This window comes from Peristeroidobacter soli, assembly GCF_004138485.1.
Classification (GTDB): domain Bacteria; phylum Pseudomonadota; class Gammaproteobacteria; order Steroidobacterales; family Steroidobacteraceae; genus Steroidobacter; species Steroidobacter soli.
In genome coordinates, this window is record NZ_RYEV01000003.1 from 683,192 (window position 1) to 740,862 (window position 57,671).

A 57,671-nucleotide genomic window follows, 5' to 3' on the forward strand; every position below is an offset into this window, starting at 1 on the left:
AATGCGCGCCAGTGCATGGGGCGCCGGCTCGCCGTCGATGACCAGGATGCGCGAGTCGCCGCTCTCGACGATCTCCGGCAGATATTTCTGCACGATGGCGAAGCGCGTGCCGTACTCGGTCATGGTCTCGAAAATCACATTGGCATTCTTGTCGTGCTGTTCGAGCACGAAGATCGAGCGGCCGCCCATGCCGTACAGCGGTTTGCAGACGATGCGCCCATGCTCCTTCAGGAACGCGTGCATGTCGGCCATGTCGCGGGTGATGAGCGTCGGCGCGCAACACTGCGGGAACCAGGCGGTGTATACCTTCTCGTTCATGTCGCGCAGACCCTGCGGCCGGTTCACTACCAGCACGCCGGCCTCCTCGGCACGTTCGAGGATGTACGTCGTATAGATGTACTCCATGTCGAACGGCGGGTCCTTACGCATCAGGATGACATCGAATTCGGACAATCCCTGCACCTGGGATTCGCCCAGCTGATACCAGTCCTCGAGATCGTTCTCGACCTTGAGCGGCGCCAGCCGCGCCAGCGGCACGCCGTCGCGCAGCCACAGGTCGCGCTGCTCGGTGTACCACAGCTCCCAGCCGCGCTCCTGGGCGGCCAGCAGCATGGCCAGCGTCGTGTCCTTGGCCGGTTTGATCTCAGAGATGGGATCCATGACCACGACGACGCGGACAGGTTGCGACACAGTGCTTGGGTGGGGGGGGGACATGGGCATTTCACCTGGGAAGTCGAGCGTACACATCACACGTCAATTCGCGGCGCGAGCGCTGTGTGACGGGCTTCATAGTATAGGAAGGCGGGCGATGGCGGCCCTATAACCAATATGTTAAAAGTTCCGGCGGTTGTGCCCCCCGTGGGAAAAGGCGATCAGTCGAGGGCTTGAGGAAACAGCGCGATGGAGAACTTAAGCGTGAGCCAGTCCGCCCGATTGTCGGGCCTCAAGGTGCTGGTCATCGACGACAGCAAGACCATCCGTCGCACGGCCGAGACGCTGCTGTCGAAGGAAGGTTGCGAGGTGTTCACGGCGGTCGACGGTTTCGACGCGCTGTCCAAGATCGCCGACCATCAGCCCGACATCGTGTTCGTGGACATCATGATGCCGCGGCTGGACGGCTATCAGACCTGCTCGCTGATCAAGCACAACAAGGTGTTCCGCTCCATTCCGGTGATCATGTTGTCGAGCAAGGACGGCCTGTTCGATCGCGCCCGTGGCCGCATCGTCGGCTCCGAGCACTATCTGACCAAGCCTTTCACCAAGGATGAGTTGTTGAACGCGATCGAAACCCATGTTGGCGCGGTTGCCCGGTAACCGGCCAGGGAACAGGTAATGCGCACAGCATTGGCAACGCGGACGGAGCAAGGTACGGCGGAGCAAGGTATGGCACTGATCCTCATCGTCGACGATTCGCCGACGGAAGTGCACGTGATGCAAAAGGCACTGGAGCGCCACGGCTATCAGACGGCGTCCGCCGGCGATGGCGCCGAGGCGATCCGCAAGGCCAAGGAAATGAAGCCCGATCTGATTTTCATGGACGTGGTGATGCCGGGCGTGAACGGCTTCCAGGCGACCCGCAAGCTCGCCTCCGATCCGGACACCAAGGCCATTCCGGTGATCATGGTGACGTCCAAGGATCAGGAGACCGACCGCATCTGGGGCATGCGCCAGGGCGCCAAGGATTACCTGGTGAAGCCGGTCTCGATGGAAAAGCTGATCGAGAAGGCCCAGGCTGCGCTGGCCGGCTGACTCCGACAGGCCGTTTAATCCGGAAAAGTCGTAAGGAAATGAGCGCCACCGCCACCCTCAAGTCGCTGCGAGACAAGCCGTTCGATCTCCTGCGGGAGCTGGAGCGACTGGCGCGCGTCGCGCTGACCGGGCAGGGCCGTGACGCGGCCGCCGAGCGCGAATGGGTCGGCGTGGCCTTCCGGCTGAGCTCGGAAAGCTTTCTGGCCGCGCGTGAAGAGACCCGCGAGGTGCTGAGCTATCCGTCCGTTGTGACGCGCGTGCCAGGCGCGAAACCCTGGATTCGCGGCATTGCAAATGTGCGAGGTCAGTTGTTGCCGGTGGTGGATTTACGCGCTTATCTAGGCGGCGGCATGACCAGCACCAATCGCAGCACGCGCGTGCTGGTGGCGAACCATCGCGAAGTGCCGGCCGGGCTGCTGGTGGACGAAGTGCTCGGGTTTCGACGCTTTGCCGATGGCGAGTTCTCGGCGACGCCGCCCGCGACCATCGCCCGCTGCGAACGTTATCTCGCCGGCGCGTTCCGTCGCGGCACGGAGAGCTGGCCGGTGTTCAGTCTGCGCTCGCTGCTGGAGAGCGCCGAGTTTTTGCAAGCGGCGGTGTCCTAGCCGCGGTCGATCGATTCAGTTTCAGTTTGGCCAAACAGATAGACGAGACGTTGGAAGACGGTCGTGCAAAACAACTACAGCATCAGCACACGGCATGCGCCGCCGCCTGTGACAGCGGGTTGGCACGGCATTTCGTCTTCTGACGAAATGATCGCCACGGATGGGCAGGGTCATGGCTGAGAAAAAAATGATAGGCGTGCAGTTCCTGCCGGCCCTCATGGTGGTCGCGCTGGTCTGCGTAGTCACGGCACTCGGATTGTTAGCGTTCGCAGGTGGCGACACGGGCGGCGACGACAAGAGCGTCCGCGAGATGAACGAGCTGCTGGCGCTGTCCCAGAAGTTGCCTCTGCAAGCGAACGCCGCGTTGAGCGGCACCCAAGGCGCGTTCAGCGCGCTGTCTGGATCCCGTACCCGTTACTCGACACTGGCTGCTTCGCTCGGTCCCGACGTGCAGGGCTTTGCCGGCAGCACCGAGCTGTTGAAACAGAGTCAGGCCATCCTGAACGCGCAGGAAGCCATCGAAGGCGTGCAGAAATCCGCCATCGAAGTGCGCGCGCTGGTGCCCCAGTTGTTACAGAGCCTCGGCAACGTCGCGAGCGCGCTCGGCTCGCCCGGCATCGAAGGCATGACCCGTCACCTGGAACGTTTCGAGCTCACCGGGCTGCGCTTGCAACAGGACATGGAAGCGCTCGCCGGCGGCGTCGGCGACGCGACCGTGATCGCGCGCCGTCTGGCGGACGGCAACGATTATATGGGTCAGGTCGTCGGCGGCCTCGGCGGTGAAGACGCCGGCCTCGGCTTGCCGAAGGTCACGGGGCCGGAAGCGGAAGGCCGCTTCAAGAGCACCAGCTCTTTGTATGCTCAGCTGAGCGAGAAGGTGCGCACGGCGATTACCTCCGCCGATCGCGTCAAGGCCGCTCGCGAAGCCGCCGCGGCGCTCGCCGTCAGCGGCGACAAGATCTACACCGCGTTCGCCACTCGCGTTGGTGTGCCAGGCGGTACCGCCGCGGGCGTCGTCAACAGCAAAGCGCTGCCGATCGGGTTGCTGGCGCTCGGCTTGATCTCGCTGGTCATTCTGGCGTCGCTGTATTCGATGGGCGGCAACATCCGCAAACAGCTGGAAGTGCAGGCGAGCAAGAACGAACGCAACCAGGAAGCGATTCTGCGACTGCTCGATGAACTGTCGAGCCTGGCCGACGGTGATCTCACCGTGCAGGCGACCGTGACCGAGGACATCACCGGCGCGATCGCGGACTCCATCAATTACGCCATCGAAGCGCTGCGCGAGCTGGTCGCCACGATCAACGAGTCGGCGGTGTCGCTCGACTCCGCGGCCAAACAAACCCAGGGTTCGGTCAGTCAGCTGGCGAAGGCGTCGGTTGCGCAGTCCAAACAGGTCGCGCTGGCATCGGAGTCGGTGGCCGCGATGGCTTCGTCGACCGAAGAAGTGTCCGGCAACGCCGAGCGCTCGGCGGACGTCGCGCGTCACTCGGTGGATGTCGCCCACAAGGGCGGCGACGCCGTGCGCCGTACCATCGACGGCATGAACACCATTCGCGAGACCATTCAGGAAACGTCCAAGCGCATCAAGCGCCTCGGCGAGAGCTCGCAAGAGATCGGCAACATCGTCGAACTGATCAACGACATCGCCGAGCAGACCAACATTCTGGCCTTGAACGCCTCCATTCAGGCGTCGATGGCCGGTGAAGCGGGCCGCGGTTTCGCGGTCGTCGCCGACGAAGTGCAGCGGCTCGCCGAGCGCGCCGCCAACGCCACCAAACAGATCGAAGTGCTGGTGCGCACGATTCAGGCCGACACCAACGAAGCCGTGGTTTCGATGGAACGCAGCACCACGGACGTGGTGGGCGGAGCGCTGCTGGCCGAAAACGCCGGCGCGGCGCTGGAAGAAATCGAGCAGGTGTCGAATCAGATCGCCAGCTTGGTGCAAAACATTTCCGCCAGCGCGCGCCAGCAGTCGTCGGCGGCGCAGAACATCGCACGCAACATGGGCGTGCTCAGAGAGATCAGCTCGCAGACAGCGGAAAATTCCGCCGCTACGTCCAGCTCGGTCGGCAAGCTTGCCGAGCTGTCCTCGCAGCTGCGTAAGTCAGTCGCGGGCTTCCGTCTGCCGGACGCTGTGTCCGGTGGCTCTGCCTTGCTGACCGATCCGGCTCGCAAAGCGCCGCAGGTTTCGCCGCCGTCGCTCACCGCGACCGGCAGCAACACCGCCGCGAACCGCACCAACGCGCCGAAGAAAGTCAGCGGCCTCAACGTTTAAGAAATACGCGAGACCATGGCTGAGGTTTCATCGCAGACTCTGCACATCGTTGCGCGCGAGCTCGCCAGCGAACTGAACGAAGCACGAGCTTCGTTGGAAGCGTTCGGCGAGCAGCAAGACAATCTCGCGCTGCTGCGTAAGTGCAATGAACACCTGCACGCGGTGCACGGCGCCCTGCGCGTCGCCGAAGTGTATGGCGCGGCGCTGCTGGCCGAAGAAATGGGCCAGGTCGCGAACTATCTGATCGCGAACTTCAACGAGAAACGTCATCTCGCCGAAGGCCTCGACGCGCTGATGCGCGCGATGGTCCAGCTGCCGACGTATCTCGAACGCGTGATGAGCGGCGGGCGCGACATGGCGCTCGTGCTGTTGCCTCTGTTGAACGACCTGCGCGCGGTGCGCGGTCATGCGCTGTTGTCCGAAGGCACGCTGCTGCTGCTGAATCTCAGCTCGGATCAACAGGCGAACCCGGTCGCGAATTCCGGCGAAGCCGCGCTGACCGTCGCGCAATGGGCGCGCAAGCTGCGCACTCGTTTCCAGCTGGGCCTGCTCGGCTGGATCAAGGGCGAGCGCCTGGATCAGAACCTGGAGATCCTGTCGCGCACCGCCGAGAAACTCGAACACGTCGCGACCACACAAGCTGTATTCCAGCTGTGGTGGGTGGTCGGCGCGGTGCTCGAAGCATTGCGCGAGGGCGGTCTCGAAGGCAGCGCCTCGATCAAACGTCTGCTCGGTCAGGCCGACCGCGAGATGAAACGTTTGTATGAATCGGGCGAAGCGCGTTATTCCGATTCGCCGCCGCTCGAGCTGCTGAACAACGTGCTTTATTACGTGGCTCGTGCGCGCACCAATGGCCCGCGCGTCGCTGCTGTTCGCGCATCGTTCCGTCTGTCCGAGCTGCTGCCGGTCGACGACGGCGTCGAGCAAGCCCGCGAAAGCCTGTCTGCGCCGTCGGTCAAGCTGATGAAGACCGTGGCCGCCGCGATCAAGGAAGATCTGAGCCGCGTCAAAGACGCGCTCGATATCTTCGTTCGCCAGGGCGGCACCCAGGTCGACGAGCTCGCGCCGCAGCTGGAATTGTTGAAGAAGATCGCCGATACGCTCGGTGTGCTCGGCCTCGGTGAGTTGCGCGACAAAGTGCAGTCCGAGACCACGGATCTGCAAGCCATCGTGGCGAACAAGTCCAAGGCCAGCGAAGGCACCCTGCTGCGTATGGCGGCGACGCTCATCAAGGTCGAAGACAGTCTCGACGAACAGTTGGTCGGCATGATCGTTCCGACCGCGACCGAGTCAGGCAGCGCGCCGGCGAAACCGGCCGGCCCGGACGAAATCGAATTCCGTCTCGTGACCGAGGCGGTGCTGCGCGAATGTATCGTCAACATGGCGCGCATCAAGGAAGCGATCGCGCACACGTTGGACAAGCCTCGCGAAGGCGCGGCCGTCGATCAGATTCCTCAGCTCATGCGCGGCATCACCGCCGGCCTGCTGATGCTGGGCAAGACCCGCGTCGTCGAAATCATGGAAGGCATCGACAAGGCGCTGCAGAACTTCGTGCGCAGCGATGGCCTGACGTTGCCGCAAGAGGCGGTCGATCGTCTCGCCGACGCCATCGTCGCCGTCGAGTACTACATGGAAACCATCCAGGCCGGCCGCGCCGATCCCTGGTACATGCTCGACAACGCCGAAACCTGCCTGCGTTATCTCGCTGAAACGCCGCCGGTGCCACGTGTCGAAGCGTTCGGCGGCACGACTGCCGATCACGCTCGCACCGTTGTCATCGAGCCGCACGCGCCGACCGTTGCGCTCGGCACCGAACATGAGCCGACTGCTGTGCTCGATCCGGTCACGCACGAAGTGCGCCGTCCGACCAAGCCGGTCGCCGCCCCGCAGCCGCCTCCGGCTCCGCCCGCGATGCCGCCTGCACTCACGAAGCCCGTCGATCGCGAAGTCGATCCGGAATTCGTCGAGCTGTTCATCGAAGAGGCCAAGGACGAGATCGCCAAGCTCAACCAGTTCTTCCCGCTGTGGGATTCGAACCCGCAGGACCAGGAAGCGCTGGTCAACGTGCGTCGTTCCTTCCATACGTTGAAGGGCTCCGGTCGCATGGTGGGCGCACAGCTCATCGGCGACTTCGCCTGGTCGGTCGAGAACCTGTTGAATCGGGTGATCAACAAGACGTTGGATCGCACGCCCGACATGATGAGCCTGATGCGCTCGGCCGTGGCCGCCATCCCCGAGCTGGTCGAACAGCTCGAGACGGGACGCGCGCCGCAAGCCGATATCGCGAAGATCATCAACACGGCGAACACGCTCGCCGGTGTGCGCCCGCCGTCCGCGACGCAGGCAATGGCCGCCGCTCCTGCCGCTGCGCCGGTTCGCCGTCCGGAACCCCCGGTGCTTACGGCAACCGCCATGGAGGCGCCGACGCTGTCACCTCTGCCGGAAAAAAAAACAGCCCCAGCCCCAGAGGCAATAACCCCCGCGGCGGCATCGGCAGAATCCCCAATGGACCCGGGGCTCCACGAGATCTACGCCAAAGAAACCGCGGGGCACCTCGGGACGATTCATAAGTTCATCGCGGCCTGCCGGCTCGCGACGCCTCCTTATGCCGTCACCGAAGATCTGCATCGCTCGTGTCATACGCTGAGCGGCACGGCGAAAACCGCCGGCGCGCGTCAAGGCATCAAGATCGCGGAGCCGCTGAATCGATACATTCGCAAGCTCTACGATAATTCCATCGGCATGTCCGATGCCGGGCTGGCTTCGTTGTCGGATGCGGTGACCGCGATTCAGCAGGTGGTCGAGAACATCAACGAGAACACCGGCTTCTTCCTCGACCACGATCTGATCGTGCGTCGCCTGCACGATCTGGAGAATGCCCTCGACTCGGAAATCTCCCGCATCGCCGAGCTCGGCGCATCCACGACTGCCAACGCCACTAATAGCGAAGCCACGGGCGAGCATTTCGTTACGTCGACCGCGGCGACCAGTATCAACCAACAGATCAGTGTTCGCGCGCCGCTCGCGCCTGTCGATGTCGAAGAGATGTCGCTCACGGCGGTGAACGCGATGCTGCCCCCCATCGAGCCGGAAACCTTCGAGCTCAGCCCCGTCGAGCCGAGTGTGCTCGAGTCGGGCACGCTGGATGCGACCACGCTGATCGGCGAAGACATCAATTTCAATGCGCCGGAAGTGTCGATCGAGGAGATCGATCTGGCCGCGCCCGAAATGATCGTCGAGGAAATCACGCTCGATGCCGCCGAGCTCACCGGCGAATCGATCACGCTCGATGCGCCGAGCGCCGGCGCCACCGAGGCAACCGGCGAACAGATCGTGCTCGGCTCGGTCGAAGTCACGCCGGAAGAAATCACCTTGGGTGAGTCGGCCGGTGAGGTGGTCGAGCTCGAGGCGGGCTTCAACGGCCTCGATACGCTGCAGTGGTCGTACGAGAACTTCCCCAAGGCAGAGGCCAGTGCCGCGGCCAACAGCGATGTTTCCAACGGCGAAGTGGTGGTCGAGGAAGTCGAGCTGACTGCGGACGGCGATCTCACGCTGGAAGCGGCGGCGCTCGAGGCTTTGACCCAGGAAGAGCCGGGCATCATCGTCGACGAAGATCAATTGCTGCTCGATGAGAGCAATCGCGCGCTGCTGCAGATGAATGAGCCGCTGCCCGAAGAGGCCACGGATCTCATCGTCGAGACCGCACCGTGGGCGGCTGAGTTTGAGCCGCCGGTGTTGCCGGTTGAGTCGGCCGTGCCGGCACGCGAGTCGGCGCATGCCCGCGACGATGCGGAGACGATTCGCAGCCCGCTGCTTCGGCCGGCCGCGGATGAAACGTTGGCGAGCGCGTCTGCTGAGCCTCCGGCGCACGGAGCGTTTGCTACTGATGATGCTGAGCGCGCGCAGGAAGCGTTTGCTAGTGACGCTGGTGAGTCGGCGGCGCAGGGAACGTTTGCTAGTGACGCTGGTGAGTCGGCGGCGCAGGGAACGTTTGCTAGTGACGCTGCTGAGCCGACGCGCGGAACGTTGGCGAGCGACGCTGCTGAGCCGGCGCGCGGAACGTTGGCGAGCGACACTGTTGAGCCGACGCGCGGAACGTTGGCGAGTGAGGCTGCTGAGTCGGCGTATGGAACGTCGGCCAGTGACGCTGCTGAGTCAGCGCACGGAGCGTTGGCGGGTGACGCCGCCGTGTCGGCCGCTTCGCCGGCCGTCGCCGCGGCTGCCGCGTCTTCGATCTTCGAGGCCGCGCCGGTCGGCCCTGAATCTCACACTACTTCCGAAGTAGCACCAGCTGCGCAGCAGCTCGGTGCGTCGGCGGACGCTGAGCAACCGTACGCGACGGCTTCTCAGCCGGTAGAAACTCCGATTTCCGAGCCGGCGTCGATCGCCGCTCAGTCCGAAACTGTTTCTGAAGTCGTGCCGGCTGCGCAGCAGCCAGGCGCGTTGCCCGCGACAGCGGCTCCGGCTTCGGCGCCGATCGAGGAAGAAGAGGGCGATTACGACGACAGCGATTTCGATCCCGACGTCGCGGCCATCTTCACCGAAGAGGCCACCGAGCTGCTCGAAACCGCCGATCAATCGCTCTCCTCCTGGATCCGTGACCGCGCCAACAGCGCTCTGGTCTTCGAGCTGAAGCGCGTCGTGCACACGCTGAAGGGCGGTGCTCGCATGGCCGGCATCCGGGCCATGGGCGATCTCAGCCACGAGTTGGAAACATTGATGGGGCTGGTCGAAACCGGCCAGGTCCCCGCCGAGCAGAGGGTCTTCGACGCCCTGCAGGCCAGCCTCGACGAACTGCATCGCATGCGCGACGTCGTCGCCAGTGGCGACCGCTGCAAGCCGGCGCGCGAGTTGATGAGGCGCATTCGTGCGCTGTGTAACGGGGAAGCGGAAGAAGCGGCCCCGACCGCCGAAACGCCAGCGACGCCGTCGCCCGCTGCGATGATGGCCGCCGCGATTTCGCCGGCCGCGCCGATCGCGCCGGAAGTGGTGCCGCCAGCCGCGCTGACACCCGCGCCGCTGTTCGAAGCACCCGCCGAAGAAGTCGTCGAAATCGAAAGCTACTCGCCCGACGATAAAGACATCGGCTCGCAAACCGACATCGTCCCGACGCTCACCGACATCGAAGCGTTGCTCGAAGAAGAAGCCGCCGCTGAAAGAGCGCTCGCCGCAGAGGCACGATCCGAAGGCGGCTGGAGTGAAGAAACAACGGCTGCGAGCCGGAGCGCAGTGGCGCCCGACGTCGAAGCCGTCTCCGAAGTGGAAGTTGAATTCGGTGCCGACGAGCTGGGCGCCGTCGCGCCTCGCGAAGCGGTGCGCGTCGAAGAGGTTCCGGACGCTGCCATTCAAGCCGAGCATGCTTCAACCGGCGTGCACGCGGCCCACGACGTTTCCGTAGTCGCCCCCGAGCTGCCGCCCGATGGCGAGCAGCAACAGGAAGAAGCCGCCGAACAAGCCGCGCCCGCTCTGCCAGGCCGCGAAAAGCAGGCCGCGCAGGAGCCACGCGAATTCGCTCGCGTCGACGCCGACCTGCTCGACAACCTGCTCAACAACGCCGGCGAAGTCAGCATCTTCCGCTCGCGCATGGAACAGCAGGTCAGCTCCATCGAGTTCAACCTCGCCGAGCTGGGTCGCACCGTCACGCGCTTGAAGGATCAGCTGCGCAAGATCGAGCTGGAAACCGAATCCCAGATCCTGCATCGCCATCAGGAAGACTATCCGGATCGCGCCGACTTCGATCCGCTGGAAATGGATCGTTATTCGAGCCTGCAGCAGCTGACGCGCGCGTTCGCCGAATCGGTGAGCGACGTGAGCTCCATCGAAGGCCTGCTGGAAAACCTCACGCGCGAAGCGCAGAACCTGTTGTTGCAACAGTCGCGCGTCGTGACCGAAATGCAGAACGGCCTGATGCGCACGCGCATGGTGCCGTTCCAGCGCCACGTGCAACGTCTGAGCCGTCTGGTCCGCCAGGTGGCGAACGACACCAAGAAGAGCGTCGAACTGGTCGTGCAAGGCGCGAACGGCGAGCTCGATCGTCAGGTGCTGGAGCGCATGCTGCCGCCGTTCGAGCACATGCTGCGCAACTCCGTCGTGCACGGTATCGAAACGCCGGAAGAACGCGTCGCACGCGGCAAGCCGGCGCAAGGTACGATCAAAGTCGGCCTGCACCGCGAAGGCTCGGAAATGGTCATCGTGCTCGAAGACGATGGTCGCGGCATCGACGTGAATGCCGTGCGTGAGCGCGCCAGGCAGAAGGGCTTGTTACAAGCCGGTCGCGTGCTGACCGACGAAGAAGCCATGCAACTCATTCTCGAGCCCGGCTTCAGCACTGCCAGCACCATCACTCAACATGCGGGCCGCGGCGTCGGCATGGACGTGGTGGTCAACGAGATCAAGAAGCTCGGCGGCGCATTGTTCACGGCCTCCGAGTTGGGCAAGGGCGTGAAGTTCACGATTCGCCTGCCGTTCACGCTGGCTATCACGCAAGCGTTGATCGTCCGTACCGGCGACGAGCTGTATGCGTTGCCGCTGCCGTCGGTCGAAGGCGTCGCGCGTATTCCGAAGTCGGAAGTGCAGAGACATCTGGCCGAGGAAGTGCCGACGTTTACGTACGGCGGACAGGTCTATCGCTTGCAACATCTCGGCGCGTTCGTCGGCGGCGGTCCGTCGGCACTGCCCGAGCTCGATGTGTCCGTGCCGCTGATTCTGATTCGCGCCGGCGAGCATTCGACCGCGATCGTCACGGACGAGCTGGTCGGCAGCCGCGAGATGGTGGTGAAGTCGGTGGGCCCGCAGATCGCGACGATTCGCGGTATCGCCGGTGCCACGATTCTCGGCGACGGTCGCATCGTCATCATCTTGGACATGGGTACGCTGGTGCGCTCGGATTGGCGCGGCGGCCGGCAGCCGTTGGAACAGCAGGGTCCGAAGCAGGACACGCGGACGTTCGCACTGGTCGTCGACGACTCGATCACCGTGCGTCGCGTGACGCAGCGTCTGCTCGAGCGCAATGGCATGCGCGTGATGACGGCGAAGGACGGCGTCGATGCGCTGTCGATCCTCCAGGAACATATCCCGGATGTGATTCTGCTCGACATCGAGATGCCGCGCATGGACGGTTACGAGCTGGCGACCCAAGTGCGCGCCGATGCGCGTCTGACCGATATTCCGATCGTGATGATCACCTCGCGCGTCGGCGAGAAACATCGCGCTCGCGCCATCGAGATCGGCGTCAACGATTACCTCGGCAAGCCGTATCAGGAAAATCAGTTGCTCGACGCCATCGAGCCGCTGGTGCAGGCCCGTAGAAGGAAAGTGTCGTGAGCACTACAGACATACCCTCGCACGAGCTGTACAGCCTGCTGATTCCGCTGGCGCAGGAACGGTTGATCGTGCCGCGCGCGTGCGTGGCTGAAGTCGTGACCTGGCAAACGCCGGAGAAAGTGGCAGGCGTGCCGCCGTGGTATCTGGGCACGATTTCCTGGAGCGGCCGGCCGGTGCCGGTGATCTCTTTTGAAGCCGCATGCGGCCAGCCGGTGCCGACGCCGGGCACGCGTACGCGTATCGTGATATTCGTGGCGTTGAGCAGTCAGGTGACCGGTGGCTACTTCGGTGTCATCACGCAGGGCTTCCCGCAGCTGGTGCGCGTGAACAATGACGTCGTGAAATCGGACCCGAGTCGCACGTTCCCGGAGCGTGGGCCGATCCTGTGTCAGGTGCGCATGCTCAACGAGTCGCCGCTGATCCCGGACTTCGAGCACCTGGAACAGATGATCAGCGAAGAGAGCCGGGCGGCTTGAAGAGTTCGCTCAGTGGTTAGCGTCGCCTGGCAGGTCCTATGTCCTCCCGGCACCGTGCTCCCCTGCTGCCTTCGCTATCGCTCGGCCCGTTGGTCCCATTGCGCTGCGCAGTCCCTGCTCCGCGCAAGCCCAGGGTGTACATCCATGTACACCCGCTCGGCGGAGCGAAGCCGTGCTTCGCTTAAAGGCACCGCCAAGCCCCTGGGCGCACTGCTCCGACAAGGTCCCTCTTGTTCGAAGCTGCCGGGAGGACATAGGACCCACAGCCGCCGCCGACGCGTTCGCTTGGCGCCAGACGTCCAGAAGAGAGACGTTGGTTGTTACTGCAGGTCGCCCCACAACCCTTGAAGCACAGAGAGCGCAACCACCGCCGCTGTTTCGGTTCGGAGCACTCTTGGGCCGAGACGCACCGGCATGAAGCCGGCTTTCTGCGCGGCGAGCAGCTCATCGTCGTCGAGGCCGCCCTCGGGACCGATCAACAACTCCGCCTTGCTGGGCATGCTGGACAAGCCAACGAGCGAGGCCGGTGCGGACGGGCTCAGCACCAGCCGGAAGCCATCCTTTTTCACCGTGGCAAAGTACTCACGCAGCGTCATCGGTGCGGAAACCGCCGGGATCTTCGCGCGGCCGCATTGTTCGCAGGCGCCAATGACGATGCCCTTCCAATGATCACGCTTTTTCACCGCCTGCTTCTCATCGAGGCGCACCACGCTGCGTGCAGTGAGTACCGGGGAGATCGCCGCCACGCCCAGTTCGGTGGCCTTTTGCAGCGTCCAGTCCATGCGTTCGCTGCGCGAGACGCCCTGGACCAGGGTGATTTTCAGCGGCGATTCGGCCGTGCCGGGCGTGGGATCGCTCAGGCTGACGGTGACCTTGTCGCCCGCGACCCGCGTGATCTCGGCGCGAAATTCCTGGCCGCTGCCGTCGAATACACTCAGCGGTGCACCCTCGCGCATGCGCAGAACGCGTGCGACGTGGTAAGCGCCGGCGGCGGGCAGGTCGATCTCGGTGCGACCGGCCAGCGGGCCATCGCAGAAAATTCGGTTCATTCTCATGCTCGCCTCATTGCGAGTGGGGTGATCTTGGAACCCACGCCAGGATCAAGCAAACATTGTGCCGTGACACGGTAACGGAGCCGCCCATGCACTCCACAGCGTCGCCGGAACCTCTGTCCCGGCATCTGCTCGCAGTAGCCGCGGGCATCGACACGGATAGCGGCTGGCTGCGCGCCGCTCGACGCGTGCCGTCGCCGAACTTCGATCCGCGACCGGGCGGCATCTTGCCAGAACTCATCGTCGTCCATGGCATCAGCTTGCCGCCGGATGAGTTCGGCGGGCCCTGGATCGACCGGCTGTTCACCAACACGCTGCCGCCGGCCGAGCATCCGTACTTCGAGAAGATCAAGGATCTGAGGGTGTCCTCGCACTTGCTGATCCGTCGCGACGGCGAGCCGGTGCAGTACGTGCCATTTCAGGAGCGCGCCTGGCACGCCGGTGCGTCGAGCTACCAAGGGCGCGAGCGTTGCAATGATTTCTCCGTCGGCATCGAGTTGGAGGGCGCCGATGAGACGCCGTACGAGCCGGCGCAATATCGTGTGTTGAGCGCAATCATCCTGAGCCTGTGCGAGGCTTACCCGTCGTTGTCGTTGACGCGGATCGCCGGCCATAGCGATATCGCGCCCGGCCGCAAGACCGATCCGGGGCCGGCCTTCGACTGGCAGCGCCTATACGCGTTGATTCGCGCGACCGGCTGATTTCGGCGACAGATTTCGCGCCCGATCATGGCGTCGTGTAGCATCGCCGCCCGGCCCGCAGGCGTTTGAGGACCCTTATTCGATGAACCGCTCCGCCACGGTGCTGCTGACGCTGGTGGCCTTCGCGGCGCTGCTGTTGGCAGTGGCGGCCTGGGCCGGCAAGCGCACGCATAACGCGGCCGATTTCGCGCTCGCGAATCGTCGACTCGGCGTCTGGCTGGTCGCGCTCAGCTGCACAGCGAACACCGTCAATGGCTGGCTGCTCATGACTCTGGCTGGCGCTGCGTTCGCGTGGGGTTTGTCCGCCGTCTGGATCTCCGGCGCATTCATCGCGGGCTCCGCGCTCAATCTGTTCTTCATTGCTCCTCGCCTGCGCGCCATCTCAGTGGGGCAGGGCACGGCCACGTTGTTCCAAGTGTTGAGCGCCGACGCGGGCGATCGTCTGCAACCGTTGGTGTCGCGCTCAGCGCTGCTCATCTTCGTGTCGTGTGTGTTGCTCCAGACCAGCGCGATGCTGCGGTTCGCCGGCGGCCTGCTGGTCGATGAGTTTGGCTTCAACTTGATCAGCATTGCGCTGACCTCGATGTTTCTCATCACCGTATGCGCGTTCGCCGGCGGACTGCGTGCGGCGGCGGTGGGCGATGCTGTGCAAGTAATTGCGGTCGGGGTGTTCGCCGGCCTGCTGTTGCTGGGCTCGAGCGTCGCGATCGAAGGATGGGATCAATTCAAGATTGCTTTCACCGCGCTCGGCCCGCTGGCCACCGATGAGTTCGGCGGTCGCAAGGGCGTGGTCGCGCTGGCATTCGCCGCGGGGGTGTTTGGTATCGGGCTGGGCGTATTGGGGCAGCCGCAACTCGCGACGCGCTTCATGGCGGCTCGCGACGAGAAAACATTGTTTCGAGCCAGCTGGCTGGCACTGGCGTTGATTTCGCTAGTGGTGGGCGTCGTGCTGTGCTGTGGCTGGGCTGCCAGCGTGCTGTACGCCGGACTCAATCGGCCCGAACTGGCGCTGTTTACTATCGCGGATCGGTTGCTGCCACCGCTGCTGGCGGCGTTCATCGCCGCGTCGTTGATCGCGGCGATCTTCGCGAACGTCGGCACTCAGCTGCTGGCGCTCGCGACCACGTTGGGCATCGATTCACGGCGCGTGAACTCGCCGCTCTCGATTGGTTGGAGTCGGGCCGCGATGGTCTTGTCGGCGGTGCTGATCGTGCTGGCGACCTTGTGGGCGCCGGCGAGCGTGTTCGAGCACGCAATGTTTGGTTATTCCGCCATCGGTGCGTCCTTCGGTCCGTTGCTGCTGGTCCGCGTTTGCGGCAAACGGGTGCGTCCCGGCGCGATGCTCGCGGCCATCTGGTCCGGGTTCATTCTGTCGCTGTTGTTTCATTTGTTGCCGGATGCGCCGGGCGATTTCCTGGAACGCGTCATGCCGTTCGTCGCGTCCCTGGGCATTGCCCTGACAGGGGGCGAACGTCGTCGCAATCCGGACCGCGCCGACCGCTCTCAAGAAACCGTGCACGATCGCGTGCCGATTTGAGGTCAGTCGTGGCTGCCACCGCTCGCAAGAAGAAGACGTCGAAGAAGAAGTCCGCGGCACGAAAGAGCGTGCCGAAACGGGGCGCGGTCGCGCCGGCGAGCGACGCCGCCCGGATCATCGCGGCAATCAAGAAAATCCCGCGCGGGAAAGTGTGCACGTACGGCGGTGTTGCCGATGTGGCGGGTTTGCCTCGGCGCGCCCGGTTGGTCGGAACCGTGTTACGACAGACCCCGGCGTCCCGAGGCGTGCCCTGGTTCCGGGTCATCAATGCCAGCGGTCGCATTTCCTTTCCGGCCGGCAGCGATGGCTACGCCCGTCAACGCAAGCACTTGGAAAATGAAGGCGTGGATTTCGTCGGCGGTCGGGTGAACCTGGACGTCTATGGCTGGCCGCCCCACGAAAAGATGCTGGATGAGCTGCTGTGGGGCCCCGCCTGAAAATCCTTACCTCGCCTTAACCCGATTCGACCCGACCCTCCGTTCCTATCCCCAGTGACGCAAGCCGCGTCGGAGTGGGGAGCGAAGTCATGAACCGGGTCGTCAGTCGGGGATCCTTGTTGATTGCTGCTGCCGTGCTTGCCGCCTGCGCCGCCAAGCGCGAGGAAACCGAAGTTTCAGCGCACCAGGCGGGCACCGCGCCGCCGCCCCCCGTCGAGGCCCGGACCGCCGACAAGGTGGTCGACGAGCGCACTCGCCAGACCGTGACATACGTCGATCTGCAGCGGCCGGCGGCGTCGCCGGGATTTGTACCTCCGCCGGAGATGGCGATTGAAATGGACGCGGTCGCCAGCGCGCCGGCCACCCAAGCGGAGATGAAAATGGCCTCGGGCAACTTCGCGCCGCCCGCGGCGAGGTTGGCGATGCCGAATCCCGCCGACACCGAGCGCTATCAGCATCAGAAGGATAACGGCGTGCACCTTGCCGTCGAGCAGCCGGTCTCGACCTTCTCCATCGACGTCGATACCGGCGCCTATGCGAACGTGCGTCGTTTCCTCAATGAAGGTCGGTTGCCGCCGCAGGATGCGGTCCGTGTCGAGGAGCTGATCAACTACTTCGATTATGAATATGCGACACCGAACAGTCGTGACACGCCGTTCCGTGTCTCTACCGAGCTCGCCGCGGCACCGTGGAATTCACAAGCGTTGCTGATGCGTATCGGCATCAAAGGGTTCGAGATCGAAGCGAAGGAACGTCCGTCCGCGAACCTGGTGTTCCTGATCGATGTGTCGGGCTCGATGGACTCGCCCGATAAATTGCCGCTGCTGAAGAACGCGTTCCGCATGCTTACGGATCAGCTGACCGGTCGGGACCGCGTGTCGATGGTTGTATATGCCGGCAGCTCGGGCGTCGTGCTCGAGCCCACGCCGGGCAATGCGAAGAATCAAATTCAAGAAGCGCTCGCTCGCTTGTCCGCCGGCGGCTCGACCAACGGCGCCTCCGGCATCCAGCTCGCCTACAAACTGGCGCACGATACGTTCGTCAAAGGCGGCATCAATCGAGTCGTGCTGGCGACCGATGGTGATTTCAACGTCGGTACCGTGGACTTCGAAGCGCTGGTGGACATCGTCGAGCGCGAGCGCGCCACCGGCGTCGAGCTGACGACGCTCGGCTTCGGCACAGGCAACTATAACGAACAGCTCATGGAACGGCTTGCCGATGCGGGCAACGGCAACTATGCATACATCGATACGTTGTCCGAAGCGCGCAAGGTGCTCGTCTCGCAGCTCAGCTCGACGCTGTACACCATCGCCAAGGATGTGAAGATCCAGGTCGAGTTCAATCCCACCGAGGTGCTCGAGTATCGTCTCATCGGTTACGAGAACCGCATGCTGGCGCGCGAAGACTTCAACAACGACAAGGTCGATGCGGGCGAGATCGGCGCCGGTCATCGTGTCACCGCGTTGTATGAAGTGGTGCCGGTGGGCGCGAAGGGACGCGTCGATTCGTTACGGTACGGGGCCAAGAACGATCTTGCGGCCGGCAAGGGCGAACTCGCCAACGTCCGGCTGCGTTACAAGAAGCCGGGTTCCGATAGCAGCCAGCTGCTGGAATATCCGATCCGCAAGGATGCGGTCACCGAGCAGCAGTCCACCGACTTTCGCTTCGCCGCCAGTGTCGCGGCGTTCGGCCAGCTGTTGCGGGGTGGAAAATACATGGGTGACTTCAACTATGGCGATGTCACCAGGCTCGCGCGTGGCGCGATGGGTGAGGATCGAGACGGGTATCGCAAGGAGTTCGTGTCCCTGGTGGCGCTGGCCAAGAGTCTGACGCCGTCTGCCGATGTGAGTAAAGTCAGCCAGATCTCAGAATGACGCATTGCTGATACTCTTAGCTGCATGGATCTTCCTTCCACTCCTGGCCCGCAGCCCATGTCGGCTGCGGCGGGCGAAGTCACCGGTGCGGTTGGCGCGGCGGTGTCGACCATTGGGTCGGCACCGGACGATGCCACGCTCATGCTTCGCTATCGCAAGGGCGATGTGCGGGCGTTCGAGATCCTTTACGAGCGTCACAAGGGCGCGCTGTATCGCTATCTGAATCGGCTGTGCCGGAGTCCGGAGGTGGCGAATGATTTGTTTCAGGAGGTGTGGAGCAAGGTGATCGCCAGTCGCGAGCGCTACGAGGCGCGGGCCAGGTTCACGACGTTCCTGTTTCATATCGCGCACAACTGTGCGATCGACTACTTCCGGCGCGCCGGGCGGCCGCAGGAAAAAGGTGCACAGGACGTCGATGCCATGGCGGACGAGCTGTCGGGGCCGAGTCATGAAAGTCCCGATGCCGCGCTCGCCGAAGCTCAGCTGCGCGCGGATTTCAAGCGCGCCCTGGATGAATTGCCGGCAGAACAGCGCGATGTATTTCTTCTGTACGAAGAGACCGGGCTTGGTCTGGAGGATATCGGGCGCATCACGGGTGTTGCCATGGAAACGGCCAAGAGCCGTCTGCGTTATGCGTTAGCCAAGCTTCGCGGGGCGCTGCGCCAGCATCAATCTCCGACTTTGCAGTCGAGCGTGTCATGACTGAACCCACCGACAAGCCGTTGCTGGACGACCAGCAGCTGGATGAATACCTGAAGGGGGATTCCAGCGTGTCACGTCAGTATCGTCAGCTGCCTCGCGACGATGTGCCGCCGTCGCTCGATCGCCTGGTGCTTCGTCAGGCCGAAGATGCGGTGAAACGTCCGTCGCGTCCCGCGTGGATGAGCTGGGCGAAGCCGCTGGCAGTTGCGGCGTCGGCCGTGCTGGTGGTTTCTATCGTGGTCGAAACCGGGTTGCGTGATGAAACGATGGTGACGTCGCAGTCCGCGCAGGGTTCGATTGAAGCAAAAAAGATCGAGGCACCCGCCGAAGCCGCGCCTGCCTCCCCGAAGGCCGAGGCCCCGCCGCCGGTCGTGTACGTTGATCTAAACAGGCCCGGAAAACCCGTGCCCTTTGTTCCACCCCCCGAAATCGATATCGCTCCCCCACCCGCAGCAGCTCCCGTGCCCGCTCCCGCGCCGGAGATGAGGGCGCGTATCGTTACACGCGAACCCGCGGACGCTTCCATGGAAGAATCGCTCGCCAAGGCCGAGCAAGAAGACAAAGCCGCGTTTGCAGCCGACGAATCGCGAGAGAAAGTCGCTCGAGAAGAAGACAACCGAGTCCAAGCGCAGTCCGCCGCCGCTCAACGCAACGCCGAACCCGCAGCCGTGCTCAGCTACTCGCGCCCGATTAGCTCCACCGCCGTCGACAACGCGGCGACGTTGAAGAAGACATACACGGACCCGGAAGCGTGGCTGAAAGACATTCGTCAGCTGCGGAAAGATAACAAACAAGAAGACGCCGATCGGGAATGGCGGCGGTTCCGGGAGAAGTTTCCGGATTATGGGGTGGCGGAGACGGATGCCGCGCGCGAAGTGAAGAAGTAGGTTTGTTTCCAGCGTGGGCTGGTCATCAAAGCTTGCGACCGCTGTCGCGGACCTTGAGGCTCTGAAGGTCCGCGCCGCCTACCTCACCGCCCCCGCAATCCGCGGCAAATAAATCTGCAACGTCGTGCCGCGTCCAACCTCGCTATCGATCTTCACTCTGCCACCGGCGCGCGCGACGATCTGATCGACGATCACCAACCCAAGCCCTGTGCCCCGATCACCCTTCGTAGTGAAGAAAGGTTTGAACGCGTTGAGCCGGGTCATCTCATCCATCCCCGCGCCGCTGTCGCGGACGTAGATCGCGACATACGTCGCACGCTCGTCATCTTCATCGCCGACGATGGCGTCTTCGTAGTCGATGTCGAGATCGCCGCCGGAGGGCATGGCGTCGCGGGCATTCAATACGAGGTTGAGCATCATGCGTTCGAATTGCGCGGCGTCCATGAAGACGCGGCTGACCGGGCCGGAGCTGCGGACGCGCAGGCGGATGCCGGCGCCGAGCAGTACGCGAAACATGTGAGAGCATTTCGACAACGCCGCGCCGACGTCGAGGACGCGAGGTGACACGGGGTCGTCCTTGCCGAAGCTCATGATTTCCTGAGTGAGCGTCTGGCCGCGCTGGAGCGCGTCGATGACGCGTTGAGCGTAGTGGTCGGCTTGAGGGGCGAGATTGGGGACGCGACGGATCAATTCGGTGAAGCCCAGCGCGATACTCACAATTCCCCGAAAGTCGTGCGCGACACCTGCCGCCATGCGTCCGAGTGCTTCCATTCGGTGCAGTTCCATCAAGTGGCGTTGATAGCTTTCCAGCGCCGTCTCGGCATGGCGGTGCTCATATTCGCCATAAACGCGCGCAATCGTGTCAGCGACCGTCGCGGCGAAATCGCTCTCGGCTTCAGTCCAGGTGCGCGGCGCGCCGATATGTTCGTGACAAACGACGCCGGCCACTTTGCCGCTGACGTAAATGGGCGCATCCAATAATGAAGTGATCCCGAGAGGCTCGAGATAGGACGCGCGCAGCTCGCCGGTCGTGGTGGCGTCCGGGGCGTGGTCGGCGGCGATGGTGCGTTGCTGTTCCAGGGCCTGGAAATAACTGGGGAAATCCTGCGCGCGCAGTACCGCGCCCTGAAATACTTGCTGGCTGGAAAACTGCAACAGATATCGGCAGCGCAGGGCGCGATTCTCGTCGGCCAGGATCCAGACGCCGACGCGTTCGACATGCAAGGCGCGGGCGGCGATGTCCGCCAGTTGTAACCACAGGTCGCGCAGTTGCGACTCGGGGCTGGCGTGCAGCCGGGCCAGCTGCATGCGCGCCGCTTCGAACGAAGCCGGGCTTCCGCTGCCTTCTCCCTGCTGAGTTTGTGCGCTCATGCGGCCTGCCGAGATGCGAGGTCTGGCCGACTGTACCCTTCACCGGCGCGACATCCAATACGTTCAGCGGGGCATGCGGTAGAATCCCGGCCGGTAGTCGCGTGCCCGGAACGGAACGATGGAAAAGACGATCGAAAAATTGTTGTTTGCCAGCCGCTGGATTCTGGCGCCGGTCTATCTGGGCATGTCGCTGGCGCTGGTCGCGCTGGGCATCAAGTTCTTCATGGAGCTGTACCACCTGCTGTCGCACATCGTGTCGATGGCCGAGGCCGAAATGGTGCTCGTGCTGCTCGCCCTGGTCGACATGGTGCTGGTGGGCAGCCTGATCGTCATGGTGATGTTCTCGGGCTACGAGAACTTCGTGTCGGCACTCGACGTGGACGAGGGCACGGAAAAGTTGAGCTGGCTGGGCAAGCTCGACGCCAACTCCCTCAAGCTCAAGGTGGCGTCGTCCATCGTCGCGATCTCATCGATTCATCTGTTGCGTGCCTTCATGGAGACGCCCACGCTGGCCGAACGCGGCAACACCTTGATGTGGTACGTGCTCATCCATCTTACGTTCGTGGTGTCGGCGGTGATGATGGGTGTGCTCGATCGTATTACCGCCAAGTCACACGGCACTCACGATCACGACGGCGAGGCCTGAGCCTCGCCACCGTGCCGGGCGGCCTCAGGCGGCCGTGTGCTGTTCCGGTTCCTGGCCTTCCGGATAGAACTCCATCGAGGCTGAATTCAGGCAATAACGCTGATGGGTCGGCGGCGGACCGTCGGGGAACACGTGCCCGAGGTGGCCGTCGCAGCGGCGGCAGCGGATCTCGGTGCGGATCATGCCGTGGCTGATGTCGCGCAGTTCGGTGATGTGCTCGGGATCGAACGGCTGATAAAAGCTCGGCCAGCCGGTGCCGGACTCGAACTTGGCATTGGCCTGGAACAGCGGCAGTCCGCACAGGCGGCAGGCATAGAGTCCCGACTCCTTGTTGTTCAGCAAAGTCCCGCAGAACGGTCGCTCGGTGCCGTGATCCAGCAGGATGTGGCGCTCTTCCGGCGTCAGCGAGGCCGCCAGCCGTTCGCGCTCGGCCTTGCCCAGGGGGCGCAGGTCGTAGCCGCTGGCGGAAGTGGTGGCCTGTTCATTGGGCTTTTGCATGGGGGGCGTCCTCGGATGGGCGGTCTGGCGAGAATTGGCGGCGGTCGCCGCCAAGTCAAGGTGGAACGCAGCGGTCGCCACGAGGGTTTTATACCGACCGCATCCTTTATCATTGCCCCATGAGTACTGATCCTTTCACCGTCGGCATCGCCTCGGTGCCGATTCCGAACAGCTACTGGGTCCGCCCGGGGCAGCTGCTCGCCGGTGAATATCCGGGGTCGATGTCGCGCGCCGAAGCGACGGAGCGCGTACAGAAGCTCCTGCACGCGGGCGTCAACAGCTTCGTCGATCTGACCGAGGAAGGCGAAATGCCTCCCTACGATCCGTTGCTGGCCGAGCTCAGCGAGCAGCAGATTCGCCACCGGCGCCTGCCGGTGCTGGACCATGGGTTGCCGGAGTCGTTCGCGCACATGGTGCGCATCCTGGATTTCATCGACAGCGAGCTGGCTGCCGGCCGTTGCGTTTATGTTCATTGCCGGGCCGGTATCGGGCGCACTGGCACGACCATCGGCTGTCATCTGGTCCGCAGCGGCCTCGGCAGCGAACAGGCGCTCGATCGGTTGCAGGATCTGTGGCAGCAGTCCGGCCGGTCGCGCCGTTGGCCGACCATTCCCGAGACCGATGAGCAGGTCGATTTCGTCCGGCAATGGCGCGAGTCGGCGACGCCGGGCACTGACGTCGATGTGTTGGCGCGTTACGAAGCCAGCATCGTCGGTCTGGCCATCGGCGATGCGTTGGGCAGCATGGTCGCGAACAGCAATTTCGACGCCGCGACTCTGGCGGCCGGCGGCGGCCTGCGTGGCACGGGCGCGCTGGTGACCGGCGCGAGCACGGCCATGACGCGTGCGTTGGCCGAGAGTCTGCTGGCCAAGGGCGTCAACGATTCCGATGACCAGATGCAGCGGTATCTCGCCTGGAGCCAAAGTGTCGGCAATATCGGCGTGCCCTCCGACGTGCGGCGGGCGCTGGCGGGTTGGCAGTGGTCGAGAAAGAAGCTCGCCGGCTCACATGATCCCGCCAATCTGGATCCGCATTCACTGCCGCGCACGCTGGTGGTCGCGATGTTTCTTCGCAGTGATGCACAGGCGGCCATCGATGCGGCCGTCGAAGCCTCCCGCACCACGCAGCAGTCGCCGGTCGTGCTGGACCTGTGCCGGGTCTGGGCGGCGTTGTTCGTGGATGCGTTCACGGGCATCGACAAGCAAACATTGCTGAGCTTCGGCGGCCCGGCCATGCAGCTGGTTCGCCAGCGGCAGCTCAAGGCGCCGGTCAAGCAGTTGCTCGAAGGGCGCGGCGCGAAGCCTTGCGCCGATGCGAACGACGCGTTGGCGGTGACCTGCGTGGCGTTGGATGCATTCGGCTCGGCGAAGACCTTGCACGATGCTTTGATTCGCGTGCTCACGTCGTCGCGAGCTGCGCCGTCAGCGGCCGCGCTCTGTGGTGCGCTGGTCGGTGCCTATCATGGTGGCGATGCCATCTCCCCGGAGTTGCAGCGGCAACTGCCGGAAGACGCCCTGTTGCGTTCGGTCGCTCGTCACTTGATGCATTGAGCGATGACGACTCGGAAGAAGCGTCCGCAAACTCGACGTCGCGTTCGCTCTCGCGAACCGGCCTGGACGCGGCTGTCCGACGAGGAGTTGTTACAGACACGCTTCTGCGACCTGCGGCTGACGCTGCGACACACGGTGATCGATAGTCACATCCGCCAGATCCGTCGCGATCTGCGCCGCCGCGGCATTCTGTTCGCGCCGCACGTCTGGCTGTCCGAGGAATGGTTCTCTCCCGATGGCGTGCCCGGCATTGCCATCGCGTTTTATATGGCGCATCCCCGGCTGATGCGTCTGGAACGCAAGATGATGGACGAGGTGGAGGGCGGCAATGCCAGCTGGCTCAACCGCATCATGCGTCACGAGTTCGCACACGCGCTCGACAACGCCTATCGCATTCGCCGCCGCAAGGAATGGCGCGAGACCTTCGGCGATCCGGACCGGCGCTATCCAAACGTGTATCGGCCGCGGCCCGCGAGTCGCGACTTCGTCTTACATCTGGGCCATTGGTACGCGCAGAGCCATCCAACGGAGGACTGGGCCGAGACGTTCGCGGTGTGGATGCAGCCCAAGGCGCGCTGGCGTCGCGACTATCAGGGCTGGCCCGCGCTCGAGAAACTCGAATATGTGGATCGGCTGATGGGCGAGCTGTCCGGCACGTTGCCGCACGTGATGAATCGCAAGCTGATCGAGCCGGTCAGCAAGAACAAAACCACGCTGGCCGAGCACTATCGCGCCAAGCGCGCCCGTTATGAGTTCGATACGCCCGATGCCTACGACTTGCGACTGAAGCGGGTCTTCGGCAAACATCACAAGGGGCGGCGGCGGGTGCGCGCCAGCACGTTCGTGCGGCAGAGCCGGCCGGAATTGGAACGTTGGTTGATGCGACGCTCGCGGTTGTACCCATATCTCGTGCATCATGTGCTGAGGGCGGTGATTGCACGCTGCCGCGAGCTGGATCTGGTGCTGGATACGTCCAAGCGCGAGGCCAAGCGTGCGTTGCTGGGCGTACTGGAGCGAATCTTGATCGACATCCTGCGGCGCGACCGCGAGCGCTACACACTATGAAGCCACGTCGCGTCCTGGTGCTGATGCATGAGAGCCTGGTGCCGCCGGCCAGCCTCAAGGGTCTCAGTGACAAGGAAATCGACGAGTTCAGGACGGAATACGACGTGAAGGCGGCGCTGGAGAAGGCCGGTCACGAGGTCAAGGCGCTCGGCCTGGGCGATAACCTCTCCGAGCTGCGCTCCATCATCACCGATTGGAAGCCCGATGTGGCGTTCAATCTGCTCGAGGAGTTCCAGGGCATCGTCACTTACGACCAGTACGTGGTCGCGTTCCTGGAGCTGATGAAGCTGCCGTACACCGGCTGCAACCCGCGCGGCATGATGATCTCGCGCGACAAGGCGCTCTCCAAACAGATTCTTTCCTATCACCGCATCCCGACGCCGGGCTTCGCGGTCATTCGCAAGGGCCAGCGCTACCGGCTGCCGCGCAAGTTGAAGTTTCCCTTGTTCGTGAAGTCGGTGACGGAGGATGCGTCGCTGGGCATTTCCCAGGCCTCGGTGGTCCCGGATGCCGACAAGTTGAAGGAGCGCATCGAGTTCATTCATGAGCAGACCAACTCGGACGCTTTGATCGAGGAATACATCGAAGGCCGCGAGCTGTACGTGGGCGTGCTGGGCAACGACCGGCTGCGCACCTTGCCTGTGTGGGAGATGGACTTCGGCACGCTGCCGGATGTGATGGCCGGCATCGCGACCCGCAAGGTGAAGTGGGATCGCCGTTACCAGAAGAAACATGGCATCCGCACCGGGGCCGCGCAGAACCTGCCGGAGGGATGCGCGGCTTATCTGGACAAATTATCCAAGCGTATCTTCCGCTCGCTCTATTTGAGCGGTTACGCGCGCATGGACTTCCGCATGCGGCCGGACGGCAGTGTGTTCGTGCTGGAAGCGAACTGCAATCCGAACATCAGTCGCGAAGAAGATTTCGCCGACTCGGCGCTTGCCGCCGGCATGGAATATCCAGCGTTGCTGGAACAAATCATCCGCGTCGGCAACAACTATCAAGCGGCCTGGCGCGCCGACGAAGAGTAATTAGAAAGCGCGCTATTCCAGAACTTTCGGCTGCGTCACGCACAAAAGCACAGCGGACCTATCGGCGTCGTCGGGAGTGACCTACCTCGTCCCGGCAGCTTTTCGGCACAGGGACGGGGCCGAAACAGCAGGGCTCACCATGGACGTGCGCCTGGGAGCGCGAGGCGCGACGGGCGGCGCCCGGTGCCGGGACGAGGTAGGTCACTCCCGGCGACGCGAACCACCGACGTCTTCTTACTCGCCCGCCTTCCCCGTCCATTGATTCAGCCACTGCTCCACTTCATGGTGCCAGCGAATGCTGTTGTTCGGTTTCAGCACCCAGTGGTTCTCATCCGGGAACATCAGCAAGCGGCTGGGAACGCCCTTGCGCTGTAGCGCTGTGAACGCGGATAGACCCTGCGCATACGGGATTCGATAATCGCGCGTGCCGTGGATGATGAGCATCGGCTTGTTCCACTTCGCGACATGATTCACCGGGTTGAACTTCTCGACGTTCTCCGGCACTTCCCATGCGATACCGCCTTGCTCCCACTCCGTGAACCACAACTCTTCGGTGGAGTAGGCCATGCCGCGGGCGTCGAAGACGCCGTCGTGATTCACCAGGCACTTGAACGGTTCGGACCAGTTGCCGGCGATCCAGTTGATCATATAACCGCCGTACGACGCGCCGAGCGCGCACATGCGCGAGCTGTCGAGCCACTGATATTTGCCGAGCGCGGCCTCGAGTCCTTTCTGCAAATCTTCAAGCGGCTTGCCGCCCCAGTCCTGGCTGATCGAATCGGTGAAGGCCTGGCCGTAGCCGGTCGAGCCGTGGAAATCGATGAACACCGACGCGTAGCCCGCGCCTGCATAGGTCTGCGGATTCCAGCGATAGCTCCAGGAATTGCCGAAGGAGCCCTGCGGGCCGCCGTGGATGATGAAGGCCACCGGATATTTCGCGCCCGGCTTGAAGTTCGCCGGCTTCATCACGTGGCCATACACCGTCGCGCCGTCGGCGCCGACGAAGGTGAACTGCTCGGGCTCGCCGAACTTGATGTCGGCGAGCGCCGCTTCGTTCATGCGAGGCAGGGCACGCAGGTCGCCGCCCTTGATGGTCAAGGCCTGCAGCTCGGCCGGCGATTTCAACGAAGATGTCGCGAGCACGATCTCTTTCTCGCCGACGCTGAAACTTTCGATGCGGCCCGGGCCGGTCAGCATGGTCGGCTTGCCGGTCTTCACATCGACCGACCACAGCGGATGCTGGCCGAAATGATCGGTGGTCGCGTACAGGGTCTTGCCGTCGTTGGCGAATGCCATGGCGTCGACCGAACGGTCCCAGTCCCTGGTGAGCGCGCGACGCTGGCCGCTCTTCACATCCATCACCACGATATGGAAACGATCGGCTTCGAAGCCGGCTCGTTCCATGGCGCGCCAGGCGAGCTGGGTGCCGTCGCGCGAATAGACGGGCTGCGTGTCCCAGGCTGGATTGTCTTCGGTCAGGTTGCGCAGGCCGCTGCCATCGGCGCCGACTTCATACAAATCGAAATTGGTCGACCAGGGCTCGGACTTGCCCTTGAGGCGGGTCGAGAACACCAGCTTGGAGCCGTCGGGCGAGAACGTATATTCGGTGGCGTCGCCGAACGGCTTGGACGGCACGTCGGCATCGAGCGCCTTGCTCACCGACACCGGTTCGGTCGCCACCCCGTTGCTGAGCTTCAGCACGAACAGTTGCGAGATCCGGCCATCGGCCCAGGTGTCCCAGTGGCGTACGAAGAGGCGGTCGTAGACTTCGCCGCTGTCCTTCGCGTCCTTGGTCTGCTTGAGTCGATCGACGCTGCACGCCAGGTCGGGGCAATCGGCAAATACTTCCAGGGACACGGCGATGCGGCCGGCATTGCTGGCGAGGCGGAACGAGCCGACATCCAGCGGCAGGTCGGTCACTTGAATGGCTTCGCCGCCGTTCGCCGGCAGACGCCATACCTGGCTGGAGCCGCTGCGCGAAGAGAGGAAATAAATCTCGCGACCGTCGGCCGACCACTCCGCCGAGCCGTCGCTTTCGGGATGGGTGGTCAGGCGGCGGGGCTGCGCGCCTTTGGTTGCTATGTCGAGCGACCAAAGATCGGTGCGACCGCGGTTCGCGGCCAGATCGGTATCGCGGACCGTATAGACCACGGTGCGGCCGTCGGGGGACAGCGCCGGATCGGACACGCGCTGCAGGCGGACCAGATCGTCGATGGTGAAGGGATGGGGAGCCGCGAGCGCGCCGAGCGGCATCAGCAAACAAGCGGACAACACACCGGCGGCAGGGGCCAACGACTGACGCATTCAAGGACTCCAGCACGGAGAAAGGGCGGGAGTATAGAAGAGGGCGCTTATTTCTTCTCGTGGATGACGGCGAAGGCGCTGGTGTAGCTGTGCAGGAACGTCGAATTCTGGATAGGCCCGAACTCTCCGTCGCAAAAGAAACCGCCGATGGGCAGGTCGGCGACCAGACGGCGGAACGCGTTACTGTCGTGGTCGGCCTGACCGTACAAACCGATGCCGCGGCCATGGCAGGAGAACAGCAGTGCCCCGGAATCGGGCGCGACCACGTGCGAGGCGCGGTAAGCGGTCAGTGTGCGTTCCAGATCGATGGCCGAGGTGGCGGCATCGCGCAGATGAAACTGGATCACGCTGTTCGAAGGCACATTGGCGCTGACCCACAGCGCGCCGCTTTGTGGATCCATGCCGAGGATGCTGCGAATCAGAAAGTCGCCCGCGCTGAACTCACTGGCGTCGGTGCGCATCGCCATGCCCAGGTGCAGTGATTGACTGAACAACTCACGATCGGGCGCGGGCAGGCGCTCGAACAGCGCCGACAGCACGTCCCGGGGCGAGCGCCCGTCGAGTTCGCGGATCAGATTCTCGTGCGCCGACGTGACGAACATGGGGTCGCCGATCGGGCGGCAGCCCTGCGCCACCACCATGTCGATATCGATGTTGCCGGTGAGGGCGAGCGTGATGCAGCCCGAGTGATAGACCTGGTTGCCCAGATACAACGCGCTGCCGCCCACCTGTCGGGCGCCGCTCGCCAGGCCGCCGATCTTCGGCGCGAGTGGATAGATCCGGTCGAGGCCGCGGATGAAAGTCTCGGCCTCGAAACTGAAAGGATCCGCCAGCATCAGAAACGATGGCTGCTGGCTGGCGGTGATGCGGAGCGCGTCTTCCCAGGCGCGCGCTTCGGCGTAAACCGGCGGCACCTGGGCAGCGTCGAGATGCGTGCCCTTCAGGCGCACGCCGGGCAACACCGCGCCAGTCAACGAAAAAGCGGGGCGATCTTCGATCTCGCGACCGCCGCCGATCACGCCGCCGCCACAGCAGCCGAAGATGAAGACGTTTTCGAACTCGCGCTGGAGCAGGGCGGGCACGGCGTCGAAGTGCGCCGAGTGTTCGGCGCTCACGAACACGATGGCCAGATCCGGTTCCTGCCGGCCCAGCCCCAGGAACACGGTCTCGGCGGCATGCTCCACGGCGGCCCGCAAGGAATTATCGGTGTCGACGGCGGATGCCCAGCGCATAGCTGTCCTGCTTGAATGCGAGTCGAGCGCCCGATTCTAGGCATTCTTTCGTCAAATGCCATTCTGCAATTCAGTGAGCGTTATTTACCGACTCGGTCAGGTTCCGTAGTGCGTGTCCACTTCCACCTGAGCTGCGGCGATCCATTCCTGCATGTATGGATCCTGGACCAGCTGTTGCTGGTAGGCCTGAGCGATCGAGTTGGAGAACGTGGCACCGTAGTGGCGGAAGCGCAGAGCTACGGGCGCGTACATGGCATCGGCGATCGAGTACTCGCCGAACAGCCACGGGCCGCGTTGCGCGAATTGCGAACGACACTCCTCCCACAACTGCTGGACGCGAACCACATCCGCTACGCCTTGCGCGGGCAGCGGCACGGTCGCGGTGCCGGTGGCCTTCATCGACCAGTTGGTACGCAGGGCCGCGAAGCCTGAATGCATCTCGGCGCTTACCGCGCGTGCCAGCGCTCGAGTGGCGGCGTCGGCGGGCCAGGCGCGCCCCTGCACCTTCTCGTTGAGGTATTCGGCGATGGCCAGCGAGTCCCAGATCTTCAGCTCGCCGTCGATCAGCAGGGGCACGCGGCGGGTCGGCGAATACTTGACGATGTCGCGGTGGAATTCGGGGGTGTCGAGCGGCAGCTTCACTTCCTCGAACGGCAGGCCGAAATGCTTCAGCACCAGCCAGGGGCGCAGCGACCAGGACGACAGATTCTTGTTGCCGATGACCAGGGTGAGCATGGGAGCCGAATAATGACTAATGACCGATGACTGGTCAGAATGCGGCAGTCCTCGCAGCCCGTCCACCGAGATTTAGTAAACCGTCGTTGAACATGTCTGAACATCACCTTGCAACGCTCGCGGTCCGCGCGGGCCAGACCCGGACCCAGGAAGGCGAGCACTCCGAGCCGATCTTCACCACCTCGAGCTATGTGTTCGCCAGCGCCGCCGACGCGGCCGCGCGTTTCGACGAAAGTGTGAAGGGCAATATCTATTCCCGTTTCACCAATCCCACTGTGCGTTGCTTCGAGGAACGGCTCGCGGCGATGGAAGGCGCGGACTCGTGTGTCGCGACCGGCTCGGGCATGGCGGCCATCCTGGCCACCTGCATGGCCTTGATGAAAGCGGGCGATCACCTCGTGTGTTCCGACAGCGTGTTCGGCTCGACCATTGCGCTGATCAATCGTTACCTGGTGAAGTTCGGCGTCGAGGTGACGTATGTGCGCCCGGATGACAACGATGCGTGGCGTCGCGCGATCAAGAGTAACACCCGATTGTTCTTCGTCGAGACGCCGTCGAATCCGCTCTCGGTGATCGCCGACATTCGCGCCATTGCCGATATCGCGCACGAGCGCGGCGTGCTGTTCGTGGTCGACAATTGTTTCTGCACGCCGGCACTGCAGAAGCCGTTCGAGCTGGGTGCCGATCTGGTGATTCACTCGGCCACCAAGTATCTGGACGGGCAGGGCCGCTGCGTCGGCGGCGCGGTGCTCGGCAACGAGCAACTGGTCGGCAAAGACGTCCTGGGCTTCCTGCGCACCACCGGGCCGAGCATGAGTCCGTTCAATGCCTGGGTGTTCCTGAAAGGATTGGAAACATTGGAGCTGCGCATGCGCGCGCATTCGGCCGCGGCGCTGCAGCTGGCGCGCTGGCTGGAAGCGCAGCCGGGCGTGAGCAAGGTTTACTACTCCGGGTTGGAGTCGCATCCGCAACACGCGCTTGCGAAGCGTCAGCAGAGTGGGTTCGGCGGCATCATTGCGTTCGATGTCGAGCACGGCCGTCAAGGCGCCTGGGCCTTTGTCGATGCGACACGTTTGCTGTCCATCACCGCGAACCTGGGCGACACCAAGAGCACCATCACTCATCCGGCGACGACGACGCATTCGCGCATCAGTCCCGCCGAGCGGGAGCGCGCGGGTATCACGGAAGGGTTGTTGCGCATCTCCGTGGGCCTGGAAGATGTCCGGGATCTGCAAGCCGATCTGGAGCGCGGCCTCGCGGCGGTGCGCGGGGTGGCGGCGTGATGGCGGGCGAGCTGTCCACCGTTCGCGGTATTTGCTTCGACCTCGATAACACGTTCTGGGACGTGATGCCGGTGATCGAGCGCGCCGAACAGGCCATGTACGATTTTCTGGCGCTCAAGTACCCGCGCGTGACCGCCGCCATGACGGTAGAGATGTTGCGCAAAGCCCGACAGGAAACCGCGCGCGCCCACCCCCAAATGGCGCATGACTTCACTTTTTTGCGCCGGCAGACCCTGGCGGAGCATGCGCGGGAGTTCGGCTACGCCGAGGCCATGGCGGACGAGGCGTTCGAGGCGTTTGCCCAGGCCCGCAATGAAGTGGTGCTCTACGACGACGTGCGCCCCGGGCTGGACTGGCTCAAGCCGCACTTCCGGTTGTTCACCGCCAGCAACGGCAACGCCGATCTAAAACGCATCGGTCTGGCGCATTATTTCGAGCGCTGCCTGGCCGCTCGCGAGGTCGGGGCATTGAAGCCGGATCCGCTGTTGTTCCACAAGGTAATCGAAGGCACCGGTCTGACACCCCAACAGGTTGTGTATGTGGGCGACGATCCGGCCCTCGACGTGGTCGGAGCCCGGGCCGCCGGTATGCATCCGGTGTGGATCAACCGCGGCGAGTTCGAATGGCCGGCCGAATTTGGGGCGCCGGTGCATACAGTGCGAACCTTGCAGGAGCTCGGCGCCCTGTTGGGGCTGCGCTCCTGAGCCGGTTTGCGCAGGACGGTCCATCCGGGTGCGCTGCGTGCCCGATACATTCGCCGTTGTATCCCTATTTTCAAGGACCTGCGGGCCTTGTCGACGATTGCCTTGACTCTTTGATTGGCGTACATTCCGCGCCGTTCGTTGTGCCTTTGCCCGCTTTTTTCTCTGGCTTGGCCAGCCGGGTCATTGACGACCCTTTTTTCGGCCAACTTCTGAAAAATCCGACGAGACCGCGAACGTAGGCCTGGGAACCTCAACCGCATGAACTCGAGTCAGGAACGACCGGGGAGTGCAGGGGCGGAGCCCGAATGTAACCAGGCCTCGCAGTGATGATATTTCCCAGCAGGGGGATCGCGCTCGAGGCTTTTTCAGAGAGACTGTATCGCTATGACAAAGATCTATGTGGGTAACCTGCCGTTCTCCGCGAACGAGGACCAGGTTCGCCAGTTGTTCGAAGCTCACGGCACCGTCGAGTCTGTCGCCCTGATCAACGACCGTGAAACCGGTCGTCCTCGCGGCTTCGGCTTCGTGGAAATGCCGCGTGCCGATGCTCAGCGCGCCATCCAATCCTTGAACGGCAAGGACATGGGCGGCCGTCCCCTGCGTGTCAATGAAGCGCAGGAACGTCAGGGTGGTGGTGGTGGCGGCGGCGGCGGCCGTGGTCCCCGTGGCCCGGGCGGCGGTGGCGGCGGTGGCGGCCGCTGGTAATAAGCGGGCAACACAACGAAGCCAGCTTCGCTTGTAAGCAAGGCCCCGAGGTAGCAATACCTCGGGGTCTTTCTTTTTGGGCGGGCATTTTTTGGGATCTGCATCACAGATCCGGTGCGAGCCAATTCACATAACCGGCGGCATCAGGCGATGCCGCATGACGCGCGGTTACAACCCAGTAAACCATTCGTATTGTTGCAGTTGTGTTACGGATGTATGACGTCCGCCCCTGCACGGATTGGTCTTACCGGAGAATGTAGTGAAGCATCAGTTTCTAGCGGCCGCCGCTGCCGCCGCCGCCTTGAGTATGGGGTCCGCGGCCCACGCCGCATCGAATGACGAGATCGCGCAGATCCGCTCGCAGTTACAAAGTCTCATGCAGCGAGTCGACAAGCTCGAAGCCGAGAACGACACCCTCAAGGCCGAGAACGACCAGCTCAAGGCGCAGACCGAACAGGTCACCAAGCAGCTCGCCGCCACCAATCATCAGAGCGCGGACAAGCTGACGCCGCCGCCCGCCGCGAAGGCCGCCGATTGGCCGAACCGCATCGTGCTCAAAGGTGACGTTCGTTATCGTCACCAGGAAACCGACGATGAGAGCGCCAGCGCCAGGCGCGATGAAGATCTGCTCCGCGCGCGCCTTGGCGTGGAGGCCAAAGTCAACGACAACATCGTCGCTGCGATCGGCGTCGCCACGTCCTCCGCGCCCGGCAATCCGCGAGGCGCGAACGTGCAGCTCGACGGCGAGTTCTCGCGCAAGTCGTTATATCTCGATCTGGCCTATTTCGATTGGACGTTCGCCGACAACGCGCATTTCATCGCCGGCAAGATGAAGATGCCGTTCGCGCGTCCCGGTCAGAGCCTGTTCTGGGATAACGACATCAATCCCGAAGGCATTGCGTTGACCTATGGCACCGGCTCGCTATTCGGCTCGGTATGGGGTTACTGGATCGAAGAGAACGTACCGGCCACCACCACGGTGACCACCACGACCGATACCAAAATGTATGGTCTGCAGCTGGGCAATCGTTTCGATCTCGGCGGCAACAATCTGGTGGTGATGGCGTCGTACTACGATATCGCCGCGGCCAAGAATCGTCGTCCGTTCTATAACGGCTCCTCGAACGGCAACTCGCTCACGCCGACCGGCGGTCTCGCTTACGATTTCCAGGTCGTGAGCCTCGGGGCGGAATACAACACCAGGCTGGGCGAGCTGCCGCTGCAGGTGTGGGCCGACGTCGCTCGCAATCTCGACGCCGAATATGACACTGCGTACACGATGGGCACGATGATCGGCAAAGCGTCGAATCCGGGCACGTGGGAAACGGGCCTCGCTTATCAGCTGATCGAGAAGGACGCGTTGTTCGCCCAACACATCGATTCCGACTTCGGCGGGGGCCTGTCGGATTCCGGCGGCTGGGTTCTGCGCGCGGGCTACGCCCCGGCCAAGAACTGGGTGTTGAACGCCACGTATTTCAAGAACGTCAACAACCAGGACGTGGGCACCGAGTACGATTTCGATCGGCTCATGCTCGACTTCAATACCAGGTTCTAGAACAGGCGCCGATGTTTACTGGAGCCCTCTGCCGGCGCGGCAGGGGGCTTTCCTTTTTGTGATCAGCAAACATCGCGGGTGAGTGCCAGGGGAACTTTCTCACACAACGCCGCAGATCCATCCAAAGTCTTATTGCGAACTCGCCGTCGGGAACCGTATCTAAGAGTCATGGATTAAATTCCTGACGGCAGTTGCCGATGTCTTGGTACAAAGGTCATGCACGAGGTGCCTGGCGATGAGCGAAGAGGGCCCAGCAGCGGTAGTCGCGGTTCCCAATCTGCGCGAGTTCTTTCACGACTCGGTGCAGAAGGCGCTACGTAACCAGCGCGTGGACGTCGACGATCACACCGAGCACTATGTGGTGAACGTACTGACCATGTTCGCGCGCTCCGAAGAGCTGTACGAGCGAACTTCCGAAGGCGTGCGCCTCCGGCCTCTTGCTCACATGCTGGCGGATGCGTCCGCCGCGCCGTCCAGTCAGCAGCGTGACGAAGCGCTGCGCCGTTTGGGCGATGTCTCTTTGTTCATCGCCGGTTTCTTCGCGCAAAGCTTCGCGCGCAAACTCGTCGACGTCGATTACCACATCGCCATGGGCGGCCGCGCGTACGGCACGCTCGCCGAGAACATGCGCTATTCGATGCGCGGTCAGGCGTTCGCGACGGTGTTCCTGGAGCTGGCCAAAAAATTTCAGCGGCTGGTGGATGTGCTCAACGATGTGGCCGAGATGGCCTATCAGCACACCGACAAGGACATCCTGCGCCTGTACGAGATCTGGCTGAAGACCGGCAGCCCGCGCGCCTTTGCGATCCTGCAGCGCTTGGGTGTGGCGCCGGTGAATGCCGGGAGAAAGGAGCACTGACATGCTGCTGCGTCGTATGCAGTCGCTTCTGACCCGACTGTACGATGCACCCGTCGAGCACGATGCCGAGGATTTTCTGATCAGCGATCCGCAGCGGCTGCGCGAGGTCGTCGGTGACGAACGCGGGCCGCTCAGCGACGAGCAAGTGTTCGTGGTGCAGGAAGACGGCGGTGTGCGCATCGGCCTGTTCATCGACGAGCGCGTGCTCGATCGCCTGCAACGTCGCAATCCGCTCGACGCGCTCGACGAAGGCAATCTGCACGACTTCTGCACGGCGCTCGAAGGCGTCAGTCATTTCCATTACTTGATCTGGAGCCTGGCTCGCGGTCGGCCGGTGTCGCTGCTGGAGTTGGAGTTGCAGGCCGAGGTGGATAAGTACGCCACGGCGCTGGCTTTGATCACACAGCAGCGCGCGGGCGCTTTCCCGGGCGCGCTTCATGCGCGGATGTTCAGCGGGGTGAGCTTTCTGCCGCAGCTGGATGAGATCAGCCGGCGTCGCTATGAAGAGGCGAATCGTCACGCGGCCCGGTACTGCCGGTCATTGGATCAGCGGTATCTGCACCCGCGGCGCTCGCAGCCGGAGAAGTGGCTCGCCGAGCTGCGCCGGTTCTTCCGCTGCGGGCATCAGGAGAAGATTCGCCAGCTGGCGGTTTGAACCACCAATTACTCGCCGCGCTTGGTCTCGCCGACGCGCTTCTTCATCTCGATCCACTTCGACAGCTCGCGCAGGTCGCGCTTCGGCGCCGTCGGCTTGCGCTTCAGCAGGCCGCTCTCGTATGGGTTGTAGCCCAGACGGGTGCCCTTGGCGTTGTTCTGGATCGGCGTATTGGCCGGCTGCTCCTCTTCCATGAAGGACAGGCCGGGATGATCGAGAGCTTTGCGACGCGCCCGCTCGCCGTGCTCGCCATCCTCGCTCAGGCCATCGCTCCACGCGTAGACCGCGTTACCCCGATCGTCGAAAGCAATGCGCCCTGGCTGCCTCGCAGGTTCGACCACTCGCGGCCGCAGCCGGAGACCCAGTTTTTTCAGATCGTCATTCAACTCCGCTTCTCCATTTCAACCTGTGCCAACCCTCTTCATCCCTTTAGAGGCGTGCCGCTATTGAATTGCTTCGTCGCAGTGCACGCAAGTTGCAAAAGTGTGATGCGGATGCCGAATGCGAACGACCCACTGTCATGCATCCCGACAGTGGTACAAATGCGATAAAAATACCGACAGAGACTCCCCCTAGCCCGCCGAGGTTTGCACATAGGGGAGGGCGCGAAGCAGGGCCGCCAGGGTCTTGCCGTCGCGGATCTCACCGGACTGCGCCATCCGCACGGCTTCGTCGAACGGCACCCAATGCGCGTCCAGAACTTCGGCGGCTTCGAGCTGATTGGGGACCTCGGTCAGCCCGGTGGCGAGGAACAGGTGGATCACCTCCGTGAAAATCCCGGGAGAAGACAGGCAGTCGCCGAGGCTGCGCCACTCGCTCGCGCGGCGGCCGGCTTCTTCCTCCAGCTCACGCTGCGCGGTCTGCAGCGGCGGTTCCTTGTTATCGAGCTTGCCGGCCGGGAGCTCCCAGATGAAGCCCTTGGCCGCGTGCCGGTACTGCCGCACGAGGCAGACCCGATTGGCGTCGTCGAGGGCGAGGATGGCGGCGCCGCCCGGGTGATAGACCATCTCGAGGGTGGCGACGTAATCGTTCGGCAGCCGCACTTGCTCGACATTCACCTGGATCACTCGTCCGGTGAAGACGGGGGTGATTTTCTCGACACTCATGAGCTCAACCTTGGGGATCGGATTCGTCGGCGGGCGCGGCTTCGTCGTCCTCGGCGGCGTCTTCGGCCGACTGCTTGGACATCTTCGAGGGCGTGGTGGCCGTGCCGATGCGATAGGCGGCAAAGCCGGGCAGCACCACTTGATTCAACGCCATGCCCAGCACGCGGCCGCTGGTGGGGGCGTAGATGCGATGCTGTTGATTCGAGATCGGGTCGGTAACCACACCGAGCAGCTCGCCTTCGCTGACCCGCTCGCCGAGCGCCACGTCGGAGAACAGGATGCCGCCGTGATCCACGCGCACCCACTTGGAGGCGTAGTACACCGGCTCCGGGTCGCCCCAGTAACGCCGTTGCTTGGTCATCCCGAGCGAGTAGAGCAATGTTTCCACCGCCTTGGCGCCATGCTCGACCTGTTCGGACTGCACGCGCATGGGTTCACCCATTTCGAACGTGACCGAAGGAATTCCTGCCTCGGTGGCCGCCCTTCGCAACGATCCTCTTTCGCCAACGCTGTGCAGGACGACCGTCGCGCCGAAAGCTTTGGTCATGCGCGACACCTGCGGCAGGCGCAAGTCGGCGCGGACCTGCGGCAGATTGGTCCGATTCAACGAGCCGGTGTGTAGATCGATCAACGCCGAGCAATTCTTCACCACCTCGGTGAAGAACGAGTGCGCCATGCGCGTGGCGGCGCTGCCTTTGGGGTTGCCCGGGAAGTAACGATTCAGGTCGCGGCGGTCCGGCAGATAGCGAGCGCCGCGATAAAAGCCCTGGATGTTGACGATGGGCACGCCGATGACGGCGCCATTCAATTCCTCGACATCGATATCGTCGAGCACCCGACGCGCCACTTCGATGCCGTTCAACTCATCGCCATGCACGGCCGCGGTCAGGCACAGCACCGGGCCGGGGCCTTTACCGTTGAGCACGAACACCGGCACGGGCGAGACGAAACCTTCCATCGCCTGGCCGCTGGTCCAGGTGAGTTTCTTGCGGGTGCCGGGCGGCACCTCGCTGCCGAGCAAGCGCAGGCGACCCTTGGGCTTCAGCGTTTCGGTGCCTTCCATCGTGGCGGGCGCCGGCGTGGGTTCGGCGCCGTGCACCAGGGCGCAAGTCAGGCAACCGAGCAGCAGCGAGGCGGCTAACCGTTTCATGACGCCTTCTTCACGAACTTCAGCGTGAACCGGTCGCTCTCGCCGATTTGTTTGTAACGCTCATCGGCGCCGTCGGCGAGGCCGGGCGGCAAGGTCCACACGCCCTTTTCGTAGTTCTTGGTGTCCTTGGGATTGGCGTTGATCTCGGAGCGGCCGACCAGCTCGAAGCCGGCGGCTTCGATCATGCGGATCGCGTAATCCTCGTTGATATAGCCCGAGGCGGCCTTGGGATCCTGGGGCAGCTTCGGGTCGCCTCGGTGCGCGACCACGCCCAGCACGCCGCCTGGTTTGAGTGCGGCATGCATGGCGGCGAGCGCGTCGCGCTCCCAGCCGAACATCATCCAGTTGTGCAGATTGCGGAAGGTCAGCACCAGGTCGGCCGAGCCGGCCGGCGCGATCTCGCTCTTCGCCGGCGGCCCGGCCAGCGTGGTCGTGATCACCTTGCCGTACAGGTCGGGCCGCAGCTGAAGCATCTCGCGATAGCTGTCGACCGCGTTCTTGGCGTACTCGCCCGAGGCGGGGTCGAGCAGGGCGGAGTACAGCTGACCGTGCTCCTTGAGCAACGGCGCGAGGATCTCGGTGTACCAGCCGGCTCCGGGCCACACTTCGACCACGGTCATGTCCTGGCGGATGCCGAAGAACTCCAATGTCTGTTTGGGGTGGCGGTAAACGTCCCGGGCGCGATGCTCGGGGGCGCGGTGTTCGCCTTTCAGGAGGGTGTCGAGCGCGGCGCTGGTGGCCGGATCGGTGGCAGGCGTCGTCGCGCACGCAGTCAGCAATATCGCGCTCAGCAGGAGCCAGCTGAACGACCGGGCGACGCAGGGCAATCTCATTCCTTATCCTCGCGACCTGACAAGCCGCGAAGATACCAAAACCGGCCCCAGCCACGCCCTGCGGAGCGTGGCCCGGGCCGACGGAACTGGTTCAGTAACGGCAGCCTGGTTGCAGCAGGCTGTCGTTAGCTGGCTACCAGCGACCGTTCTGGCGTGGCGGACGGGCTTCGCGTTCGCGAGCCTCGTTCACACGCAGCGGGCGGCCACCCATGTCGAAACCATTCATGTGCTGAATGGCCGTCTGAGCGTCGCCGGAAGGCATTTCCACGAAGCCGAAGCCGCGCGGCCGCCCTGTTTCCCGATCGTTCACCAGTTTGACCGATTGCACCGTGCCGTGTTTTTCGAACAGGGAACGGACATCCGTTTCAGTAGCGCTGAACGGCAGATTGCCAACGTAGATCGTCGTCATCGAAGGTCACTCTTTGAGGCCAGACAAAAGTTGCAGCCAAACGATCGCCTCCGCAAAGCTCATGGGCTTCCGGATGAAAGTACGATCGCCGTGTCTTGGTCGCTGACAATCAACCATGGGAATGGCGTGGCGGTAGACGAGCTTGTAAAGCGCGTAGGTCCGAAGGTCGCTCTTGTAGGTTGAAATGCGTATTCAGCTGACCGCGGCCGATACTACGTCAGCCTTTTGGCGACTGCAATGATCCTACTTGACAGGACTTTTTTGGATTTTTTTGCAGCTGCGAATGACTGAGCGATCGCTGCAATGGATCTAACTTAAGTTAGATCCGGGGTCGGCAGGCCGGGCGAAGCGCCCGGCCTGGGATGACGTCATCCTTCCAGATAGGTGTAGCCGTTCAGCTCCCACTCGTAGAAACGGCGCAACGCCTGGCTCTCGGCCAGGGTCATGCGGCCTTCGCGCACGGCGCGCTCGCAATCCCGGGCGAATTGAGGAAACAACCGTTCCACGTCGTACTCCATGTAACTGAGCACTTTGCCGGCGGTGTCGCCCTTGACGATCTCCTCGATCCACCAGCCGCCCTCGTCGTGCAGGCGGATATGGACCACGTGCGTATCGCCGAACAGATTATGCAAATCGCCCAGCGTTTCCTGGTACGCACCGACCAGGAACGCGGCCAGGTAGTACTCCTCGCCGGGCTTCAGCTCGTGCAGCTCCAGGGTGCGCTTCACTTCGCGGTGGCTGACGAAGCGGTCGATCTTGCCGTCCGAGTCGCAGGTGATATCGGCCAGCACGCCGTTGCGTGTTGGTTTCTCATCGAGCCGGTGAATGGGCATGATGGGAAACTGCTGGCCGATGGCCCAGCTGTCCGGCAACGACTGGAACACCGAGAAATTGCAGAAGTAGGTATCGGAGAGAATCAGCTCCAGGCCTTCCAGCTCTTCCGGCACGCGATCCAGCTTCCGGCAGTAGTCGCGGATCTTGGCGCAGGTCGCCCAATACAAACGTTCCGTCAGGCCGCGGAATTCCAGGCTCAGCAAGCCGAGGTTGAACATCTGCAGCGCCTGTTCGCGCGCCTGCAGGGCGTCGTGATAGCACTCCACCAGCCGCCGTTCGGAAATCGTGCGATAGGCTTCGAACAGATCGAGCACCGGTTGCGGCAGCTCGTCGCGGTCGCCGCTGTACTCGTCTTCGATCCGGTCCGAGATGCGGAATTTGTCGAGGCATGAAGAGCCGAGCGTGTTGAACACCAGCACGCTGTGATGAGCGGCCGTGGCACGGCCCGATTCGCTGACGATGACCGGATGGTCGATGCCGCGCGCGTTGCAGACGCTGCCGATGCGATACACGACGTCGCTGGCGTATTCGTTCATCGTGTAGTTCATCGACGATTCGAAGTTGGTGCCGCTGCCGTCGTAGTCGACGCCGAGGCCGCCGCCCACGTCGATATATTTCAGGCCGGCGCCCATCAGCTTGAGCTCCGCGTACACGTGCGCCAGCTCGTTGATCGCGTCCTTCACCTTGCGAATGTCCTGCAGCTGGCTGCCGGGATGACAGTGCACCAGCTCCAGACAGTCGAGCATGTCGTTGGCTTTGAGCACCTTCACCAGCTCGAGGATCTCGGTGACGAACAGGCCGAACTTGGACTTCTCGCCGGCCGAATCGCGCCAGCGGCCGGCGCCTTCGCTCGCCAGCTTCACGCGCACGCCGATGCGCGGGCGCACTTGATACTTCGCGGCGTGCTTCAGCACCAGCTGCAGCTCCTCGAAGTTTTCGATCACCGGGATGATGGTGCGGCCGAGCTTGGTGGCGAGGATCACCGCTTCGATGTAGCTGTCGTCCTTGAAGCCATTGCAGATGATCATGCGTTGCTCGGGCGCATTTTCGGTCAGCGCCATCACCGCGAGCAGCTCGGGCTTGGAGCCGGCTTCCAGGCCGAAGCCGAATTCATCGCCGTAGCGATACACCTCTTCGACCACCAGGCGCTGCTGATTCACCTTGATGGGGAACACCGCCGTGTAGCGGTTCTTGTAGTCGTTCTCGGCAATGGCCTGCGCGAACGCCTTCTGCAGACGGCTCAGTCGATGTCGCAGGATGTCGGAGAAGCGCACCACCACCGGTGCGGTCAGATCGCGCTGACGCAGTCCTTCGACCACTTCATACAAATCGATCTCGCGCTCCGGCGAGCCGTCCGGCCTCACTACGACATGACCGGCGGCGTTGATGCTGAAGTAATGCTTGCCCCAGGCGGGGACCTGGTACAGGTCGAGCGAATCCTCGGTGTCCCAGGATCCGTTGGTGACGCCTAACGGCAGAGGTTTCTTTGCGGTGGAGTCCAAGTGCGCTGGCCTCGAGAAAAGGGTGGGCCCGTGTAAGAAAGGCGCGAACGATACTGCAAAGAGATTGCGAAATTAAGTGATCCAGTTAATCAGTAGTTGCAACGCCTCGGCGCGCGTCTGTGATCCATTCGCTCCATGAACCGGCGTACAAGCGCGCACCAGGTTTGCCCGCGACTTCCAACGCCAGTAGCAGATGACACGCAGTCACGCCGGAGCCGCACATTACGATGGTGTGATCGTCGGCAACGCCCGCTTGCGACTGCTCATAGCGACGTCGTAATTCTTCCGGCGCGCCGAAGCGGCCGTCGCTGGTGAGATTGGTGGAGAACGGATGGTTGCGAGCGCCTGGCACATGACCGGCGACTTTATCGAGCGGCTCGACCTTGCCCAGGAAGCGCTCGGGCGCGCGCGCATCGAGCAATCTCCAGTCCGGCTGTTGCACACGCGCCTGGACTTGATCGGCGTCGAGCCACAGATCGCGATCGGGGCGCGCCTGGAATCGGGTCGGTGAACGTGCAGGAATTTCAGTGCCGGTCGGCTGATTGGCCGCGGTCCATGCTTTGAAACCGCCATCCAGCACCGCCACCGCGCGGTGACCGACCCAGCGCAACAGCCACCACAAGCGCGACGCATACATGCCGTTGTCGGCGTCATACGCGATCACTTGTGTGTCGGCGCCGACACCCCAGCGGCTCAAGGTCTGCGCGAAACGTTCAGGATCGGGCAGTGGATGCCGTCCGGTCGACGGCGTGATCGGGCTCGACAGGTCGCGATCCAGATGCGCGTAAATCGCCCCTGGAATGTGGCCCGCGCCGTACGCGGCTTCGCCCGCGGCCGGCTGCGTCAGGTCGAAGCGACAATCCACGATCAACCAGCGTGAATCGGTCAGGTGCGCGGCGAGCGTGTCGACGGTAACGAGTGTAGTGTGCATGGGGACGAGCGTGCGTGGCGGAAGCGGCCATTCTGGCCCTACGCAGGAACGGCGTCACGTCGCTCGTTGCAGAGTGCTGGCCTCGCTGCCCGGCTTGGTTACAATCCTGCCCCTCTTTTCAGGTGGGCGAACACATGGCACTGGAACTGTGGTGGGGTAGCGGCAGCCCTTATTCCTGGCGCGCGCTGCTCGCGCTCGAGCACAAGCGGCTGCCGTATGTGTCGCATCTGGTGCAGTTCTCCAAGCAGGAGCACCGCTCGCCGCAGATGTTGCAAATGAACCCGCGCGGCCGCGTGCCGGTGCTCAAGGATGGCGATTATGTGGTGTTCGAGTCGCTCGCCATCCTGCGCTACCTGGATCGCAAATATCCCGAGACGCCGCTTTTCGGCCACACCGCCGAGGAAGAAGGCACGATCACGCGCGTGATCTGCGAGTATCAGTCGTACGCCGAAGACCATCTGGCCAAGCTCATCTACGCCATCCTGTTCCAGGGCGTCGAGGGCCACATGGAGGAGATCGAGCGCGCGCTGAATTTCGTGCTCGCCGAGGCGCGCACCATCGAGAACCGGTTGACGACGTCCTCGTGGCTGGTCGGCGAGGCGTTTTCAGCCGCCGACATCGTCATCTTCCCGGGCATCCAGCAGCTGATGCGTGTGCTGGCGCGGCGCGAGGCGGAAGATCTGCGCGCCCGGCTGCTGCCCATCGAGACCACGTTTCCGGCCATCGCCGCCTGGATCAAGCGCGTCGAAGCGCTGCCCGGCTACGAAAAAACCTATCCGCCGCACTGGAAGGAAAAAGAGTGAGCGGTGCCCGCAGCGCGCATTGACGCTGCGGACGCGCTCGAAAAAATTCCTGGTGCTCTTGAAAATGCCTCGCTACGGGGCATTTATCGCCGTCGATTTTCATTACGGTCGACGCGCCGGCAAAAGTCAGTAAACTTCGCGCCGTCGCCCAGCGAGCTATTTCGCAATCGAGGTTCGACGTTCCAAACTTTTTGGTGGTCCGTTTGTTTCGTGAGTGAGTGAAGCCATGTCCCAATATCCCGTGCATTTCAAGTTCCCCGGCCGTCTCGTGATGGTTGGTTTCGGCAGCATCGGACAGGGAGTTTTGCCACTCATCTTGCGTCACACCGCGCTCCCCGCGGAGCGCATCACGATTGTGACAGCGGAAGATCTCGGCCAGCAGGAAGCCGCCGAATACGGCGTGAAGTTCGTCATCAACCCGCTCACGCAGGAGAACTATCGCCAGGTGCTCGAGCCGCTGCTCGGCAAGGGCGATTTCCTGCTGAACCTGTCGGTGGATGTTTCCAGCATCGCGCTGGTCAAGCTGGCGCACGAAAAAGGCGCGCTATATCTGGACACGTGCATCGAGCCGTGGCCGGGGGGCTACACCGATCCGAACGTGCCGCCGTCGCAGCGGACGAACTACGCACTGCGCGAGCAGATGCTGGCGGTGCGCGACGCGCAGAAGGGCGGGCCGACCGCTGTGATCACACACGGTGCAAACCCGGGCCTGGTGTCGCACTTCGTGAAGCAGGCGCTGCTGAACATCGCGAAGGACACTTCGGTCGACGCGGGCAATCCGCAGTCGCGCGAAGAGTGGGCGGCGCTCGCGGCCAGGCTCGCGGTGAAGGTGATTCACATCGCCGAGCGCGACACGCAGGTCGCCAACACGCCGAAGAAGGTCAACGAGTTCGTCAACACCTGGTCGGTGGACGGCTTCGTCAGCGAAGGCTGTCAGCCGGCGGAACTGGGCTGGGGCTCGCACGAGAAGGAACTGCCGCCGCAGGGCCGTCGTCACGAGTTCGGTCGCCAGAGCGCGATCTATCTGATGCAGCCGGGCGCTGGCACGCGCGTGCGTACCTGGACGCCGCAGGCCAAGCATTTCCACGGCTTCCTGATCACCCACGGCGAATCGATCTCGATCTCCGACTACCTGAGTCATCGCGAAGGCGACCAGGTCGTGTACCGACCGACGGTGCACTACGCCTATCACCCGTGCGACGACGCGGTGATGTCGGTGCACGAGTTCGCCGGCCGCAACTGGCGGCTGCAGGATCACAAGCGCATTCTGAACAAGGAGATTCTGCCCGGCGGCATCGACGAGCTCGGCGTGCTGCTGGCGGGTCATAAGAAGAACGCGTACTGGTACGGCTCGCAGCTGTCGATCGACGAAGCCCGCAAGCTTTGTCCACACAACACGGCGACCAGCTTGCAGGTCTGCGTGGCGGTGCTCTCGGGCATGATCTGGGCGATGGAGAATCCGAATCGCGGCGTGGTCGAGCCGGATGAAATGGATTTCCGCCGCAACCTCGAGATCTGCCTGCCGTACCTCGGTCCGGTTACCGGGGCGTACAGCGACTGGACGCCGCTGTTCGATCGCAATCGGCTGTTCAAGGAGGACCTCGACCAGTCCGATCCGTGGCAGTTCAAGAACGTGCTGGTCTGACAAGGCACGTCGGGATGGCCCGCGACGTTTGAGCGGGCCATCCCCCTACCAAATTTTATTGCTTGTTCCGGCCGTGGCGAGATGCGAGATTTATTGCATCGGGACCCGCCACCGCTTCGCGAACCAGAGCGCATGAGTTCCTTTGACAGTTTCTTTCGCGCCCACGGCCGCGATCTGACGGCGTATCTGCGCAGGAGAACCGCAACGGAGGCGGACGCGCAGGAAATCCTGCAAGAGAGCTATGCCCGCATCCTGGGCTATGGCTACGGCGATTCGCGGCCGCCCGAAGTCTGGAAATCCCTGCTGTACCGGATCGCGACCAACCTGGCCATCAGCCAGCAGCGCATGAACCGCGTGCGCAATGTCAGCGCGCAATGCCCGCTGGATGAAGTCGAGCTGCCGTCCGACACGCCCTCTCAAGAGCGCCAGATCGCGGCCGAGCAGGAGCTGGCGTTGATTCGCGCCGCCATCGAGGCGCTCACCCCCAAGTGTCGCAAGGTGTTTCTGCTCAGCCGGGTGCATCAGCGCACCTATCCGGAGATCGCCCGGCTGTGCGGCATCTCGGTGAAGATGGTGGAAAAATACATGTCGCAGGCGCTGGCCAGCATGCGAGGCGCGATAGGGAGTTGGCCATGAGGAGCGTCTTAACCAGCATGGATCGCGTACGTCTTGCCAGAAACGAGGCCGAGGCCTGGTTTGTGCGCCTCATGTCGCCCGAGTGTTCGGCGGCTGAGCGCCGCTCGTTCGAGCAGTGGCGCGCCAGTTCCTCTGTCAACGAACAGGCATACGCCGCCACCGAACGGCTGTGGCAACGCCTCGATGGCATGGAAGCCGACGAAGTCATCGGCCGTCACGCCGCCGCGGCGTTGAAGCCCGAGCCTGTCGTGCGTCGCTGGCCTTTGGCGCTGGCCGCGGGCGTCATCGCTGTTCTGGTTGGCGTCGGTGTCGTCAGCCAGGTCACGACGAACGCGACGCTCGAGCACTATCAGACGCTGGGTCAGTCGCGAAAAGTCACGTTGTCCGATGGCAGCGAAGTCATGATGGATCTGGCCACCGGGATCGACGTGCGCCTGAGTCGCGGCGAAAGAAACATCAAGCTGGTGGCGGGCCGCGCGTTGTTCGATGTGGCACATGACGCGAGCAGGCCGTTCCGTGTCGATACGGGTCGTGGCGAAGTCACCGCGCTCGGCACTCAATTCCAAGTCGACGTGGATGCCGATCGAGTCGTCGTCACGTTGCTCGAAGGCGCCGTATCGGTGTCGCCGCCGGAAGCCCGTCAGCAAGAGCCGGCGCTGCGGCTCGCGCCGGGTCAGCAGGCCCGCTACTCCAACTCGAACTGGGCCAGGCGCGACGTCGACGCCGCTGCTGTGGTCAGCTGGTCTTCCGGCTTTCATGTATTCAGCGCGACGCCGCTCGCGGAAGCGGTGCGCGAGATCAATCGTTACTCGACCACGAAACTGCGACTCGCCGATCCATCGCTGGAATCGTTGGTCATCAGCGGCAATTTCAAGACCGGCGATGCGGAGACGATCAGCAGCGCCTGGCCCATCGTGTTGCCGGTGACATTGCGGAAGGATGGCGCGGAAATAGTAATCGCGCCGCGGTAGGGGAGCGCATGGCTCGCGCGTTTCAGCTGATGACACTCGTGCTGGCACACGAGTCAACAACAGCAACCATGGGGAAACGTAGCGATGACGTGGACTTCACAACGCTCCACGGCAATGACCCGTATTCGACGGGTCTGCCTGAGCTCTTTGATCGCCCTGACTCTGGCCGGCACTGCGCTCGCGCAGAATGCCGAGGCTCCACACGACTATGACATCGCCGCCGGCACGTTGATGCAAGCGATCAACGGCATCTCTCAGCAGAGCGGTGTGCAGATCGTCTATGACATCAAACTGCTGAACGACAAGAAGGCGCGCACGCTGAAAGGCCGGCTCTCGCTGAAGCAAGCGCTCGAACAGGCGCTCGCCGGCAGCGGGCTCACGTATGAGTTCGCCAATCCGAGCACGGTGGTGATTCGCAAGGCGCCTGCAGTGACGCCGACCAGCTACGGCGGCAGCGCTCCCGCCAGCCCGCCCAAGAATGACGTGACGACCGCTCAGGAAATAGAAACATTGGACATCCTGACGGTCACCGGCACGCGCATTCGTGGCGCGAGCACGCCGTCGCCGAAGGTTACCATCAGCGACGTGCAGATCCGGGAGGAAGGCTTTACCGATCTCGGCGAAGTGATCCGGAGCATTCCGCAGAATTTCTCGGGCGGACAGAACCCGGGCGTGTCGCTGGGGGCGAGCGCGGGCGGTATCGCGAATCAGAACATGACCGGCGGCTCGGCGCTCAACCTGCGCGGACTCGGTCCCGATGCCACGTTGACGCTGCTCAACGGCCGGCGCATGAGCTACGAAGCGTTCGTGCAGGCGGTGGACATCAGCGCCATTCCAGTCGAGGCCGTGCAACAGATCGAAATCATTCCCGACGGCGCTTCCGCCATCTATGGCTCGGACGCGGTGGCGGGCGTGGCAAACGTGATCTTGAAGCCGCACTACGACGGTGTGACTGCCGGCGTGCGTTACGGAGCGGCGACCCAAGGCGGGCTGGACTCAATTGAATACAACATCACCGCCGGTACCAGTTGGTCGAGTGGCGGGGTGATCGCGACTTTCAAGGATGTCTCCAAGGATCCGATCTGGGTCACTGATCGCGACTTCACGCGGCACATGGAGAAAAATTCCACGCTGTACAACGGCAGCGATCTGCGCAGCGCGCTGCTGAGCGTTCATCAGTCGCTCGGCGAGTCGGTCGAGTTGAAGCTGGATGCCCTGCGTAACGATCGTTCGCAAGACCCCTATTTCGGCTACCCGACGATTTATTACTACCAGCCGTCGGACACGCTCGATACATTGGTGGCCCCCGCGGTCAGCGTGAAACTCCCGGCGGATTGGACGTTGCAGGCCTCCGCGACGCGCGGCAAAAACACCAGCGAGTATGAGTCGTTCACCGTGACCAGGGCGACAGGCGTGAGTGCACGCTCCTCCGCGGGCTGCTATTGCAACGAGAGCAGTTCCTATGAGTTGGGCGCGGAAGGTCCCTTGCTCGATCTGGCCGGCGGCGATATGCGCCTCGCGGTCGGTGTGGGCTCACGCAAGGACGACTTCCTCGTGCGCAGCTACATTTCGGGCTCGCGCTACGGCGGCGGTGAACGCAGCAAGTTCGCTTATGCAGAAGTCAGCGCTCCGGTCATCGGCGCGGACAGCGCAATCGCGGCGGTTCGCCGGCTCGAGCTGAGCGCGGCCGTGCGCAGCGAGGACTACGACAGCTTCGGACGCGTCACGACGCCGAAATTCGGTGTGATCTACGAGATCAACGACGACATCGGCGTGAAGGCATCCTGGGGCAAATCGTTCAAGGCGCCGACCCTGTTGCAGCGTTATCAAAACAGGATCTCCTATCTGTGGACCGCGCGAAACATCGGCGGCGTGGGTTATCCGGCCGAGGCGACCGCGCTGATGTCCTACGGCGGCAACTCCGACTTGGATCCGGAGCGCGCGGAAAGCTGGAGTGCGTCGCTGAACTTTCATCCGGTGGCGATCCCGGAGTTGAGCGTCGATGTCAGCTACTTCGAGATCGATTACCGGGATCGCGTGGTGCAGCCGATCAATGCCACCGTGCAGTCGCTGAGCAATTCGAACTATGCGCCGTTCGTGCAATATTCGCCGACGGTCGAACAGCAGGCGGCACTGCTCGCCGCGTACAACTCGAATTTCTACAACTACACCGACGGCGCCGCTGCCTACGATCCCGCGAACGTGGTGGCCATCGTCAGGAACGAGTACACCAATGCGGCCCGCCAGGAGATCCGTGGCGTGGACTTGTCCGGATCCTATCGCCTGATGTTGGGCGCGGGTGATCTGACCTTCCGCGGCAGTGTGAGCTGGCTGGAGAACTCGCAGCAGAATACCGGTGCGCAGCAGCCTTTCCAGGTGGCCGGAATGATCTTCAATCCGGCCAAGTTGACGGGCCGGGTTGGCGCGGTGTGGGTCGCCAACGGCTTGAGCATGAGCACGTTCGTGAACTACGCGGGCGGTGTCACCAGCAAGTTCGTGAACCCGCCGGAAAAGACTGCGTCGTTCACGACGGTGGACATGACGGCGCGTTACGAGCTGGCGAAGCGGCAGGATCTGCTGTCGGGTCTCGCTTTCTCGCTGTCGGTCGAGAATGTGTTCGATCGCGATCCGCCGCTCTACACAGTGCCGTACCCCGTGTACGTGCCCTACGACTCCACCAACTATTCCGCCATCGGTCGCTTCATCAGTGTCGCGCTGTCGAAGCATTGGTGAGCGCGGCGCCGCTCACTTCACACGGAGTTACAACATGAGTCTTGCGATACGCGCGTGGCAATGCCGCGCACGCGCCTGGGTTGCTGCGTCCTTGTTGTTCGCAGCGGTGGCTTCGGCCACCGCTGCGGAGTCTCGTGGCGCGACGGTTCCCGATGCGATCGGCATGGTTCGCATCCAGTACTCGGTCACGCCGGACGATAAGGTCGCCGCGTTCTCCGACAGTGGAACGCAAGCGGCCTTTGTGACCTGGCGTGGCGATCTGGCGCGGAACACCAATGTGTACGAGCTGCGGACAGTGGATCTGCGGGCGCCGCTGAAACAACAGACCACGCGCGTCGTGCTGACCCGTTTGTTTCCAGGCGATCAACTCGATCAAGTGGCCTCGCCGATCCGGCAGCTGCGCTATGTGAACGACGACCAGGCGCTGACCTATCTCGGGCCGGATGCGAAGGGCGTCGCACAGGCTTATCGCCTCGATCTGGCGACTGGCGAGGAGACGCAGCTCACGAAGCATCCTAGCGACGTGCGTACATTCACCGTCGATGCCGATGGCAAGCTGCTGGCGTTCTCCGCCGTTGCACTCCCCGACGACGCGGCGACCAGGCGTCTGGAGGAAGACGGCGTCTTCATCTGGGAGCCCGAGGTCTTCTCTTTCGGCCACAAATTTTTCGCGGCGTCGCCGGCACTGGTCCGGCTCAAGCGGATGGACGCCGTGCGCCAGTATTTTCTGGCAGCGAACGATCGGCTGATCTTCGATTCGCGCCAGAGCCGGCCGCTCGTGCCGCTGGACATGAAAGATCCGAAAGTGGCGGCGGCGCCGAGTCAGTCGCTGGCCGAAGATATGGTGCTAGGCTCCTTCAGTGTGATGCCTGCCGCGTCGGACGGTCGGCACTTGCTGTTGTATCCCTATCTTCTCGCCGAGCGGCCGCTTCATCCTGAGCGCTATGCGTACTACATGTCGTCGAGCATGAACGAATATGCGCGTCGAGTGGCTCCTCAGGTCGGCGTCGTCGATGTGGCGACAGGGAAGATCGAGCCGCTGCTCGACGCGCCGAGTCCCCAATTCGAACGTTATGAAAGCGGGCCGCCACTGTGGTCGCCCGATGGCAAATCCGTCATCGTTTACACCTTGTTCGCCGATCGGCCGGCGGATGCGCCGGCATGGGTCGAAGTCGATGTCGCGACTCGTCGTGTCGTTCCTCTGGGGCTGGGCAAGGATTCGCGCCCGGTGAGCTGGGCCGCGGATGGCCGCACATTGGTCCTGAGCATCAAGGGCGATCGGTTCGGTCAGATCCGACGCAATGGCGATGGCAAGTGGGGCGCACCGAAAGAAACCGGGCGCGCGAATGGTTTCAATGCCGACTGGACGGTCGCGAGCAACGGCAAAGTGGTGCTCGGGGTGAGCGACACCTTGCGCACGCCGCCGGAGCTCACTGCTTACGACCCGGCGACGAAGCGCAGCACCCGACTGACGGATCTCAACCCGCAGCTCGCTCAGATCCGTCTCGGTGAAATCGTTCCGTATCGTTGGCGCAGCAAGCCCACCGATCCGGCCGACGGCTACCTGGTCAAGCCGCTCGACTACCGGCCCGGCACCCGGTATCCGCTGGTCATCCTGCTCGATGACAACACGATGCGCCCCGGCACCGAGCCGTTTCTATTCGATGGCGTCTGGCAGCTGAGCAGTCACGCCACGCAAATGCTGGCCGCGCAAGGCTTCATGGTCCTGTACAAGCACGAGCAGTCGATGCGCGACGTGATGGAGACTCCGGCCGAGCCAGAGCGAGTTCGCGCGGATACGGAGCGCGTCGTCGCGCAGCTGGATGCCGAGGGTTTGATCGATCCGGTGCGCGTCGGTGTTTCCGGCTGGAGCCGCGCCGGTTTCTACACCAGCTATCTGATGATTCATTCGTCGATCAAGTTCGCCGCGGCGATCAATACCGATGGCGGCGCGTCCGAGTACACCGATGGCATGCGGCTGTTCACCGACCAGGAGCTGTCGAAGATCCGCACGCCCGTGATGTTTCAGTCGCACGGATTGTGGAGCCTGGTTTATCACGGCGCCATGGCCGATCGCATGAATCAAATGAGCCGGCCCGCCGAGATTCTTTATTTCGAAACGGCCTCGCATTCGACCACGCGTCCTCAGCATCGCCTGCGCTCGCTCGGCAGCAGCATCGACTGGTGGCGGTTCTGGCTCAAGAGCGAGGAAGATTCGGATCCGGCCAAGGCCGCGCAGTACGCCCACTGGCGTGAGCTGCGAGCCGTGCAAGAACGTCAGCTCGAACGGAGTTCCGCGCGATGAGAAGTTTGCAGCATTCCAGCATTGCGGGCGTCGTGCTCGCGGTCGCCTTGTCCTGGTCCGATGCAGGGGCCTCCGCGCCGGCATTCAAAGCCAATCCGGCCGATGCATTTCCCATCGACCTGGCGTTCTCGATGCGAGAATTTCTGTACAACCAGGATCTGATCGGCTCGCCGTCGGGCAATCAGGTGGCCTATGTGGTGATCACGCCGCCGCCGACTCAGCCGCAATCGGATCGGTTCCTGCCGAACGGCACGCCGATCACGGCGATTGGCGCGAGTGTGCATGTCGTCTCGACCGATGCGTCGAAGCCGTCGCAGGCGCCAGGGATCTGCAGCGGCAAAGGGGATCAGTGGGCGCCGTCGTGGTCCGCCGATGGCAAGCAACTGGCGTTCTACTCGAACGCCGACGGCTTGGTGCGCGTGTGGACCTATGAGCTCGCTACGCAGCGCTGTCGTCGCGTGTCCGATGCAATCATTCGCGGCACCGTATTCTCCGGTTCGCAGCCGAGGTGGTCGCCGGATGGAGCGACGCTGTATGTGCCGCTCGATCCGAATCCGCCGAAGTTGTCACCAACGACCGCGAGCGTCGTTCCGGCCGTCGAGAAGCGCGGACCCATGGTGCTTTTCGGTGGCAATGAAGGCGGCGCTGAGCTGGCCGCGCGCGATGGCCAGTCGGGCTCGAGCGACGATTGGATGATGAAACAGTACGGCACGGCGCTCGCGGCGATCTCAGTGGACGGCGGAGCGGTGCGCATGTTGGTGCCTGCCGATCATGCGTCGCGTCCGCACCGACTGGAGTTGTCACCCTCGGGGAAATGGGTGAGTTACAACTCGGTGCTGTACCTGCCGCAGAACATCACCACCGCCAGCGTGATGGATCTGTTGGCGGTACCGGCGCGTGGCGGCGAGCCCAAACCGCTGGTGAAAGCGATGCGCAGTTCCGAGCACAACGTGAACTACACGCGTCTCGACTATCGCTGGCATCCGCAACAGGATCGTTTGTTCTATCTCCAGGACGGCGGCCTCTGGTCGGTCGACTTCAGCGACAACGGTCCGAGCGAGCCGCGGCGGCTTGCGCCGGAACTGGGCGAGCTGGCACCGGTCGTGCTCTATTTCACAGCGGATGCAAAGTCGCTGGTCGTGGGATTGGAGGCTCAGGGCGAGGGTCGGGATCGCATGCCGCAGCGCCTGGCCATCGTGCCGCTCGATGGCGGCCCGGTCGTGCAACGGAAACTGCCCGACCTGAAGCAGTGGCAGTTCCTCGATCTGATTCGTGCCGATGCGGATTCGCTCTGGCAACCGGATGCACGTTCCGTCGTCGCGGTGATGCGCGAGCGGAGCACCGGCGAGCAGGCGATGGTGCGAGTCGATGTGACTTCGGGCGAAACGACGGTGCTCGCCAAGGGCATGTATCGCACGCCGTTCCTTGCGGCGACGGGCGGACAGCGCCAGTTGGTGGGCGTCTACGAAGACATCGGCACGCCGCCCAACGTGTATCGCTTCACGGCCAAGGCAACACGCGCTCAGCAGTTGTCGAACATCGAGCCGAAACTCGACGGTCGTCGCCATGGCACGGCGGAAGTGATCGAGACACGCACGCCACAACACGACGGCTCGCTCGCCAGTGTGAGAACCACGATCCTGTTGCCGCCGGGCGCAAAGCGCGGCGATCGGCTGCCGGCCATCGTGATGATCTACTCCGGCTCGGATCTATCGACGCGAGCCAGTGTCTTCGGCGGCGGCATGGGCAACACGGTGCCGAGTCAGGTATTCACGAGTCGTGGCTACGCGGTGGTCATGGCGAACATCGTGCTTGCGCCTGAAGGCGTCGGCAGCTACCCCGCGAATCAGATGACCGATGAAGTGCTGGCACAAGCGTATGCGGCGGCCGATGCGGGCTACATCGACATCAATCGTCTTGCGGTCAGCGGCCAATCGTACGGCGGTTACAGCACCGGCTCGATCGTCAGTCACACCAATTTGTTTCGCGCGGCCATCCCGGTGAATGGTTGTTTCGATCTCGCGGCGTTTTACGGCGGCATGCAGGACGGCGGCAACAGTCACTGGGTGCGCTGGGCCGAGAAAGGGCAGGGCCGCATGGGCGACAGCCCCTGGGCGAATCCGGCGCGCTTCATCGACAACTCGCCGTACTACCGCATCGATCGGATTCGTACGCCGCTGCTGATCGTCGCCGGTGAAGCCGACGAGACGGTGGCGTATCAGGAGTCGAAGAAATTTTTCGTCGGCTTGCGGCGCATGGATCGACCGGTGCAACTGGTCGTGTATCCGGGCGAGGGACACGTGATCGCGACCTGGTCGACGGTGAACGCGGTGGACGTGAGTCAGCGCATGGTGGACTTCCTCGACAAGCATTTGCGTCAGCCCTGAGGACTGCGTCACAACCCAGGCCATTCAGGCGCAGCTCGCCGGTGGTCCGTCGCTAGACTCATGGCAACGGACCACTTCGTAGGGAAAGTCAGCGCCGATGGCCTTTCGCGTCAGCTTCGATCTCGGCGACGCCGATCTGCAGCACCTCGCGGAAGTCGCGCAGGTACGGCAGTCGGCGGCGCGTGCGCAACCCACCGAGCGCATCGTTGCTTCGGCACGCGAGGTCTATTTGAAAGGCTCGCAGGCGTATCTCGCCGACTTCGTGAAGGAGCGTTACTCGCGCCTGGGCACGATGCTGGAAATGGTGGACGACGCCGAATGGCGACTCAGCGCGGAAGACTCGCAACGGCTGGTGAATGCGCTGGCGTGTTTTACCGAGCCGGCGGCCGGTGCGTCATCGGCGCTGCTCGATCAGGCCATCATGATCGAGCTGGTCAGTCGTGATCTGCATCACGATCTCGAGGCCTATCGCGACTTCTGTAAATTCCGCACGGCGCAGATGGCCAAACGTCATACGCCGCCCGGCGCGGCGCGCGAGGAATGGTTGAGTCAGCGGCGGGAGTCGCTGCAGAAGCGCATGCATACACGCCGTAAACGCGACCTGGATGCGGCTGCGGGGCCGGTGCGGCGCCTCTTCTCCCTATTCGGTCTGTAGCGCCGTCATCATCCGCGTAACGGGCGTTTAATCATCCGCCTGATAGCGCCTCATAGCGCACGGCGGTTATTACATAAGCCTTGGCGCCGCCTGGAACTTCCACGCGGATTTCATCATCCAATCCTTTGCGCAACAGCGCGCGGCCCAGCGGCGAGTCCATGCTGATGTAGCCTTTGGCGGCATCGAACTCGTCCGGGCCCACGATGCGGTATTCGCTCTCGACGCCGTTGTCGTCTTCGAGCGTCACCCAGGCGCCAAAGAATACTTTGGATGAATCCGAAGGGGGCTGGCTCACGATCACCATGCCATCGAGTCGTTGCCGCAGAAAACGTACACGGCGATCGATCTCGCGCAGCTGTCGTTTGCCATAGATGTATTCGGCATTTTCGGAACGGTCGCCTTGCGCGGCGGCCTCTTGAACCGCCTGTGTAACTTGCGGGCGAAGGACGCGCCACAGATGGTCCAATTCGTCCTTGAGTCGTTGTGCGCCGACAGGAGTTATGAACTTTGAACCCTTGGGCTGAGGTGGTCTGTATCGGGACATGTGAGCTGGTTTGCCAAGCTTTCGTAAGGCCGTCGCTGATAACGTCAAACGCCGGAAATTCTGTGGAATCCTTCACGGTAGCGGCATCGGCCGCTCTCTACTCTGTCATCCCATGAGCATCAAGTACTACACACACTTTCTTCTGCAGGAACGGGCTCCCAAGGGCATGAGCGAGTTCCGCGGCGTCGTCGAAGTGAACCGCACCTTGCTGCGTGGCGACCTCAAGGAAGCCGCCACGGTGCTGGCCAAGAACTTCGAATGCGACACCAAGGATATCAAGGTTCTGCAATGGTCCCGACTGCATTGATGGTGTAGCGCTGTCGCCTCGAATCCCCTAGCGGGCTTTACTTCCCTTCAGAAAGTCCGCTTCTCTGCCCCGAGCCACAAGCTCGGGGTTTTTTTTGGGCTGATCTAAACCGACCGATCGGACATCCTGTCACGACGGTCGGGCTCCGAGAAAAAAGCGTGGTTTTTTCTCTCCGCTCGCCGCCGTAGCGGCGGGGCACATCCATGTGCCCTGGCCTCGGGTTATCCTGCGTGCATGCCGATCTACTCCGAGAACAGCTACCGCTCACGCGACGGGTTGAAGCTCTACTACCGCGACTATCCGGGCGACATGAAGAAAGTGCCGGTGCTCTGCCTGCACGGTTTGACGCGCAACTGTCGCGATTTCGAAGCGCTGGCGCTGAAAATCACCCCCGGCCGGCGCGTCATCACGCCGGACTTTCGCGGCCGCGGTCAATCGCAGTACGACTCGATGTGGATGAACTATCACCCGATGACCTACGTCGACGACATGTGGCTGTTGTTGCACGAACTCGGTATCGAGCACGTCATCACCATCGGCACATCGCTCGGCGGCCTGGTCGCGATGTTGATGGGCGCGGTTCGTGCGGAAACGTTCGCGGGTGTGGTGCTCAACGACATCGGTCCGGAAGTCGATCCCGTGGGCGCGGCGCGCATCCGCAGTTACGCGGGCCGATTTCCGCCGCCGCGAAGTTGGGATGACGCCATCGAGCAGATGAAGTCTGTGTTCGGCGTGGCACTGCCGGACTTCACCGAGCAGCAATGGAGCGACTTCGTTCGGCTCTCCTATAGCGAGGACAGTACCGGCTCGCCGCGGCTCGAAGCCGATCCGCGTATCGGTGATGCCGTCCGCGCGATTCAACTGCCGCCGGGCGCGACGCAAGGAATGTGGTTGGCGTTTAATGCCTTGCGCGACACGCCGACGCTGGCGATCCGAGGCGCGCTTTCGGATCTGTTATCGGTCGATGTATTCGATCGTATGCAGCGTGAGCATCCGGGTCTGGAGCGCGTGACAGTCAAGAACAGGGGCCACGTGCCGCAGCTCGACGAACCCGACGTGCGCGCGGTGCTCGATCAGTTCCTGGCGGAGTTGCCCTGAGTTTCAAGGATCGTTTCTCGGGGCGCGCCTGAACGTCGCCTCAGCCGGGCCGGGTCATTGCATTGGAGCATCCAGCGCGGCGCCGCTCCGACTGTTCAATCGCCGCTGCAAAGCCCGGCCGGGCCGCTATGATCGCGGCATGAATGCCAAACCTTTGCTCGCCGCGTTGAGTTGCACCGTCGTTCTGGCTGCTTGTTCGAGCCCGCCGACCAGTGCGCCATCGGCAGCGGCGCCGACGTCGACACTGCGTTCCGGCGTATACAGCTCCAATCTGGATAAAGCCGTCCGGCCCCAGGACGACTTCTATCGGTTCGTGAACGGCGTGTGGCTGACCAACACCACCATTCCCGCCGATCGTTCCAATTACGGCACGTTCTCGCTGTTGGAAGACGGTGCCGAGCAGGATCTCAAAGTCATTCTCGAAGAAGCGGCGGCGGCGCACGCGCCCGCGGGCTCGGATGCGCAGAAGGTGGGCGACTTGTATGCAAGTTATCTCGATGAAGGGACCATCGAGGCGCGTGGGCTGACACCGCTCGCCGCCGAGCTGAAGCGCATCGACGATCTGAAGACCAAGCAGGACGTGGCGCGCTACATCGGCTACGGCCAGCGCCTGTCGCTCAGGCATCCGTTCGTTTATTACGTGTCCGTCGACCGCAAGAACTCCAGCCAGTACACCGGCGTCATCGCCCAGAGCGGGCTGGGCATGCCGGATCGCGACTATTACTTCTCCAGCGACGAGCGCCTGAAAAGCATTCGCGAGAAGTATCAGGTCTACGTCAAGGATCTGCTCGCCGCGGCCGGCACGCCGAAGGCGGAAAGTGTCGCCAGCAAGATCGTCGACATCGAGACCCAGCTGGCGAAGTCACATTGGACGCGCGTGCAGAATCGCGACGCGCAGAAGACCTACAACCGCTACGAAGTCGCGACGCTGCCGAAGCTCATGCCGGGCTTCGATTGGAATGCCTTCTTCGCCGGCGCGCAGATTCCGATGGACCGGACGCCGGCCCT

48 protein-coding genes (2 of these 48 running past the window's edge) are annotated in these 57,671 nt (G+C 63.2%); 33 read left to right on the forward strand and 15 right to left on the reverse strand.

Annotated elements, in window-relative coordinates:
- Window positions 1-720 carry the 5' portion of a glutathione synthase gene (gene gshB, locus EKO19_RS11825; RefSeq protein ID WP_322095741.1) on the reverse strand. 267 nt of this gene lie to the left of the window's left edge, so only the first 720 of its 987 coding nucleotides appear in the window; its start codon is at window positions 718-720; the stop codon falls past the left edge of the window.
- 195 nt (window positions 721-915) lie between these two features.
- Between gshB and pilG the strand changes: the two genes are divergently transcribed.
- From pilG to EKO19_RS11855, 6 genes are all read left to right on the forward strand, one after another.
- A complete protein-coding gene (gene pilG, locus EKO19_RS11830) occupies window positions 916-1,314 on the forward strand; it encodes a twitching motility response regulator PilG (protein ID WP_246038878.1) in 399 nt (132 codons plus the stop codon).
- A 69-nt stretch (window positions 1,315-1,383) separates the two neighbouring features.
- Window positions 1,384-1,749 (forward strand): response regulator transcription factor, encoded by a 366-nt coding sequence (locus tag EKO19_RS11835; RefSeq protein WP_129776618.1) that lies wholly within the window; start codon window positions 1,384-1,386, stop codon window positions 1,747-1,749.
- 38 nt (window positions 1,750-1,787) lie between these two features.
- Complete coding sequence (locus tag EKO19_RS11840) at window positions 1,788-2,354, forward strand: chemotaxis protein CheW (RefSeq protein WP_129776619.1); 567 nt, start codon at window positions 1,788-1,790, stop codon at window positions 2,352-2,354.
- Window positions 2,355-2,526: 172 nt separating this feature from the next.
- Window positions 2,527-4,632 (forward strand): methyl-accepting chemotaxis protein, encoded by a 2,106-nt coding sequence (locus EKO19_RS11845; RefSeq protein WP_217705272.1) that lies wholly within the window; start codon window positions 2,527-2,529, stop codon window positions 4,630-4,632.
- Window positions 4,633-4,647: 15 nt separating this feature from the next.
- Complete coding sequence (locus tag EKO19_RS11850; protein WP_129776621.1) at window positions 4,648-11,955, forward strand: Hpt domain-containing protein; 7,308 nt, start codon at window positions 4,648-4,650, stop codon at window positions 11,953-11,955.
- Window positions 11,952-12,431, forward strand: coding sequence for a chemotaxis protein CheW (locus EKO19_RS11855; RefSeq protein ID WP_129776622.1), 480 nt, complete (start codon window positions 11,952-11,954; stop codon window positions 12,429-12,431). Before EKO19_RS11850 ends, EKO19_RS11855 begins: the two co-directional genes overlap by 4 nt.
- Window positions 12,432-12,751: 320 nt before the next feature.
- On the opposite strand, the gene EKO19_RS11860 is transcribed toward EKO19_RS11855, so the two are convergent.
- Complete coding sequence (locus tag EKO19_RS11860) at window positions 12,752-13,486, reverse strand: 16S rRNA (uracil(1498)-N(3))-methyltransferase (RefSeq protein ID WP_129776623.1); 735 nt, start codon at window positions 13,484-13,486, stop codon at window positions 12,752-12,754.
- Between the two features lie 86 nt (window positions 13,487-13,572).
- Between EKO19_RS11860 and ampD the strand changes: the two genes are divergently transcribed.
- From ampD to EKO19_RS11890, 6 genes are all read left to right on the forward strand, one after another.
- Entirely contained in the window at window positions 13,573-14,184 is a 612-nt protein-coding gene (gene ampD, locus EKO19_RS11865) for a 1,6-anhydro-N-acetylmuramyl-L-alanine amidase AmpD (RefSeq protein ID WP_129776624.1), read from the forward strand.
- A gap of 82 nt (window positions 14,185-14,266) precedes the next feature.
- The gene (locus EKO19_RS11870) at window positions 14,267-15,721 is read left to right on the forward strand and encodes a sodium:solute symporter family transporter (protein WP_129776625.1); all 1,455 of its coding nucleotides are present in this window, start codon (window positions 14,267-14,269) and stop codon (window positions 15,719-15,721) included.
- An 8-nt stretch (window positions 15,722-15,729) separates the two neighbouring features.
- The gene (locus tag EKO19_RS11875; protein WP_217705273.1) at window positions 15,730-16,158 is read left to right on the forward strand and encodes an MGMT family protein; all 429 of its coding nucleotides are present in this window, start codon (window positions 15,730-15,732) and stop codon (window positions 16,156-16,158) included.
- Between the two features lie 89 nt (window positions 16,159-16,247).
- Complete coding sequence (locus EKO19_RS11880) at window positions 16,248-18,032, forward strand: vWA domain-containing protein (protein WP_129776626.1); 1,785 nt, start codon at window positions 16,248-16,250, stop codon at window positions 18,030-18,032.
- Between the two features lie 24 nt (window positions 18,033-18,056).
- On the forward strand, window positions 18,057-18,734 hold the full coding sequence (locus EKO19_RS11885; RefSeq protein ID WP_129776627.1) for an RNA polymerase sigma factor: 678 nt from the start codon (window positions 18,057-18,059) through the stop codon (window positions 18,732-18,734).
- Window positions 18,731-19,621, forward strand: coding sequence for a hypothetical protein (locus tag EKO19_RS11890; protein ID WP_129776628.1), 891 nt, complete (start codon window positions 18,731-18,733; stop codon window positions 19,619-19,621). The genes EKO19_RS11885 and EKO19_RS11890 overlap by 4 nt, the downstream gene beginning before the upstream one ends.
- 78 nt (window positions 19,622-19,699) lie before the next feature.
- On the opposite strand, the gene EKO19_RS11895 is transcribed toward EKO19_RS11890, so the two are convergent.
- Window positions 19,700-20,992 carry an ATP-binding protein gene (locus EKO19_RS11895; RefSeq protein ID WP_129776629.1) on the reverse strand — a complete coding sequence of 431 codons (1,293 nt, stop codon included), beginning with the start codon at window positions 20,990-20,992 and terminating at the stop codon, window positions 19,700-19,702.
- Window positions 20,993-21,110: 118 nt separating this feature from the next.
- Between EKO19_RS11895 and EKO19_RS11900 the strand changes: the two genes are divergently transcribed.
- A complete protein-coding gene (locus EKO19_RS11900; RefSeq protein WP_129776630.1) occupies window positions 21,111-21,638 on the forward strand; it encodes a TIGR00645 family protein in 528 nt (175 codons plus the stop codon).
- 24 nt (window positions 21,639-21,662) lie between these two features.
- On the opposite strand, the gene msrB is transcribed toward EKO19_RS11900, so the two are convergent.
- A complete protein-coding gene (msrB, locus tag EKO19_RS11905; protein ID WP_129776631.1) occupies window positions 21,663-22,136 on the reverse strand; it encodes a peptide-methionine (R)-S-oxide reductase MsrB in 474 nt (157 codons plus the stop codon).
- A gap of 119 nt (window positions 22,137-22,255) precedes the next feature.
- Between msrB and EKO19_RS11910 the strand changes: the two genes are divergently transcribed.
- From EKO19_RS11910 to EKO19_RS11920, 3 genes are read left to right on the forward strand one after another with little or no spacing between them, the layout of a single operon-like run.
- Window positions 22,256-23,686 (forward strand): ADP-ribosylglycohydrolase family protein, encoded by a 1,431-nt coding sequence (locus EKO19_RS11910; protein ID WP_129776632.1) that lies wholly within the window; start codon window positions 22,256-22,258, stop codon window positions 23,684-23,686.
- Between the two features lie 3 nt (window positions 23,687-23,689).
- Window positions 23,690-24,751 (forward strand): putative zinc-binding metallopeptidase, encoded by a 1,062-nt coding sequence (locus EKO19_RS11915; RefSeq protein ID WP_129776633.1) that lies wholly within the window; start codon window positions 23,690-23,692, stop codon window positions 24,749-24,751.
- A complete protein-coding gene (locus EKO19_RS11920; protein WP_129776634.1) occupies window positions 24,748-25,782 on the forward strand; it encodes a D-alanine--D-alanine ligase family protein in 1,035 nt (344 codons plus the stop codon). Before EKO19_RS11915 ends, EKO19_RS11920 begins: the two co-directional genes overlap by 4 nt.
- 234 nt (window positions 25,783-26,016) lie before the next feature.
- Here EKO19_RS11920 and EKO19_RS11925 read toward each other — a convergent pair whose 3' ends face one another.
- From EKO19_RS11925 to EKO19_RS11935, 3 genes are all read right to left on the reverse strand, one after another.
- Entirely contained in the window at window positions 26,017-28,086 is a 2,070-nt protein-coding gene (locus EKO19_RS11925) for a S9 family peptidase (protein WP_129776635.1), read from the reverse strand.
- A 47-nt stretch (window positions 28,087-28,133) separates the two neighbouring features.
- Window positions 28,134-29,318, reverse strand: a complete 1,185-nt coding sequence (locus EKO19_RS11930; protein WP_129776636.1) for an FIST signal transduction protein — start codon at window positions 29,316-29,318, stop codon at window positions 28,134-28,136.
- Between the two features lie 96 nt (window positions 29,319-29,414).
- Complete coding sequence (locus tag EKO19_RS11935; protein ID WP_129776637.1) at window positions 29,415-30,053, reverse strand: glutathione S-transferase family protein; 639 nt, start codon at window positions 30,051-30,053, stop codon at window positions 29,415-29,417.
- Window positions 30,054-30,145: 92 nt separating this feature from the next.
- Between EKO19_RS11935 and EKO19_RS11940 the strand changes: the two genes are divergently transcribed.
- From EKO19_RS11940 to EKO19_RS11965, 6 genes are all read left to right on the forward strand, one after another.
- Complete coding sequence (locus tag EKO19_RS11940) at window positions 30,146-31,336, forward strand: O-succinylhomoserine sulfhydrylase (protein ID WP_129776638.1); 1,191 nt, start codon at window positions 30,146-30,148, stop codon at window positions 31,334-31,336.
- Complete coding sequence (locus EKO19_RS11945) at window positions 31,336-32,040, forward strand: HAD family hydrolase (RefSeq protein ID WP_129776639.1); 705 nt, start codon at window positions 31,336-31,338, stop codon at window positions 32,038-32,040. Before EKO19_RS11940 ends, EKO19_RS11945 begins: the two co-directional genes overlap by 1 nt.
- 384 nt (window positions 32,041-32,424) lie before the next feature.
- Entirely contained in the window at window positions 32,425-32,745 is a 321-nt protein-coding gene (locus EKO19_RS11950) for an RNA recognition motif domain-containing protein (protein ID WP_129776640.1), read from the forward strand.
- 259 nt (window positions 32,746-33,004) lie between these two features.
- Window positions 33,005-34,300 carry a putative porin gene (locus EKO19_RS11955; protein ID WP_129776641.1) on the forward strand — a complete coding sequence of 432 codons (1,296 nt, stop codon included), beginning with the start codon at window positions 33,005-33,007 and terminating at the stop codon, window positions 34,298-34,300.
- A gap of 235 nt (window positions 34,301-34,535) precedes the next feature.
- Window positions 34,536-35,159, forward strand: a complete 624-nt coding sequence (locus tag EKO19_RS11960) for a hypothetical protein (protein WP_129776642.1) — start codon at window positions 34,536-34,538, stop codon at window positions 35,157-35,159.
- Between the two features lies 1 nt (window position 35,160).
- Window positions 35,161-35,814 (forward strand): hypothetical protein, encoded by a 654-nt coding sequence (locus tag EKO19_RS11965; protein ID WP_129776643.1) that lies wholly within the window; start codon window positions 35,161-35,163, stop codon window positions 35,812-35,814.
- 8 nt (window positions 35,815-35,822) lie between these two features.
- Here the strand turns inward: EKO19_RS11965 and EKO19_RS11970 are convergent, their stop codons facing one another.
- From EKO19_RS11970 to EKO19_RS12000, 7 genes are all read right to left on the reverse strand, one after another.
- A complete protein-coding gene (locus EKO19_RS11970; RefSeq protein WP_129776644.1) occupies window positions 35,823-36,200 on the reverse strand; it encodes a hypothetical protein in 378 nt (125 codons plus the stop codon).
- Between the two features lie 186 nt (window positions 36,201-36,386).
- Complete coding sequence (locus tag EKO19_RS11975) at window positions 36,387-36,920, reverse strand: NUDIX hydrolase (protein ID WP_129776645.1); 534 nt, start codon at window positions 36,918-36,920, stop codon at window positions 36,387-36,389.
- A 4-nt stretch (window positions 36,921-36,924) separates the two neighbouring features.
- Complete coding sequence (locus EKO19_RS11980; protein WP_129776646.1) at window positions 36,925-38,070, reverse strand: succinylglutamate desuccinylase/aspartoacylase family protein; 1,146 nt, start codon at window positions 38,068-38,070, stop codon at window positions 36,925-36,927.
- Window positions 38,067-38,903 carry a class I SAM-dependent methyltransferase gene (locus EKO19_RS11985; RefSeq protein WP_129776647.1) on the reverse strand — a complete coding sequence of 279 codons (837 nt, stop codon included), beginning with the start codon at window positions 38,901-38,903 and terminating at the stop codon, window positions 38,067-38,069. Before EKO19_RS11985 ends, EKO19_RS11980 begins: the two co-directional genes overlap by 4 nt.
- Window positions 38,904-39,036: 133 nt before the next feature.
- Entirely contained in the window at window positions 39,037-39,312 is a 276-nt protein-coding gene (locus tag EKO19_RS11990; RefSeq protein WP_129776648.1) for an RNA recognition motif domain-containing protein, read from the reverse strand.
- A 368-nt stretch (window positions 39,313-39,680) separates the two neighbouring features.
- Window positions 39,681-41,648 carry a biosynthetic arginine decarboxylase gene (gene speA / locus EKO19_RS11995; protein ID WP_217705275.1) on the reverse strand — a complete coding sequence of 656 codons (1,968 nt, stop codon included), beginning with the start codon at window positions 41,646-41,648 and terminating at the stop codon, window positions 39,681-39,683.
- Window positions 41,649-41,733: 85 nt separating this feature from the next.
- On the reverse strand, window positions 41,734-42,579 hold the full coding sequence (locus EKO19_RS12000; RefSeq protein ID WP_129776649.1) for a sulfurtransferase: 846 nt from the start codon (window positions 42,577-42,579) through the stop codon (window positions 41,734-41,736).
- A 14-nt stretch (window positions 42,580-42,593) separates the two neighbouring features.
- Between EKO19_RS12000 and EKO19_RS12005 the strand changes: the two genes are divergently transcribed.
- The 8 genes from EKO19_RS12005 (at window position 42,594) to EKO19_RS12040 (ending at window position 54,714) form a co-directional block, all read left to right on the forward strand.
- On the forward strand, window positions 42,594-43,382 hold the full coding sequence (locus tag EKO19_RS12005; RefSeq protein WP_129776650.1) for a glutathione S-transferase family protein: 789 nt from the start codon (window positions 42,594-42,596) through the stop codon (window positions 43,380-43,382).
- A 226-nt stretch (window positions 43,383-43,608) separates the two neighbouring features.
- Window positions 43,609-45,027 carry a homospermidine synthase gene (locus EKO19_RS12010; protein ID WP_129776651.1) on the forward strand — a complete coding sequence of 473 codons (1,419 nt, stop codon included), beginning with the start codon at window positions 43,609-43,611 and terminating at the stop codon, window positions 45,025-45,027.
- Window positions 45,028-45,159: 132 nt separating this feature from the next.
- The gene (locus tag EKO19_RS12015) at window positions 45,160-45,663 is read left to right on the forward strand and encodes an RNA polymerase sigma factor (RefSeq protein WP_157995228.1); all 504 of its coding nucleotides are present in this window, start codon (window positions 45,160-45,162) and stop codon (window positions 45,661-45,663) included.
- Window positions 45,660-46,634, forward strand: a complete 975-nt coding sequence (locus EKO19_RS12020; protein ID WP_129776653.1) for a FecR family protein — start codon at window positions 45,660-45,662, stop codon at window positions 46,632-46,634. Before EKO19_RS12015 ends, EKO19_RS12020 begins: the two co-directional genes overlap by 4 nt.
- A gap of 114 nt (window positions 46,635-46,748) precedes the next feature.
- Window positions 46,749-49,367, forward strand: a complete 2,619-nt coding sequence (locus EKO19_RS12025; protein WP_129776654.1) for a TonB-dependent receptor — start codon at window positions 46,749-46,751, stop codon at window positions 49,365-49,367.
- A gap of 34 nt (window positions 49,368-49,401) precedes the next feature.
- The gene (locus EKO19_RS12030) at window positions 49,402-51,672 is read left to right on the forward strand and encodes a PD40 domain-containing protein (protein WP_129776655.1); all 2,271 of its coding nucleotides are present in this window, start codon (window positions 49,402-49,404) and stop codon (window positions 51,670-51,672) included.
- A complete protein-coding gene (locus EKO19_RS12035; RefSeq protein WP_129776656.1) occupies window positions 51,669-54,059 on the forward strand; it encodes a S9 family peptidase in 2,391 nt (796 codons plus the stop codon). The genes EKO19_RS12030 and EKO19_RS12035 overlap by 4 nt, the downstream gene beginning before the upstream one ends.
- 97 nt (window positions 54,060-54,156) lie before the next feature.
- Window positions 54,157-54,714, forward strand: a complete 558-nt coding sequence (locus EKO19_RS12040) for a hypothetical protein (RefSeq protein WP_129776657.1) — start codon at window positions 54,157-54,159, stop codon at window positions 54,712-54,714.
- Window positions 54,715-54,745: 31 nt separating this feature from the next.
- Here the strand turns inward: EKO19_RS12040 and greB are convergent, their stop codons facing one another.
- Complete coding sequence (gene greB / locus EKO19_RS12045) at window positions 54,746-55,258, reverse strand: transcription elongation factor GreB (RefSeq protein ID WP_129776658.1); 513 nt, start codon at window positions 55,256-55,258, stop codon at window positions 54,746-54,748.
- Between the two features lie 112 nt (window positions 55,259-55,370).
- On the opposite strand from greB, the gene EKO19_RS12050 reads away from it, so the two are divergent.
- The 3 genes from EKO19_RS12050 to EKO19_RS12060 form a co-directional block, all read left to right on the forward strand.
- A complete protein-coding gene (locus tag EKO19_RS12050) occupies window positions 55,371-55,565 on the forward strand; it encodes a hypothetical protein (protein ID WP_129776659.1) in 195 nt (64 codons plus the stop codon).
- Between the two features lie 234 nt (window positions 55,566-55,799).
- The gene (locus tag EKO19_RS12055) at window positions 55,800-56,663 is read left to right on the forward strand and encodes an alpha/beta fold hydrolase (RefSeq protein ID WP_129776660.1); all 864 of its coding nucleotides are present in this window, start codon (window positions 55,800-55,802) and stop codon (window positions 56,661-56,663) included.
- 139 nt (window positions 56,664-56,802) lie between these two features.
- Window positions 56,803-57,671, forward strand: partial view of a M13 family metallopeptidase gene (locus EKO19_RS12060; RefSeq protein ID WP_129776661.1) — the 5' portion only. It continues 1,192 nt past the right edge of the window; only the first 869 of its 2,061 coding nucleotides appear in the window; its start codon is at window positions 56,803-56,805; the stop codon falls past the right edge of the window.

Excerpts from the sequence above, each read along its gene's own strand:
- EKO19_RS11835 (WP_129776618.1), top strand. The coding sequence starts at position 1,384 with ATGGCACTGATCCTCATCGTCGACGATTCGCCGACGGAAGTGCACGTG.
- EKO19_RS11840 (WP_129776619.1), top strand. The coding sequence starts at position 1,788 with ATGAGCGCCACCGCCACCCTCAAGTCGCTGCGAGACAAGCCGTTCGAT.
- EKO19_RS11845 (WP_217705272.1), top strand. The coding sequence starts at position 2,527 with ATGGCTGAGAAAAAAATGATAGGCGTGCAGTTCCTGCCGGCCCTCATG.
- EKO19_RS11850 (WP_129776621.1), top strand. The coding sequence starts at position 4,648 with ATGGCTGAGGTTTCATCGCAGACTCTGCACATCGTTGCGCGCGAGCTC.
- EKO19_RS11860 (WP_129776623.1), bottom strand. The coding sequence starts at position 13,486 with ATGAGAATGAACCGAATTTTCTGCGATGGCCCGCTGGCCGGTCGCACC.
- ampD (WP_129776624.1), top strand. The coding sequence starts at position 13,573 with ATGCACTCCACAGCGTCGCCGGAACCTCTGTCCCGGCATCTGCTCGCA.
- EKO19_RS11870 (WP_129776625.1), top strand. The coding sequence starts at position 14,267 with ATGAACCGCTCCGCCACGGTGCTGCTGACGCTGGTGGCCTTCGCGGCG.
- EKO19_RS11880 (WP_129776626.1), top strand. The coding sequence starts at position 16,248 with ATGAACCGGGTCGTCAGTCGGGGATCCTTGTTGATTGCTGCTGCCGTG.
- EKO19_RS11885 (WP_129776627.1), top strand. The coding sequence starts at position 18,057 with ATGGATCTTCCTTCCACTCCTGGCCCGCAGCCCATGTCGGCTGCGGCG.
- EKO19_RS11890 (WP_129776628.1), top strand. The coding sequence starts at position 18,731 with ATGACTGAACCCACCGACAAGCCGTTGCTGGACGACCAGCAGCTGGAT.
- EKO19_RS11895 (WP_129776629.1), bottom strand. The coding sequence starts at position 20,992 with ATGAGCGCACAAACTCAGCAGGGAGAAGGCAGCGGAAGCCCGGCTTCG.
- EKO19_RS11900 (WP_129776630.1), top strand. The coding sequence starts at position 21,111 with ATGGAAAAGACGATCGAAAAATTGTTGTTTGCCAGCCGCTGGATTCTG.
- msrB (WP_129776631.1), bottom strand. The coding sequence starts at position 22,136 with ATGCAAAAGCCCAATGAACAGGCCACCACTTCCGCCAGCGGCTACGAC.
- EKO19_RS11910 (WP_129776632.1), top strand. The coding sequence starts at position 22,256 with ATGAGTACTGATCCTTTCACCGTCGGCATCGCCTCGGTGCCGATTCCG.
- EKO19_RS11915 (WP_129776633.1), top strand. The coding sequence starts at position 23,690 with ATGACGACTCGGAAGAAGCGTCCGCAAACTCGACGTCGCGTTCGCTCT.
- EKO19_RS11920 (WP_129776634.1), top strand. The coding sequence starts at position 24,748 with ATGAAGCCACGTCGCGTCCTGGTGCTGATGCATGAGAGCCTGGTGCCG.
- EKO19_RS11925 (WP_129776635.1), bottom strand. The coding sequence starts at position 28,086 with ATGCGTCAGTCGTTGGCCCCTGCCGCCGGTGTGTTGTCCGCTTGTTTG.
- EKO19_RS11930 (WP_129776636.1), bottom strand. The coding sequence starts at position 29,318 with ATGCGCTGGGCATCCGCCGTCGACACCGATAATTCCTTGCGGGCCGCC.
- EKO19_RS11935 (WP_129776637.1), bottom strand. The coding sequence starts at position 30,053 with ATGCTCACCCTGGTCATCGGCAACAAGAATCTGTCGTCCTGGTCGCTG.
- EKO19_RS11940 (WP_129776638.1), top strand. The coding sequence starts at position 30,146 with ATGTCTGAACATCACCTTGCAACGCTCGCGGTCCGCGCGGGCCAGACC.
- EKO19_RS11945 (WP_129776639.1), top strand. The coding sequence starts at position 31,336 with ATGGCGGGCGAGCTGTCCACCGTTCGCGGTATTTGCTTCGACCTCGAT.
- EKO19_RS11950 (WP_129776640.1), top strand. The coding sequence starts at position 32,425 with ATGACAAAGATCTATGTGGGTAACCTGCCGTTCTCCGCGAACGAGGAC.
- EKO19_RS11960 (WP_129776642.1), top strand. The coding sequence starts at position 34,536 with ATGAGCGAAGAGGGCCCAGCAGCGGTAGTCGCGGTTCCCAATCTGCGC.
- EKO19_RS11965 (WP_129776643.1), top strand. The coding sequence starts at position 35,161 with ATGCTGCTGCGTCGTATGCAGTCGCTTCTGACCCGACTGTACGATGCA.
- EKO19_RS11975 (WP_129776645.1), bottom strand. The coding sequence starts at position 36,920 with ATGAGTGTCGAGAAAATCACCCCCGTCTTCACCGGACGAGTGATCCAG.
- EKO19_RS11980 (WP_129776646.1), bottom strand. The coding sequence starts at position 38,070 with ATGAAACGGTTAGCCGCCTCGCTGCTGCTCGGTTGCCTGACTTGCGCC.
- EKO19_RS11985 (WP_129776647.1), bottom strand. The coding sequence starts at position 38,903 with ATGAGATTGCCCTGCGTCGCCCGGTCGTTCAGCTGGCTCCTGCTGAGC.
- EKO19_RS11990 (WP_129776648.1), bottom strand. The coding sequence starts at position 39,312 with ATGACGACGATCTACGTTGGCAATCTGCCGTTCAGCGCTACTGAAACG.
- EKO19_RS12000 (WP_129776649.1), bottom strand. The coding sequence starts at position 42,579 with ATGCACACTACACTCGTTACCGTCGACACGCTCGCCGCGCACCTGACC.
- EKO19_RS12010 (WP_129776651.1), top strand. The coding sequence starts at position 43,609 with ATGTCCCAATATCCCGTGCATTTCAAGTTCCCCGGCCGTCTCGTGATG.
- EKO19_RS12015 (WP_157995228.1), top strand. The coding sequence starts at position 45,160 with ATGAGTTCCTTTGACAGTTTCTTTCGCGCCCACGGCCGCGATCTGACG.
- EKO19_RS12020 (WP_129776653.1), top strand. The coding sequence starts at position 45,660 with ATGAGGAGCGTCTTAACCAGCATGGATCGCGTACGTCTTGCCAGAAAC.
- EKO19_RS12025 (WP_129776654.1), top strand. The coding sequence starts at position 46,749 with ATGACCCGTATTCGACGGGTCTGCCTGAGCTCTTTGATCGCCCTGACT.
- EKO19_RS12030 (WP_129776655.1), top strand. The coding sequence starts at position 49,402 with ATGAGTCTTGCGATACGCGCGTGGCAATGCCGCGCACGCGCCTGGGTT.
- EKO19_RS12035 (WP_129776656.1), top strand. The coding sequence starts at position 51,669 with ATGAGAAGTTTGCAGCATTCCAGCATTGCGGGCGTCGTGCTCGCGGTC.
- EKO19_RS12040 (WP_129776657.1), top strand. The coding sequence starts at position 54,157 with ATGGCCTTTCGCGTCAGCTTCGATCTCGGCGACGCCGATCTGCAGCAC.
- greB (WP_129776658.1), bottom strand. The coding sequence starts at position 55,258 with ATGTCCCGATACAGACCACCTCAGCCCAAGGGTTCAAAGTTCATAACT.
- EKO19_RS12050 (WP_129776659.1), top strand. The coding sequence starts at position 55,371 with ATGAGCATCAAGTACTACACACACTTTCTTCTGCAGGAACGGGCTCCC.
- EKO19_RS12055 (WP_129776660.1), top strand. The coding sequence starts at position 55,800 with ATGCCGATCTACTCCGAGAACAGCTACCGCTCACGCGACGGGTTGAAG.